Annotated in this window: 50 protein-coding genes, 1 tRNA gene and 2 pseudogenes (2 of these 53 cut by a window edge); 25 read left to right on the top strand and 28 right to left on the bottom strand. The window is 67.8% G+C overall.

Annotation, left to right across the window (positions count from 1 at the left end):
• Positions 1 to 503, bottom strand: partial view of a class I SAM-dependent methyltransferase gene (locus IU449_RS18425; RefSeq protein ID WP_195003363.1) — the 5' portion only. Its footprint begins 148 nt before the window's first position; only the first 503 of its 651 coding nucleotides appear in the window; its start codon is at positions 501 to 503; its stop codon lies beyond the left edge, outside the window.
• An 83-nt stretch (positions 504 to 586) separates the two neighbouring features.
• Positions 587 to 1693: a DUF4185 domain-containing protein gene (locus tag IU449_RS18420; RefSeq protein ID WP_195003362.1), complete on the bottom strand. Its 1107-nt coding sequence runs from the start codon at positions 1691 to 1693 to the stop codon at positions 587 to 589.
• Positions 1694 to 2019: 326 nt separating this feature from the next.
• Between IU449_RS18420 and IU449_RS18415 the strand changes: the two genes are divergently transcribed.
• Genes IU449_RS18415 through IU449_RS18405 form a run of 3 tightly spaced genes read left to right on the top strand, consistent with a single transcriptional unit; the run spans position 2020 to position 5008 of the window.
• Positions 2020 to 3549 carry a thiolase C-terminal domain-containing protein gene (locus IU449_RS18415; RefSeq protein WP_195003361.1) on the top strand — a complete coding sequence of 510 codons (1530 nt, stop codon included), beginning with the start codon at positions 2020 to 2022 and terminating at the stop codon, positions 3547 to 3549.
• Positions 3546 to 4310: a crotonase/enoyl-CoA hydratase family protein gene (locus tag IU449_RS18410; protein WP_195003360.1), complete on the top strand. Its 765-nt coding sequence runs from the start codon at positions 3546 to 3548 to the stop codon at positions 4308 to 4310. Before IU449_RS18415 ends, IU449_RS18410 begins: the two co-directional genes overlap by 4 nt.
• A gap of 20 nt (positions 4311 to 4330) precedes the next feature.
• A complete protein-coding gene (locus tag IU449_RS18405) occupies positions 4331 to 5008 on the top strand; it encodes a TetR/AcrR family transcriptional regulator (RefSeq protein ID WP_195003359.1) in 678 nt (225 codons plus the stop codon).
• A gap of 28 nt (positions 5009 to 5036) precedes the next feature.
• Here IU449_RS18405 and IU449_RS18400 read toward each other — a convergent pair whose 3' ends face one another.
• Both IU449_RS18400 and IU449_RS18395 read right to left on the bottom strand, forming a co-directional pair.
• Complete coding sequence (locus tag IU449_RS18400; protein WP_195003358.1) at positions 5037 to 5828, bottom strand: alpha/beta fold hydrolase; 792 nt, start codon at positions 5826 to 5828, stop codon at positions 5037 to 5039.
• Between the two features lie 53 nt (positions 5829 to 5881).
• Entirely contained in the window at positions 5882 to 6184 is a 303-nt protein-coding gene (locus tag IU449_RS18395; protein WP_195003357.1) for a DUF1905 domain-containing protein, read from the bottom strand.
• A 140-nt stretch (positions 6185 to 6324) separates the two neighbouring features.
• Here IU449_RS18395 and IU449_RS18390 point away from each other — a divergent pair, with 140 nt between their 5' ends.
• Both IU449_RS18390 and IU449_RS18385 read left to right on the top strand, forming a co-directional pair.
• On the top strand, positions 6325 to 6759 hold the full coding sequence (locus IU449_RS18390) for a helix-turn-helix domain-containing protein (RefSeq protein ID WP_195003356.1): 435 nt from the start codon (positions 6325 to 6327) through the stop codon (positions 6757 to 6759).
• Between the two features lie 18 nt (positions 6760 to 6777).
• On the top strand, positions 6778 to 7755 hold the full coding sequence (locus IU449_RS18385) for a GNAT family N-acetyltransferase (RefSeq protein ID WP_195003355.1): 978 nt from the start codon (positions 6778 to 6780) through the stop codon (positions 7753 to 7755).
• On the opposite strand, the gene IU449_RS18380 is transcribed toward IU449_RS18385, so the two are convergent.
• The 3 genes from IU449_RS18380 to IU449_RS18370 form a co-directional block, all read right to left on the bottom strand.
• Complete coding sequence (locus tag IU449_RS18380; RefSeq protein WP_195003354.1) at positions 7746 to 9221, bottom strand: phytoene desaturase family protein; 1476 nt, start codon at positions 9219 to 9221, stop codon at positions 7746 to 7748. The genes IU449_RS18385 and IU449_RS18380 overlap by 10 nt on opposite strands.
• Before the next feature lie 28 nt (positions 9222 to 9249).
• Positions 9250 to 11064: a DUF3556 domain-containing protein gene (locus IU449_RS18375; protein ID WP_195003353.1), complete on the bottom strand. Its 1815-nt coding sequence runs from the start codon at positions 11062 to 11064 to the stop codon at positions 9250 to 9252.
• A 126-nt stretch (positions 11065 to 11190) separates the two neighbouring features.
• Positions 11191 to 12693: a class I adenylate-forming enzyme family protein gene (locus tag IU449_RS18370; protein ID WP_195003352.1), complete on the bottom strand. Its 1503-nt coding sequence runs from the start codon at positions 12691 to 12693 to the stop codon at positions 11191 to 11193.
• Positions 12694 to 12862: 169 nt separating this feature from the next.
• Here IU449_RS18370 and IU449_RS18365 point away from each other — a divergent pair, with 169 nt between their 5' ends.
• Entirely contained in the window at positions 12863 to 14089 is a 1227-nt protein-coding gene (locus tag IU449_RS18365; RefSeq protein ID WP_195003351.1) for a PucR family transcriptional regulator, read from the top strand.
• 8 nt (positions 14090 to 14097) lie between these two features.
• Here IU449_RS18365 and IU449_RS18360 read toward each other — a convergent pair whose 3' ends face one another.
• On the bottom strand, positions 14098 to 15375 hold the full coding sequence (locus IU449_RS18360) for a vWA domain-containing protein (RefSeq protein WP_324188313.1): 1278 nt from the start codon (positions 15373 to 15375) through the stop codon (positions 14098 to 14100).
• A gap of 205 nt (positions 15376 to 15580) precedes the next feature.
• On the opposite strand from IU449_RS18360, the gene IU449_RS18355 reads away from it, so the two are divergent.
• On the top strand, positions 15581 to 16093 hold the full coding sequence (locus IU449_RS18355) for a hypothetical protein (protein ID WP_195003350.1): 513 nt from the start codon (positions 15581 to 15583) through the stop codon (positions 16091 to 16093).
• A 620-nt stretch (positions 16094 to 16713) separates the two neighbouring features.
• Here the strand turns inward: IU449_RS18355 and IU449_RS18350 are convergent.
• Positions 16714 to 17205 (bottom strand): SRPBCC family protein, encoded by a 492-nt coding sequence (locus tag IU449_RS18350; RefSeq protein WP_195003349.1) that lies wholly within the window; start codon positions 17203 to 17205, stop codon positions 16714 to 16716.
• Between the two features lie 164 nt (positions 17206 to 17369).
• On the opposite strand from IU449_RS18350, the gene IU449_RS18345 reads away from it, so the two are divergent.
• On the top strand, positions 17370 to 17720 hold the full coding sequence (locus IU449_RS18345) for a hypothetical protein (RefSeq protein ID WP_195003348.1): 351 nt from the start codon (positions 17370 to 17372) through the stop codon (positions 17718 to 17720).
• Positions 17721 to 17910: 190 nt separating this feature from the next.
• Here IU449_RS18345 and IU449_RS18340 read toward each other — a convergent pair whose 3' ends face one another.
• From IU449_RS18340 to IU449_RS18330, 3 genes are read right to left on the bottom strand one after another with little or no spacing between them, the layout of a single operon-like run.
• Positions 17911 to 18135 carry a hypothetical protein gene (locus IU449_RS18340; RefSeq protein ID WP_195003347.1) on the bottom strand — a complete coding sequence of 75 codons (225 nt, stop codon included), beginning with the start codon at positions 18133 to 18135 and terminating at the stop codon, positions 17911 to 17913.
• 22 nt (positions 18136 to 18157) lie between these two features.
• Complete coding sequence (locus IU449_RS18335) at positions 18158 to 18472, bottom strand: hypothetical protein (RefSeq protein WP_195003346.1); 315 nt, start codon at positions 18470 to 18472, stop codon at positions 18158 to 18160.
• 10 nt (positions 18473 to 18482) lie between these two features.
• On the bottom strand, positions 18483 to 18707 hold the full coding sequence (locus IU449_RS18330; protein WP_195003345.1) for a hypothetical protein: 225 nt from the start codon (positions 18705 to 18707) through the stop codon (positions 18483 to 18485).
• 673 nt (positions 18708 to 19380) lie between these two features.
• Here IU449_RS18330 and IU449_RS18325 point away from each other — a divergent pair.
• The gene (locus tag IU449_RS18325; protein WP_228805169.1) at positions 19381 to 20079 is read left to right on the top strand and encodes a helix-turn-helix domain-containing protein; all 699 of its coding nucleotides are present in this window, start codon (positions 19381 to 19383) and stop codon (positions 20077 to 20079) included.
• Between the two features lie 385 nt (positions 20080 to 20464).
• On the top strand, positions 20465 to 21586 hold the full coding sequence (locus IU449_RS18320; protein WP_228805166.1) for a transposase: 1122 nt from the start codon (positions 20465 to 20467) through the stop codon (positions 21584 to 21586).
• A 200-nt stretch (positions 21587 to 21786) separates the two neighbouring features.
• On the opposite strand, the gene IU449_RS18315 is transcribed toward IU449_RS18320, so the two are convergent.
• Complete coding sequence (locus tag IU449_RS18315; protein ID WP_195003342.1) at positions 21787 to 22095, bottom strand: putative quinol monooxygenase; 309 nt, start codon at positions 22093 to 22095, stop codon at positions 21787 to 21789.
• Positions 22096 to 22956: 861 nt separating this feature from the next.
• Here IU449_RS18315 and IU449_RS18310 point away from each other — a divergent pair.
• The 3 genes from IU449_RS18310 to IU449_RS18300 all read left to right on the top strand — a co-directional run bounded on the left by IU449_RS18310 (position 22957) and on the right by IU449_RS18300 (position 25798).
• Entirely contained in the window at positions 22957 to 23550 is a 594-nt protein-coding gene (locus IU449_RS18310; protein ID WP_228805164.1) for a DUF7691 family protein, read from the top strand.
• Between the two features lie 254 nt (positions 23551 to 23804).
• The gene (locus IU449_RS18305) at positions 23805 to 24293 is read left to right on the top strand and encodes a DUF6630 family protein (protein ID WP_195003340.1); all 489 of its coding nucleotides are present in this window, start codon (positions 23805 to 23807) and stop codon (positions 24291 to 24293) included.
• A gap of 509 nt (positions 24294 to 24802) precedes the next feature.
• Entirely contained in the window at positions 24803 to 25798 is a 996-nt protein-coding gene (locus IU449_RS18300; protein WP_228805162.1) for a tyrosine-type recombinase/integrase, read from the top strand.
• Positions 25799 to 25882: 84 nt separating this feature from the next.
• Here IU449_RS18300 and IU449_RS18295 read toward each other — a convergent pair.
• The 3 genes from IU449_RS18295 to IU449_RS18285 all read right to left on the bottom strand — a co-directional run bounded on the left by IU449_RS18295 (position 25883) and on the right by IU449_RS18285 (position 26722).
• Positions 25883 to 25953: transfer RNA gene (locus IU449_RS18295), tRNA-Gly, on the bottom strand.
• A gap of 117 nt (positions 25954 to 26070) precedes the next feature.
• Positions 26071 to 26241, bottom strand: coding sequence for a hypothetical protein (locus IU449_RS18290; protein WP_195003339.1), 171 nt, complete (start codon positions 26239 to 26241; stop codon positions 26071 to 26073).
• A 55-nt stretch (positions 26242 to 26296) separates the two neighbouring features.
• Positions 26297 to 26722 (bottom strand): YybH family protein, encoded by a 426-nt coding sequence (locus IU449_RS18285; RefSeq protein ID WP_195003338.1) that lies wholly within the window; start codon positions 26720 to 26722, stop codon positions 26297 to 26299.
• Positions 26723 to 26788: 66 nt separating this feature from the next.
• Here IU449_RS18285 and IU449_RS18280 point away from each other — a divergent pair, with 66 nt between their 5' ends.
• Positions 26789 to 27127, top strand: a complete 339-nt coding sequence (locus IU449_RS18280) for a helix-turn-helix domain-containing protein (protein ID WP_324188312.1) — start codon at positions 26789 to 26791, stop codon at positions 27125 to 27127.
• Between the two features lie 353 nt (positions 27128 to 27480).
• Here IU449_RS18280 and IU449_RS18275 read toward each other — a convergent pair.
• Together IU449_RS18275 and IU449_RS18270 are read right to left on the bottom strand one after the other, a co-directional pair.
• Positions 27481 to 27684, bottom strand: a pseudogene (locus IU449_RS18275) (IS3 family transposase); the annotation flags it as partial.
• A 66-nt stretch (positions 27685 to 27750) separates the two neighbouring features.
• Positions 27751 to 29007 carry a PucR family transcriptional regulator gene (locus tag IU449_RS18270; RefSeq protein ID WP_195003335.1) on the bottom strand — a complete coding sequence of 419 codons (1257 nt, stop codon included), beginning with the start codon at positions 29005 to 29007 and terminating at the stop codon, positions 27751 to 27753.
• Between the two features lie 550 nt (positions 29008 to 29557).
• Between IU449_RS18270 and IU449_RS18265 the strand changes: the two genes are divergently transcribed.
• Both IU449_RS18265 and IU449_RS18260 read left to right on the top strand, forming a co-directional pair.
• Complete coding sequence (locus IU449_RS18265; protein ID WP_324188311.1) at positions 29558 to 30442, top strand: esterase/lipase family protein; 885 nt, start codon at positions 29558 to 29560, stop codon at positions 30440 to 30442.
• Positions 30439 to 31758 carry a lipase family protein gene (locus IU449_RS18260; protein WP_324188310.1) on the top strand — a complete coding sequence of 440 codons (1320 nt, stop codon included), beginning with the start codon at positions 30439 to 30441 and terminating at the stop codon, positions 31756 to 31758. The genes IU449_RS18265 and IU449_RS18260 overlap by 4 nt, the downstream gene beginning before the upstream one ends.
• Here the strand turns inward: IU449_RS18260 and IU449_RS18255 are convergent.
• The gene (locus IU449_RS18255) at positions 31739 to 32542 is read right to left on the bottom strand and encodes a phosphatase PAP2 family protein (RefSeq protein ID WP_195003333.1); all 804 of its coding nucleotides are present in this window, start codon (positions 32540 to 32542) and stop codon (positions 31739 to 31741) included. The genes IU449_RS18260 and IU449_RS18255 overlap by 20 nt on opposite strands.
• A gap of 57 nt (positions 32543 to 32599) precedes the next feature.
• A complete protein-coding gene (locus tag IU449_RS18250) occupies positions 32600 to 33373 on the bottom strand; it encodes an SDR family NAD(P)-dependent oxidoreductase (RefSeq protein WP_195003332.1) in 774 nt (257 codons plus the stop codon).
• 121 nt (positions 33374 to 33494) lie between these two features.
• Here IU449_RS18250 and dcd point away from each other — a divergent pair, with 121 nt between their 5' ends.
• The 4 genes and pseudogenes from dcd to IU449_RS18230 all read left to right on the top strand — a co-directional run.
• Positions 33495 to 34097, top strand: coding sequence for a dCTP deaminase (gene dcd, locus IU449_RS18245; protein WP_195003331.1), 603 nt, complete (start codon positions 33495 to 33497; stop codon positions 34095 to 34097).
• Between the two features lie 723 nt (positions 34098 to 34820).
• Positions 34821 to 35837, top strand: coding sequence for an XRE family transcriptional regulator (locus IU449_RS18240; RefSeq protein ID WP_228805155.1), 1017 nt, complete (start codon positions 34821 to 34823; stop codon positions 35835 to 35837).
• Between the two features lie 51 nt (positions 35838 to 35888).
• Entirely contained in the window at positions 35889 to 37142 is a 1254-nt protein-coding gene (locus IU449_RS18235; protein WP_195003329.1) for a pyridoxal phosphate-dependent aminotransferase, read from the top strand.
• Between the two features lie 463 nt (positions 37143 to 37605).
• Positions 37606 to 38886, top strand: a pseudogene (locus IU449_RS18230) (YibE/F family protein); the annotation flags it as partial.
• Between the two features lie 933 nt (positions 38887 to 39819).
• Here IU449_RS18230 and IU449_RS18225 read toward each other — a convergent pair.
• Together IU449_RS18225 and IU449_RS18220 are read right to left on the bottom strand one after the other, a co-directional pair.
• Entirely contained in the window at positions 39820 to 41256 is a 1437-nt protein-coding gene (locus tag IU449_RS18225; RefSeq protein WP_228805153.1) for an Hsp70 family protein, read from the bottom strand.
• Positions 41257 to 41423: 167 nt separating this feature from the next.
• The gene (locus IU449_RS18220) at positions 41424 to 42746 is read right to left on the bottom strand and encodes a UDP-glucose dehydrogenase family protein (protein ID WP_195003328.1); all 1323 of its coding nucleotides are present in this window, start codon (positions 42744 to 42746) and stop codon (positions 41424 to 41426) included.
• Between the two features lie 142 nt (positions 42747 to 42888).
• On the opposite strand from IU449_RS18220, the gene IU449_RS18215 reads away from it, so the two are divergent.
• The 4 genes from IU449_RS18215 (at position 42889) to IU449_RS18200 (ending at position 46582) form a co-directional block, all read left to right on the top strand.
• A complete protein-coding gene (locus IU449_RS18215) occupies positions 42889 to 43461 on the top strand; it encodes a YdcF family protein (RefSeq protein ID WP_195003327.1) in 573 nt (190 codons plus the stop codon).
• Positions 43462 to 43577: 116 nt separating this feature from the next.
• On the top strand, positions 43578 to 44807 hold the full coding sequence (locus IU449_RS18210; RefSeq protein WP_195003326.1) for an acyl-CoA dehydrogenase family protein: 1230 nt from the start codon (positions 43578 to 43580) through the stop codon (positions 44805 to 44807).
• Positions 44807 to 45949, top strand: a complete 1143-nt coding sequence (locus IU449_RS18205) for an acyl-CoA dehydrogenase family protein (protein WP_195003325.1) — start codon at positions 44807 to 44809, stop codon at positions 45947 to 45949. Before IU449_RS18210 ends, IU449_RS18205 begins: the two co-directional genes overlap by 1 nt.
• A gap of 165 nt (positions 45950 to 46114) precedes the next feature.
• On the top strand, positions 46115 to 46582 hold the full coding sequence (locus tag IU449_RS18200) for a hypothetical protein (RefSeq protein WP_195003324.1): 468 nt from the start codon (positions 46115 to 46117) through the stop codon (positions 46580 to 46582).
• A 424-nt stretch (positions 46583 to 47006) separates the two neighbouring features.
• Here IU449_RS18200 and IU449_RS18195 read toward each other — a convergent pair whose 3' ends face one another.
• Together IU449_RS18195 and IU449_RS18190 are read right to left on the bottom strand one after the other, a co-directional pair.
• Complete coding sequence (locus IU449_RS18195) at positions 47007 to 47219, bottom strand: hypothetical protein (protein ID WP_195003323.1); 213 nt, start codon at positions 47217 to 47219, stop codon at positions 47007 to 47009.
• A 141-nt stretch (positions 47220 to 47360) separates the two neighbouring features.
• A complete protein-coding gene (locus IU449_RS18190; protein ID WP_195003322.1) occupies positions 47361 to 50654 on the bottom strand; it encodes a (Fe-S)-binding protein in 3294 nt (1097 codons plus the stop codon).
• A gap of 451 nt (positions 50655 to 51105) precedes the next feature.
• Here IU449_RS18190 and IU449_RS18185 point away from each other — a divergent pair, with 451 nt between their 5' ends.
• Positions 51106 to 51876 carry a hypothetical protein gene (locus tag IU449_RS18185; protein ID WP_228805151.1) on the top strand — a complete coding sequence of 257 codons (771 nt, stop codon included), beginning with the start codon at positions 51106 to 51108 and terminating at the stop codon, positions 51874 to 51876.
• Between the two features lie 99 nt (positions 51877 to 51975).
• Here the strand turns inward: IU449_RS18185 and IU449_RS18180 are convergent, their stop codons facing one another.
• From IU449_RS18180 to IU449_RS18165, 4 genes are all read right to left on the bottom strand, one after another.
• The gene (locus tag IU449_RS18180) at positions 51976 to 52857 is read right to left on the bottom strand and encodes an NRDE family protein (RefSeq protein ID WP_195003321.1); all 882 of its coding nucleotides are present in this window, start codon (positions 52855 to 52857) and stop codon (positions 51976 to 51978) included.
• Between the two features lie 151 nt (positions 52858 to 53008).
• Positions 53009 to 54337 carry a S1 family peptidase gene (locus tag IU449_RS18175; RefSeq protein ID WP_195003320.1) on the bottom strand — a complete coding sequence of 443 codons (1329 nt, stop codon included), beginning with the start codon at positions 54335 to 54337 and terminating at the stop codon, positions 53009 to 53011.
• An 89-nt stretch (positions 54338 to 54426) separates the two neighbouring features.
• Positions 54427 to 55800 carry a S1 family peptidase gene (locus IU449_RS18170; protein WP_195003319.1) on the bottom strand — a complete coding sequence of 458 codons (1374 nt, stop codon included), beginning with the start codon at positions 55798 to 55800 and terminating at the stop codon, positions 54427 to 54429.
• Between the two features lie 197 nt (positions 55801 to 55997).
• Positions 55998 to 57143, bottom strand: partial view of a hypothetical protein gene (locus tag IU449_RS18165; protein ID WP_195003318.1) — the 3' portion only. The gene runs 9 nt beyond the window's last position; the window shows 1146 of its 1155 coding nt (coding positions 10-1155); its start codon lies off the right edge, out of view; it ends in the stop codon at positions 55998 to 56000.

Below are 57143 nucleotides of genomic sequence, written 5' to 3'. Positions count from 1 at the left end.
GAGGGGTCCTGGGGCCCGCCGTGACCCTCCTCGATATTGGTGCGGTCGTGCCCGAGAACCAGCAAGGTGCCCTCGGGAGCCAGGCGGTTCGCGGCCGCGGCCAGCACCGCGCGGCGCTGGTCGGCGGGCAGGTGCAGGAAAACCATCAGCACCAGCTCGAACGGTCCCCGCACCCCGGCCGCGTCCAGATCGGTGACATCGCCGCATTGCCAGGTGATCCGGCTGCGCACCGACCGGGACAGCCGGGTCGCCACGGTCTTGCCCTTGTCCACGGCGACCTGGGAGAAGTCGATGGCGTGCACCTTCCACCCGTGGGTGGCCAGCCACAGCGCGTTGCGCCCCTCCCCGCAGGCCAGGTCGAGCACTCGCGGCAGGCCGCTCTCGTCCTGGGCGGCCGCGTGCCGCTGCAGGCTGTAGACGAACTCGACCACCGTGTTGTTGGGCGGCGCGCCCCAGACCAACTCGCTCTGCGCGTAGCGCTCGTCCCAGTCGGCGGCATCCATGTGCGCGAGTCTATTGACTCGCCGCGTGCGGCTCGACGTTCGCCGACGTATCGCAGCGGACGCTGCCGGAACTTCGGAACGGGCTAGAGCGTCGTGTGCATGAGGACCACGTTGTACTGGCTGTGCACCGTGGTGAGGAAGTACAGGTCCCGACCCGTCTGGTACGGGAAGATCGACGGCGCGTACGCGGTGGGCAGTTCGCGGGTGTCGATCAGAGTTTCCGGCGGGCTCCACGGGCCTTCCGGCGAGGAGGCGCGCCGCATGACGACCGAGTTGAACGGGTCGGTGGTCAGCGAGATGAACTGACCGAGATAGTCGTTGTACATGACCGACAATTCGCCGACGCCGTGCATGATCGGGGCAGCCGCGTTCACATCGTTCTTGCGCCAGCCGTTGCCGTCCCAGTACTCGTATTCGGCGAGATTCTCGATGTGCTGCTCGGGGACGCGCGCCACGAAGGCGGCGTTGTCGCGCCCGGCCGGGGTGCCGTACTCGTAGACGAAGCCGCCGCTCTTCACGAAAGCGTTCATCTGGAAATTGGCGTTGCCGCCTTCGTTGGGCCTGCGGGTGTGACCGAGGTCGGCCCAGGTCTCGCCGTTGTCGGCGGACGCGGCCAGGCCGGAGAAGCTGGTGGTCCACTCGCCGACGTTGTCCCAGCTCTTGACCGACATCATCGACAGGTACTGCACGCCGTTGACCGAGATACCCGCGGTGGGAATGCGGCTGATCTCCACGAACGGGATCTTCGGGCTGGGCACGAGGTCCCTGGCTTGGCCGAACACGTCGCGTACGACGCTGTCGAAGTAGATGCCCTGCGCGGGGTCCTTGGTGTGGCTGCGCACCAGGATGTTGGAGCGCCACGCCCAGGTGCTGCCGGCCAGCAGGTTGGGGAAACCGATGCCCGCGGTGTCGCCGAACGCGGTGAGCATCTCGCCGTGGCCGTTGTCCCACATGATGCCCAGGTCGGTGCCGAAGACGTTGTAATTCTGGGTGTTGTTGGGACTGGCCATGCCGGTCACCTGGAACACCGCCTTGGTGCGGCCGGGCAGGTTCGGCAGGCCGTTGGTGCCGTTGAGCACCGGAATCGGGTTGATCGCGTTCGGGTTTGCCATGGCGGGCGTGGTCGCCGTCAGAAGCAGGGCCGTAGTACCCGCCAAGGTGGACAGCAGGATGGAGGCGGTCTTCTTCAAGGTTGTGGGCCCTCCGGGTCGTGCCGGAATGGCGCACGACACTCAGCCCCCTCTCTGTGTCCCGAACCACATTCCGACTGGCTGGCAAATCGACGGAATAGTAGCAGCGAATTCCGCGAAATGGGGCACCTGCAATACTTTTTGGATAAATGCCAGGCTGGCGCCGGAATTCATCGGTTCGAACAGGCGTCGTTGGCGTTTCGAGGCCGGTCGGCATCCGGTCGGCAACAATCCCTCTTCCGCGATTGTGCGGTTCGCCTACCTCTGCTCTAATCGTGTTCGCGGTTACCGTCAACAGTGACGGTAACTAGGAAAGCGGAGGAAGCATGCTGCCAGCCGGAATGGACCCACGCACGCCCGTGCTCGTCGGCGTCGGTCAGTCGGTGCACCGTAGTGGTGAACCGGGGCTGCCCGGACCGGTCGAACTCGCCGCCGAAGCGCTGCGCCGCGCGGGTGCCGACAGCGGCACCGGGGACAAGCTGCTGCGCGCCGCGGACGCGGTCGCCGCGGTCGCCCCCGTCAGCAAGCCGTACAACGATCTCGGCGCCGCGGTCGCCACCGCGCTCGGCGCCTCGCCCAAACACACCGTGCAGTCCGCCCGCTTCGGCGGCGACGGCCCTCAGCGCCTGGTCAACTGGGCCGCGCAGGCCATCGCCGACGGTCGCGCCGAGGTCGTTCTCGTCACCGGCGCGGAGGCGGTCGCCTCGGGCAATGCCGCCAAGCGCGCGGGCCGCACGCCGGACTGGGCCGAGGAGGCCGCCGACGCCGCGCCGAACGAACTGCTCGGCTCCGACAAGGGCCCGAACTCCGATATGGAGACCGCCGCCGGGCTGTGGGGCCCGATCCACTTCTACGCGCTGATGGAGAACGCCCTGCGCGGTCGACTCGGCCTGAGCGAGGCCGAACACCTCCAGCGCATCGGCGGGCTGTGGTCGCGGTTCTCCGAGATCGCCGCCGCCAACCCCTACGCCTGGCAGCCGCAGGCCCACACGGTCGAGCAGATCATCACGGCCACCCGCGACAACCGCATGGTCACCAGCCCCTACCGCAAGCTGATGGTCGCCAATCTCTCCGTCGACCAGGGCGCGGGCCTGATCCTGTGCAGCGCCGCGGCCGCCGACGCCGCGGGCGTCCCGCGCGACAAGTGGGTCTTCCCGCACGGCGGCGCGACCGCCAACGAGGTCTGGTACGTCACCGAGCGCGCCGACATGGCGGCCTCACCCGCCATCGCCGCGGCGGGCCGGGAAGCGCTGGCGGGTGCGGGCGTCGGCATCGACGACGTCGCGCACATCGACCTGTACTCGTGCTTCCCGATCGCCGTCGAGGTGGGCGCGGAGGCCCTCGGCCTGCCGATCGACGACCCGAGCCGCCCGCTGTCGCTGACCGGCGGCCTGACCTTCGGCGGCGGCCCCGGCAACAACTACGGCACGCACGGCATCGCCGCCGTCGCCGAGAAGTTGCGCTCCGATCCGGGCTCCTACGGCCTGTCCACCTCGCTGGGCTGGTACATCACCAAGCACGGCGTCGGCGTGTACTCCACGCGCCCGCCCGCCCAGCTGTTCCGCGCCGTCGAGGTGCCCACCCCGGCCGCCACCCGCGCCACCGCCCCCGGCTACACCGGGCCCGCGCGGATCGAATCCTTCACCATCCCTTACAACAAGGGACACGGCCCCGATCCGGTCGACGAGCCGGACGCGGTCATCGTCAGCGCCCTGACCCCCGAGGGCGCCCGTACCCTGGTGCGCGTCGCCGATTCCGAAACCGTGGCGGCCTTCATCGAATCGGACCCGATCGGCGCCGCCGTCGATATCGCCGACGGCCGGATCACCCTGAACACCGAGAGGACTGCCGAATGAGCCAGAGCGTGCTGGTCGAATGTCGTGACGCGATCACCGTTCTCACCATCGACCGCCCCGAAGCCCGCAATGCCGTCGACCTGGCGACAGCGCAGGCGATCGAAGCCGCCGTCGACGCCTTCGAGGAGGACGCCGACGCGCGCGTACTGGTGCTGACCGGCGCGGGCAAGAGCTTCTGCGCGGGCATGGACCTGGTCGCCGCGTCCAAGGGCGAGATGCCGATGACGCAGAAGCGCGGCCCCCTGGGCATCACAGCCAAGCCGCCGGTCAAGCCCATGATCTCGGCCGTCGAGGGTTTCGCGCTGGCCGGTGGTTTCGAACTCGCGCTCGCCGGTGATCTCATCGTCGCCGCGAACGACGCGCAGTTCGGCATTCCCGAGGTCAAGCGCGGTCTGGTGGCCGCGGGCGGCGGCGTGCTGCGACTGACCCAGCGGCTGCCGCGCCCGATCGCCGCCGAACTGGCGCTGACGGGTGGCCGGATCTCCGCCGAGCGGCTGTACCAGCTCGGTTTGATCAACCGGGTCACCGAGCCCGGTGGCGCGCTGGACGTGGCACTGGAGCTGGCCGCCGAGATCGTCGCGGCCGCACCGCTGTCGGTCGCGGCGAGCAAGCGCATCATCGACGAGTCGCCGGACTGGACGCAGGCCGAGGGCTTCGCCAAGCAGGGCGAGATCGCGCTGCCCGCGCTGTTCTCCAAGGACGCCGCCGAGGGCGCGCTCGCGTTCGCCGAGAAGCGCGAGCCGAAGTGGCAGGGTCGCTGAGTGATCGGCACACTGATCCGATGACCGAACGCGTCCGGGAGACGCAGGCGCAGCGCCGCGCGCGCACTCGCACGCGGCTCCTTGACGCGGCCGTCGAGAGCCTGGTGGAGGTCGGCTACGCCGGCACCACCACTCTGGAGGTGCAGAACCGCGCGGGCGTGCCGCGCGGCACTCTGCAGCACTATTTCCCGACCAAGCCGGACCTGTTGGCCGGTGCGGTCGAGCATCTCGCTCAGCGTCGATTCGACCAACTGGCAACGGAATTCGCCGCCATTCCGCCCGGCGCCGACCGGCTGTCGGCGGCGGTCGAGCTGACCATGGACATGTTCTCCGGGCCGTCGTTCCTCGCGGCGCTGGAGATCTGGGTGGGCGCGCGCACCGATCCCGAACTGCGCGCGGCCTTCCTGCCCTACGAGCACCGGCTGCTGGAGCAGATGCACATCGCCGTGCGCGATCTGTTCCGCGCCGAATTCCCCGACGATCCCCGGGTTCCGACGATCACCGAGTTCACCATCGAGATCGTCACCGGACTGGCGATGCGGGCCTTGCTCACCGGTTACGCCGAGGCCAACCGCCTGTCGCGAGAGCGATGGGTGAACGCGGTGCGCGTGTTGCTCGGCGGGGCGCCCGCGAACACCTTGCTCAATTCGCGCCAGGTGGGTAAGTCCGACGCCCGATCGGTGGTCGTAGGCGATTGATGACCGACCGTGCGTCGGACTTACTCGGCTAGTCGGTCACCGCGTCGAACTGCTCGAGCAGGACCCGCACGCACGCCTCCGGATCGTCGTAGAACGGGGTGTGCCCGCTGCCGAACAGGGTGCGATGCCGTGCGGTCGGCAGTGCCAGCCGGGCGCGCTTGCTCTGCGTGGCGTAGGTGAGCAGGATGTCGCGATTGCCCCAGGCGACGGTGACCGGGATGTCGGCCAGCGCGCCGATGGCGTCGAACCGCACGTCGGCGAACGAGGCCAGCGCCTCCCGGAATCCCGGAGCTCCCGCGGCGCCCTGCGCGGTCTCCAGCGCGGTCTGCCCGTCGAGCGCCCACGGCCTGCCGAAGACCAGGTAGAGGAAGGCGGTGCGGCCCGCCGCGGTGTCGAGCAGGCGCGGGATCACCGGCCGCAGCACCGACATCAGCACCAGCGACTTGCCCAGCGTCTGCTGGCACCAGATCCGGCCGGGCGTGTCCCAGAAGCCGATCGGGGAGTAGGCCGTCACCGATCGGGCCAGGCCGCGCGCACCCAGTTGCAGCGTGATGTAGCCGCCCATGGAATTGCCCGCCAGATGCGGCTTGTCGATGCCCTCCTCGGCGAGGAAGCCCGCGAGCGCGTCGGTGAGGGTGGCGACCGTGGTGTGCGGCAGGGGAGCCGATCCGCCGAAGCCGGGCAGGTCGACCGCGATCACGTCGAACCGCTCGGCGAGCGCGGGAATGACCGGCTCCCAGACCTGCCAGCGGCTGCCGATGCCGTGGACCAGGACCAGAGGTTCCCCCGACCCGACGCGATGATGGTTCAACCTGGTCATGTCTGTCCCCGTACTCCGTTGTTGGCGCTGCGCCAAACGCTAGCAGCCCGAGGTCAGATCGCGATCTCGATCTCCACTTCCGTCCGCGAGCCGTCGACCAGCTGCTCGGCGACCCGCACCGCCTTCTTCACGGGCAGGATGTAGGTGCCGAGATGCTTGCTGGGGAACAGCGAGGTGGACCAGCGGGTGGCACCGATCCGCACCCGCACCTTCACCGCGCCGAACCCGGCGCTGCGGTGACCGTAGCGTTCCTCGATCTCGTCGGCCACCTCCTCCGGCACGCCGAGAAAGTGCCAGGACCCCTCCCCGTCGTGCTCCCACACCGACGCCGTGAACGAATAACGCGACTCAGCCACGCCGCGACACTAGCCGCCGGCGCCGACAACTCCGGACGGACAGGCTCCGCTTCTTTCGCGGGTATCGGCGCCGAATCGTTAGCCGCCCGCGATTGCGTCTATTGCGCTGGCTTCATATGTTGCATTCGGAGGTGGTTGCCATGTCCGCCCATGATCATCGGAGTGCAGCGGAACTGGGCCGAGCCAGGCAGGCGATCGAGGCGCTGCGAGGCATATCCCCGGATGCCGACGCTGTCGAGATCACCGTCGCCGGCACCGCTGAACCCGTCGACCTCCCTCGCGCGGCCCTGGAGCCGCTGCGCGAGATACTGGCGAACCTGGCCGCGGGCCGCGATGTCACAGTGGTCCCCGCGAATGCCGAACTCACCACTCAGAAGGCCGCGGAAATCCTCGGCGTCTCCCGTCTGCACCTCATCAGACTCCTGCACGAGGGACGTATCCGATACCGCTTGGTGGGCAGGCACCGCCGTGTTCTAGCCTCTTCTCTTCTCGAGTACCGGCGCGGTCAGCACGGAGATCGCGGGCAGGCGGACGAAGATTCCGCTGCACTGTCCGAAGGGATCTTCCTGTCCTGACGTGTCGCAGCTGCGTCGATGCCGATACTCGGCCGCATGTGCGGACACGGTGGCGATGGCCCGGTGGGCCGGCGGAGCTGCGACACGGAAACCGGTAGTGCCAGTGGCTCCGTCGCCGCGCTCGGGCGAGTCATCGGGCGGCTGCTGTTCGGCGGGAGCCAGCTTGCCTCGGCTGCAGCGGGATATCCTTCTTGGTTTCACCCGAAGCCCTCCTTGACAAGATGGCGGTGTGCACCCGAGGAGAAGGTCGTGAATCGCCGGACGAGTAACCCCCAGCGGTGCCACGACGCCGTAACTACTTTTGTCGCGACACATGTGGTGCGAGCGAACCGGTCGAGCAATGGCGCGCTGTCGAGCTGGTTCTACACCGGCGCGCCCAGCGAGGAACTGAACGGTGTTCTCCGGCTGGGCGGTGCGGCCCCGCACGAGATCGAACAGTTGCGAAAACTGTTCGACGGCGTGCCCGCATGCTGGCATTTCTGGCCGGACATCGATGCCCCGGAGATACCGGGTCTATTGCGTCGGCGGGGACTGGAGCTGTTCGAAACCGAGCCGCTGATGGTGCTCGCCGATGCGAACCAGGTCGCGTACCGGGAACTCGGACAACCAGAGCGAATCGAGTATGTGACCGGTGCGGCCGGCCTCACCGAGTGGGCGGGCCTCTGGTCGGGTGCCACCGATACCAACGGTCTTGTGACCGGCCTGCGCCAGGGCATGGACCGGGCATCCACCCGCTACCTGCTCTGGCGTGAACACGACGAGGTGCTCGGCTGTGCCGCGGTCGTCAGCAGTGGCGTCGGCGCGTCGCTCGAGCACATCGTGACCCGAGCCGATCATCGCGGACGGGGCATCGGGACCGCGCTGACGCGGCGCGCGCTGGCACTGGCGCTGGAAGCCGGTGCGCGGCGGGTCGTCCTCACTGCGTCCCCGGACGGCGAAGGGATCTATCGACGCCTCGGCTTCGTCACCGTCGGACATGTCGAGCGTTATGCGTGATCAGCATTCGAATCGGCCGGTATAGGCGGTGCGCCATGGACTCCCACTTCCTTCGGCCCCCACCTTCGCAGCGCTCGGTGCGCGGCGTTCACTCCGCACATGCCGTGCGCGCCGGGGCCGGGGGGTGTGGCGGCCGAGCAGAGGTAGTGCCCGGGCAGCCCGATGTCGTAGGGCTGCAGAGTCGTTCGCGGGCCGAACACGAGCTGGGGGATGTCTTTCGCGCCCGTCATGATGTTGCCGCCGACGTAGTTCGGGTTGTAGCGAGCGAATTCCGTGGTGCTGCGCACCGCGGTGCCGACGATCCGATCGCGGAAGCCGGGTGCGAAGCGCTCCATCTGGTCGATGATGGCCGCTGTCGCGTCGCCGGTGTAGCCGTGCGGGACGTGGGCGTAGGTCCACACCGGGTGGATATCGCCCGCCGAGCGCTGCGGATCGGCCAGATACTGCTGTCCGACCAGCACGAAGGGACGTTCGGGCATGCGCCCGCGATGGATGTCTCGTTCGGTCGCCGCGATCTCGGCGAACCCACCACCGAGGTGGACCGTGCCCGCCCGACGCGCGGCTTCTGCACTCCACGGCACGCCGCCCTCGACCGCGAAGTCGACCTTGAAGGCGCCCGGCCCGTAGCGGAATCTGTGATACGCCTTGTTGATTCGGGGCGAGAGCCGGTGGCCGAGGATGTCGGCGACCGCGGTCGGCGACACATCCCACATGGTCATATCCGCAGGGGGGAGGTCCGACACCGACCGGACGGGGACGCCGGTTTCGATCTTCCCGCCCAGGTCGCCGAGCGCGGCCGCCATCGCGTCGGCGATCCGCTGCGATCCGCCGCGGGCGACGGCCCAACCGTAGGTGTGGCCGGCGGTGAGGATGCCGAGCCCGATGCTCGCGCTGAGCGGCCGGTGCAGCGGGTGGAAGGCGTGCGCCGCCACGCCGCCGAACAATGCCTTGGCCTGCTCGGTCCGGAACACCCTGGCCAGCATCGTGGCCGGAGCCAGCGCGGGAAGGCCGAAGCGGGCCAACGCGATCGGGTGGCGAGGGATACGGAGCAGGGGGCGCATGATGTCGGCGCTCATCCGGTCGTAGTCGGCGGCTGTGCGTTCGAACAGCAGGCGCCAGGCGCGGGCGTCGCGGCCCAGGCCGGCCGCGGTCTCGCCGACGGAGCGGACCAGCACGCCCGCGCTGTGATCGTCGAGCGGGTGGGCGCAGTCGATGTCCGGCCAGGCCCAGGACAATCCGTAGCGCTCGAGGTCCAGGCCGCGCAGGAAGGGAGAACCCACCGCCATCGGGTGGATGGCCGAGCAATGATCGTGCAGCAGGCCCGGCACGATGGCCTCACTACTGCGCGTGCCGCCGCCGATCTCGTCGGCGCCCTCCAGCACGGTGACCTCCACCCCGGCCCGGGCCAGGACGACTGCCGCGGCCAAGCCGTTGGGACCGCTGCCGACCACGATGGCGGTGCTCATGGGTTCTCCCTTCCTGCGACGAGTGGTGTCAGCTGACGGTCTGCGGCGCCATCTCCGGAGCCGGAGCCGGAGCCGGTCCGCTGTAGTTCGGCGACCGCCAGGTCACCTGCAACGGGATGGGGCCGTCGGGCAGCCACGGCTGCGCGTCGACCGCGTCGCCGACCTGCCAGGTGCCGCGTTCCACCACGCCGAGCGCCGCGTCGATGACCTGGTAGCGCTGGATGCCCTCGTGGATGGCCTGCGATTCCACCCAGACGATGATCCACTCACCCGGCGCGAAGCCGACCCGCCGCTGTACCGCTTCGATCAGATCGATGTTGTGCAGATGGCCGTCACCGAAGTTGAAGCCGATGAGCGAGTTGCAGGCGAACTCCGCTTCCCGCACCGTCCAGCGGTCGATGTCGGGAATGTGGGTGTACAGCGCGGAGAACAGTCCGCGGCCCTGGCTGTGCATCGACCGCCACGCGATGGTCTGCTGCATCGTCAGCTCGGCCACCTCGCGCGGATAGCCCATGGCCAGCAGCTGATCGATCTGGTTCTGCGTCGGACGGTGCTCCAGAGTGTTCAGCTTCTCCTCGGCGCCGGGTGCGAAGGCCCACAGGGCCGAGGCCCAGTTGCCCGCGTACTGCCGCATGGACGGCAGGAACGACACCAGGTCGGGGCGCAGATTGCCGAGCACGGGGAAGAAGACCAGCGCGGCGGCGATCAGTGCGAGCAGCCACGGCGTCGAGAAGTCGGCCAGACCGTAGCCGTTCTCGTTCGGGAAGCCCAGGAACAGGAACACCGAGAGGTAGGCGAACAGCACGTTCCATTCCAGCGGCACCGCCAGCGGGAAGGTGGAGGTGATGAAGGCGTGGAAGATCACCATCATGATCACCCCGGCCACGCTCAGCGCGTGGTTGGTGGAGAACAGCAGCACCAGCGGGGTGATGATCTCGACGGTGGTGCCGCCGACGTGGGCCAGGAACGAGGCCGTCTTCGACGGGCGCAGGTCGCGCGGGACGTCGCGGTAGTTCAGCCGCTTGAGCCACTTGCCCGGCACGACCGGGCCGTTGGAGACCATCGGCGGGACCACATTGCTGAAGTGCTTGCCGAACTTGGACACGCCCGCGCCGATCCACACTACGCAGATGAGCAGCTTCGCGGCGATGATCATGTCCACGAACGGCAGCGTCGCGAAGAAGACGAGTGCGGGCAGGTACTGTTCGCCGCGCGCGGTGAGGAAAATCGTCTTGTCACGCAGGCCCAACAGCACGTAGAGCGCGATCGGCGCGATCAGCAAGGCCGGGTTCACCAGGCCGGAGGTGTTGTCCGGCAGCGCCTCCGACAGCGACGCGCTGCTCACGCCCGGCGCCACGATGGCCGCCACCAGCGTCGCCAGGAACGCCACGTACATCGCCACGTCGAACACGGTGCGGGTGTCACCTTTGGTGAACGGCATCCACCGCCACGGCCGCAGCCGGATCGTGCCCGGCCGGGCGAAGAACAGCACGCCGCCGGTCATCGGCTTGAACTTGCCCGCGAGCGGTCCCCACGAACCGGCTACGCCGAGTCCTTCCAGCAGCACCGTCCACAGCACCAGCTTCTGGTAGACCACCGGCTGGTTCCACCAGGCCGAGACGTCCCAGAACGGGCCGACCCCGGAGGTCCAGGTCGCCAGGGCGACGCCGGTGAGCACCGAGATCAGGGCGACCTTGAGCACGTAGATCAGCTGGATCATCCTGGCCGAGCCGAACCCGTAGTCCACCCAGTGCAACGCGAGTATCCGCATGCGCTCGGTGAGCGGTTTCTTCAGGAATTCCCCCGGATCGACGGGAGGAAGTTCTGCTGTTGTGAACCCCATTGTCCGGCCCTTTCTGTCGGATGAAATAGAGCTGTGGAACGAATTGCGCCGACGGGCGAATCGGGCGCAGCACTCACCTGCCCGAGAATTCGTTTCGGGTGGGATGCGGTCGGGTATCGCGGTTTTCTATGCTCCGGCGACGGCGATTGCCGTATCCGCCGTAGCGGCTGTGGAGTCTGCCGCGGCAGCGAGAACTCTCAGCTTCTTCTTGTCGATCTTGCCCACCGCGTTGCGCGGCAGGGCCTCGGTGATGTCGAGTGACACCGGCACCTTCGTGCGGGTCAGCGAAGCCCGGCAGTGCGCGAGGAGTTCTTCGGCGTCGACCGTCGCCTCGGGCATCGTCACCACATACGCCACCGGCACCTCGCCGAGCACCGGGTCGGGCGCGCCGACCACCGCGGACTCGAGCACCGCGGGATGGCTGTGCAGGACGTTCTCGATCTCCTTGGGGTAGATGTTCTCCCCGCCGCGGATGATCATGTCCTTGATCCGGTCGACCAGCACGAGGTAGCCGTCCTCGTCGAGGTAGCCGACGTCGCCGGTGTGCAGCCAGCCGTCGATGATCGTCTGCGCGGTGGCCTCGGGCCTGCCGAGGTAGCCGCGCATCACATTGGCGCCGCGGATCACCACCTCGCCGCGTTCACCGTCGGCCACCAGGCGGCCCTCGGGGTCCATGATCGCCACGGTCTGGCCGGGCAGCGCGACGCCGACCGTGCCCGGTTTGCGCGGTCCGGCGGGCGGGTTGAGCGTGGAGGCGCAGGTGCCCTCGGACAATCCGTAGCCCTCGACGATCGGGACGCCGAACCGGGATTCGAAGCGGCCGATCAGCTCGGCGGGCATCGGGGCGGCGCCGCAGACCACCCGCCGCAGCGAGGACATGTCGGGCACGGTGCTCGCCGGCTGGGCGACCAGCATGGCGTAGATCGAGGGCACCGCCGAGAAGTAGGTCGGCCGGACCCGTTCGACCACGTCGAAGAAGGCCGAGGCCGAGAACCGCCCGGCGATCGTGACGCGGCCGCCCGCCAGCAGCGGCGACAGGATGCTCACGACGATGCCGTTGACGTGGAACAGCGGCAGGATCAGCAGACTGTGGTCGGTGTCGTCCAGGCCGAACGCCTTCACCACCATGTCGCACATGGCCGCGACGTTGCCGTGCTCGAGCACCACGCCCTTCGGCTGCCCGGTGGTGCCGCTGGTGTAGATGATCAGCGCGGGCTCGTCCGACTCCGGCGTGACGGCCTCGTGCGCGCCCTCCTCGACGCCGGTGCCCGCCACCTCGGCCATGGCCAGCGTCCCTGGCTCCTCGCCGGTCACGGTGACCACCACCGAGGCAGCACTGTCGCGCACCTGGTAGCCGATCTCCTCGGCGGTGGAGTCCGGCCGCACCGGCGTGACCGCCGCGCCCAGCCGCCACGCGGCGAACATGATCACGGCGAATTCGAGACGATTCGGAAGAACCACCGCGACGACATCGCCCTGTCGAATCCCGTGGGCGTGAAGAATGGTCGCCGCCGCCCGCACCCGGCGGGCGAAGGATTGGTTGTCCAATTGTTCGCGATCGTCTGCGATGCACGCGCCGCTGGGATGCCACGTGGCGCGGAACTCCGGCAAACCGACAATATGTTGCACGATTCCCTCACCGGGTCGATGTGATGCGGATTACATCTCGAAGGTAAGCCTGACGGTGGGGCAGGGCTACGGGCCCGCGCCCCAGAGTCTTCGCCTGGCTTTGTGCCAGCAGCACAACAAGCCGGGGAAAGCGTCCGAACCACAGCAAACCCTCCGGTACGGTCCGGGCATGAGTACGGACGTCGACGAGGCCACCCGCGCGGTCGCCGCACGTCTCAGGGAGGATTTCGATCCGCTCCTCGACGAGATCACCACGATGTTCGTCGACCGGATCCCGGAGTTCCACCACGACGACGAAGTACGGCGGCTGATGATCGCCAGCACCGGGTCCAACCTCGCCGCCATCATCGACATGCTCGCCCTCAGCGCCTCCCGTGACGACATCACCGTGCCGCTGGCCGCCGCCGAATACGCCCGCCGCGTCGCCCAGCAGGGCATGGCGCCAGAAGCGTTGCTGCGCGCCTACCGGCTCGGCGAGCACTGGCTCACCCAGCGGATCATCGGCGAACTCCGCGCGTCCGAGCTGCCCGCCGACATCGCGCTGGAGACCGCGGGCCGCGGCGCGACGGTGGTCAACACCTACATCGACCGCGTCATCGAAGGCATCGTCGACATCTACGAAAGCGAGCGCAGGCGCTGGGACATGCGCTCGGACACCATGCGCGCCGCGCAGATTCGCGCGGTGCTCGACACCGAGAACCTGGACCTCGCCTCCGCCGAACACATGCTGGCCACCTCCCTGCGCGGCTGGCACCTGGCGGCCATCGTCTCGGTCCGCCAAGCCGCCGTCCCCGCGAGCGAGCTGCTGCGCGCGGGCGTCGCGATGCTCACCGCCGCCACCGGCAAAGAACCGCTCACCGCGCTGATCGACGAACAGAACTGCTGGGTGTGGATCTCCTCGGCGGGCAAACCCTCCCTCGACGTCCCACGGCTCGAACGAGACCTCGCCCGCCGCAAAGGCATTCACGTCGCGGTCGGCGACCTGGGTGCCGGCCTCGACGGCTTCCGCCAGACCTTCCGCGACGCCCAGCGCGCCCGCAACCTCGCCCTGCTCGCCGACACCGGCTCACCCCTGACCCTGCATGCGCGAGTGGCCTTGACCGGTCTGCTGATGGACCACCTGCCCGACACCCGCGCCTGGGTGCACCGTGTGCTCGGCGAACTCATGCGCGAGGACGAGACCACCGCCCGCCTGCGCGAAACCGTGCGCACCTACCTGGACTGTCGCGGCAGCCTCACCGACGCCGCTGCGCGCATGCACATCCACAAGAACACCGTGCATTACCGCATCCGTCGAGCGGAGGAAGTGCTCGGCCATCCGCTGACGGTGGACCGGCTCGATATCGAAGTCGCACTACGGGTTTCCGAGCAACTGGGTATGGCCCGCCCGAGCTGACCCCGCGCCTACCGCCGCAGCACGCCCGCTGCCCTGGCGGCCCGCAACCAGTCCGGGAACTCGCCGAGCAGCCGCCGATACAGGTCCTCGTCGGCGATCCGGTCGATGTCGTCGACGTCGAAGAACCCCGCGTTGTCGACCACCCGGCCGTCCATCGTGTCCAGTGCGCGCAGCAGGCCGTAGTTCGCCGCGCCCAGCCCGATGAACTGCCAGAAGATCGGCAGGCAGGAGGCTTCCCGCAGCAGAGCGGCGATCTTGCTCTTCTGGTTGAACCCGCCGTCGGTGAAGAACAGCACCAGGGTGGGATCGATCGTCGGATCGAGGGTGTCGATGATCTCTCGCATGATCGGGATCTCGTTGTTGACCCCGCCGATGCGGGCGTAATCGATCCCGCCGTGCCTGCCTGCCATGTGCAGGTAGGTGTCGCACCACTGCTCCGCGCCCTCGATCGTCACCGGCGGCAACGAGGCGAAATCCTTGGCGTAGAGATACGGTTCGAGCTTGCCGTCGTCGTCGAGCTGGATCGCCACCGGAACCATCCGTTGCACCACGCGATGGATCACCCCCATCCGGTACAGCGCCCCCATGCTGCCCGTCTTGTCGATGACCAGCACGATCCGTGCCCGTTCGTCCTGTGCGCCCTTGGTGGTGAGAACGTCGAGAACGGCCTCTTTCCGGAGATTCAGCTGCCGACGTTTCTCCAACGACAGCAGATTCTCGCCGGGGACGAAGCGGACCAGCGGCCGCGCCGCGGTAGGCAAGGGCGAGATCGTCGGCGGCTCGTCCACCACGATGCCGTGCGCGGTCACCAACTCGGCGAACCCACCCGCATAACCCTGGCCGATCGCGCGTACCTTCCACGTCCCGTCGCGCCGATACAACTCGAACGCGATCAGCACCGACTCCTCGGTGAGCTGCTCGACGCGGAAGTGGAACAACGGATTCCCGAACTTGTCCGCGACGATCGCGAGCGGTGCGGGCAGGTGCCGGAAGGTGGCGCTCTGGTCGTCCAGCGTGATCACGGCCCGGACTTCGGCGATCTCGGCCGGGATCGCGGAAGTCGAGATCGACAGCGAGGCGGCCGATCCCGCTGCTCCGGGAGTCAATCGCACACCGGGACCGGTGGGATTGTTGTAGAACACGAAGTCGTTGTCGGACCGAACTTTTCCGCTCGCCGTCACCAGCAGCGCCGACACGTCGACCGGCGCCGCCACCTGCACCGAGATCGTGATCTCGCTCGCGGGCAGGGCGCTGTTCTGGCCTTTCACCAAGCAGATCGCGGTCACTGGCCTTCTTTCTCGCCGCAGGGATTCGCGCGTCCGATCGTGCTGCTCAGCCTCTCTTTCGGCCCAGCGCCGACAGAGAGACCGGCATCATCCGTCGAGTATCACCGGGTCGCGGCATCGGCGCGTCGGTCGATCGCACGATTGCGCGAGGAGCGAGAAAGTGCCGGCAGGGCGTCAGCGAGATCGGACGCCGTATCTTCACATTGTGCACCAACCGGATCCTGCAACCGTCTATCCCGCATCCGTCCGATTGATCGCAGTGGTCGCCTCGACCCTGGGAATCCTTCTGCTGGTCTTCAGCGGACTGACGTTCTTTCTGGATGCCGACACCGCTCGCGTCATTCCGATAATCGAGCTGTTCTTCGGTATTTCTCTACTGAGCTACGGCCTGACTCACATACGAAATACCACACCCGAACTGATCATCGACCCTCTCGGGATACTGCTTCCAGGAATAGGAAGAATAGCCTGGCAGGAAATAGAATCGGTACAGATCGAAAAGGTGAGGGGGCAGAAGTGGATTCGTATCAACCTCGTCGATCTGCGCAGTGTGGGCGCGAGAGCCGGTGGCGTGTTTCGCGCCACCTCACTCCTGGCCACTGCGTTGGGAGTTGCGCCGCTCGCCATAACGGCGATCAAGGTTTTGCCGGATACCGTCGAAGATGTCGTGGCGGTGATGCAGAGCTATTGCCCAACGCTCCGGTGGTTGCGAATGTAGCGCTGCCCGCGGTAGAGCACGCCTTCGGCGAGACCGGAGTCGTCTCGGCATCGCATATTTGCGCCGCACCGCGCTGTCGACGGTGGCTTCTGCCGGCCACCGTCCACGGCGGGTGCAGGCAGACGGCATCAGCGCATATGCCAGGACAGAGCGCTGACATTTATGGTGGCGCCGATGACGGACCGGATCCGGTCGTGTCAGGTGCGGGCGCCTCTTTTGCGCGACAGCGCGAATGCGCATCTCCGCATTGCCTGCCCTTCCGGTTCTGTCGTTCGAACGATTACCTCGGCCTCGGGAGTTCCCCTCCTGGTATGCAGCGGACTCGACCCTGCTCAACCCGCACCGGGCAACTCGCCACCCCGACCAATTACCGCATCGACCTTCCTGGACACGGCATCAGCCGGGGTACGCCTGTCGATCGGCTACCGCGTCGCGGGCGGCACAGTACGTCCCTGGACCTACTGTGCCGCCCCGGCGCCGGTTGGGCTGGTGTGCGTAGCCCGGCATCCGCATCATCTCCGGGCGTCGAAGTGGAAGTCCTCGTCGGCGATCCGGTCGATGTGGTCACCTCGCATGATTGCGGGAGGTCGCGGAAAGTGCCCGCAGAGAGGTCAGCGGGATCACTCCGCGAATTGCGCGAGTACCGCCAAGTTGGCTGCCATACCGTCCCGCCAGACCGCCAGCCGGTGAGCGAGAATCCTGCCCTCTTTCTCCGGATGCTGGTCGATGAACGCCGAAAGCGGTGACCGCCCCGTACCGACCTTCGCCCACTGTCGAACGACAGCGCCGCCGTCACTCGCGGACTCGACCTCGAAGCCCCAGAAGGCGATCGGTGCCTCCGCCGGTCCCACCCGCCACACCCAGCGGCGACCCTCTTCGACCTCGATGATCTCCGGCTCGGTGTGCCACTCGCCCATCTGGTCGCTGGCGTTGTAGCCACGGAATCGGGCACCGACGGCGACCCCGGTCGCGCCGTCCAACCACTCCACCTTCTTCAACTCGCCATCGGCTCGCGTCGGCAACTCGATGTCGGTGACCAGCGCCCACGCGCGCTCGGGACTACAGGCCAGACGCTCGGTGACCTCGACGGTGGGGGTATCGCGCAGACGCATAAAAGGGTTCCTTCGGATCTCGGTCGGTGTTCGACGCGGTGCGACACCGATACCGGCATCTCCGCCATTCCAGTTTCCCTCGCGGACAGGAGAAGCGGAAGGCTGGGCCGCTGTCGCCGGCAACAGCGGCGATATCATCACCGCCTATCCCGGAGGAGGCTGCCGTGGCTGAGCCAACCACCACCGAACTCATCGAGTCGGTCGTCCAGGCCGGACGGGATTGGACGCTGGGGATAAGCCGGGCCGATAAAGGGCGCCTGAGAGTCGACTCACGTGGTGACCGCAGACTGGACAGCCCGATCGAGATTGTCTTCACCGCACCGGAACTCCATTCCTATTACCGCAGGATCGCCGAAGAAGCGGAACGCGGAGTGGCCCCGGAGCCACCGTGGGAGTGGTGGATGACACTGATGTCGACCCACTTGATGGAGGCCGTGCACGAAACGGACCGTCGTGCTGAGCCATGCGTCATCACGGTCACTTCAACCGGTTTCGCGGCCACTCCGGCGTCCTGACGCAGCTCAGCCCCGAAGTGGGGCTACGGCTCGCGGAGTTGCCGTGCGAGCTGGTCTGGGCCACGACCGGAGAAGACGAGGCGTGCCGGGCGACGTTCTCGTAGGTGTGGCCGACGTTGAATTCCTGGAAGAGAACGGGCGGCGGACGGTTGTCCGCCGCCCGCCGACAGATGTCTGATCAGGTAGCCGATCAGGTCCAGCCGCCCATCATCGAGGCGTTGTCGTCGTTGCGGAAATGGGTGATGCGCTTGCAGACCGCCGCGTCGGCGGTCTGGGTGTCGGCAGGCATGGGGGTGTGGTCGAGTTCGGGCCAGGCTTTCCGCATGGCCTCGTAGGTGCGCGCGATAACCGAAAGTGGCGCCGGCTGGATCGGGTACGGGTGGATGTCGGTGGTCTTCTCGCGTTTGGGCAGCATGGTGGCTTCTGCTCCTCGGGGTTCACCACAGTGGCTTGCGTCGCAGGGTGATGCGGCCGGATTCGCGCAGGGTCTGCGTCGCGGCGGTTTTCATTGCGCACAGCCAGGGTGGGCAGTCGATGTGGTCTTGCATCACTTGGTGTGCCTGGGTGATGGATAGGGGCTGGGCTGGTGTCGTGTGCACCCACGGAGGAATCGGCCGTGTGTCGGTGCAGGTGGGTGGGCGAGGCGTGCGCTCCATTGGCGGGGCCTCGATGTGGTCTGCTGGGGAGACGAGGCAGAACGCGAGTGCGGCGGCACCGGTCACCACCGTGAACACGACGATGATGTCCCACATACGAGCCTGCCTATGCCTGGTCGTTCTGCGGCGGTCCAGGGTCGGATTCGGTCGTGGGCTCCATGTCCGCGAGATACCGCACGGCCGTCGCCTTGCGCGGGCAGGCCGGTTCGCACCCCTCGTGGATGGTGATGATCCCGCGCGCCCACCGCTCGGTGATGCCGGGCACGGACCCGTTCTCGCAGCCCTCGTTGAGGGGTGGCTTCTTGCGTGGCCTCAACTCATGGACGCTCACCGGTGGCTCCTCGCCGTGCAGGCGAGCCCCGCGGCGGTGAGCACGCTTATCGCGGACGCTTTCGCGCCGCATCGGCTGCTTGGGCAGTCGGCGTGCTCGATGGTTATCGCTCTGGCGACTTCGAGGCTGTAGGGGCGGAACGGCGTGTGATGCGAAGTCCGGATTCGGGTCGGCGATGCGGTGATCGGGACACGATGTCGACGGGATCGGAAATCGATGAAGAACGGGACGAGGACGAGCAACGACGACAACGGCGCTACCGCCAGGACTATCCAGATATCGTTGAGATACATCTCGAATCCCCTCTGACGAGTGTGAATTGGATCAGCGCGACGAAGCAGCAGACGATCAGCCTGCGGACTGTGTTGTAGACAAAGCTGACTCCGAATCGAATCCCAGCGCTCGCACGCACATTGTTTGGTCGGCACCCACTGCCGGGGATGTAGCGAACGGCCGATGAGGTCGCGGGATCGCCAACCGCTCGGTCCCTCGAGAGCATCGACCCGACACTGGGGCCGTATCGAGCATCGCCCGAATGGCCATGACCGAACGACGACACAACTGGCGTCCAACACCACCTATTCGGGGCGACATTCCGGCGTCATTGGATTAGCGTTGCCCTATGGGGCCCACACCGAACACCGCACTCCGCGCAGCGCGGTCCGCACGCCGAATGAGCCAAGACGATCTGGCCAGAGCGCTACGCGAGGCCGGCTGCCTCAGCGCGACGAAGCGGCTCGTCCAGCGGTGGGAAGCGGGAACCACCCTCAACCCCAGGGCCTCGCATGTTCGCGCACTGGAGAAGGTGATGGGATTGCCGATCGAGACACTGGGATTCGGCGCGGTCGAGCCGGGCCGATCCTTGTCCCCCGACGACGAGAACGGTCACATGGTGGATTCCCCCATCGGCCGACTCGCACACGACTCGAAGCCGGTCAGGGACGGCGGGCCGAATCTCGGCATCTATTCCGGAATCTGGCTCTCGCGCTACGAGTACTACTCGAGCGGCCGAGACGCCACGTTCACCGCGGTCCACCACGTCGTCGTGCTCCAGCACGACGACGCGCTGACGGTGCGGAGCCTGCCGGGGTCGGCGGTGTCGAGCATGGCGATGGACCTCACCGTCGATGGCAACGTCGTGACGGGCACGTGGGCCGAGCACACAGCCCAGGGCGGCTACTACCGAGGCGCGAAGTATCACGGCGCGATCCAATTACTCGTGGACCTGACAGGTACCCGGATGGCGGGCAAGTGGATCGGATTCGGGAAATCGTTCGATATCAACTCCGGTCCGTGGGAACTCATCTTGCAGGACCGATCTACCGCCAAGGCCACGATCGAGGCGTACGACCGGCCGCCTGCGCTGTCCTGAAGTCGGTCGGCACGGATTACGTCGTGCCCAGCGCTGGGGCGAGGAAAGCCGATGACGGGAATCGAACCCGCGCTGTGTGCTCGGGGAATCTGGGGAAGGGCGCCGATTTACCCTCCAAGCTGCTGCCGTGATGGGTGTACCGATGGGTTCTCGGATTATTTCTACTGGATGCATTGCACACGGCGAAAAAGCTGGCGCCGGCACAGACGCGCTACCGGAATGTGGGCTAGTGCGCCGTCCTTCAGGGCGGTGGTGAAGGCCCACGCGGGAGGGCCGCCAAGGCCCGAGCGTGCCTTGCAGCTAAACGTGAATAATGCTGCTGAGCAACAGGATTAGACCGTTCAGATGGTAAGATCCGGGGGTGCAGCTTCGGTATAGTTACCGCTTGTACCCCACGCCCGGCCAGCAGGTCACGCTGGCTCGCGCGTTCGGTTGTGCGCGTGTGGTGTACAACGATGCGCTCGCCGCCCGGAGGGAAGCGTTCGGCAGGGGCGAGCGTCTCAGTGACACCGAACTGTCGAAGCGGTTGACCGCGGCGAAGGCCACCCCGGAACGGGCGTGGCTGGGTGAGGTGTCGTCGGTGGTGTTGCAACAGGCGTTGGCCGATCTGAACACCGCTTACCGCAACTTCTTCGCCTCGGTGACGGGGAAGCGCAGGGGCGCACGGGTCGGGTTGCCTCGGTTCCGGTCTCGCGGGGATGCGCGGCAGGCGATCCGGTTCACGAGGAATGCACGGTTCGCGGTCACCTCGGGCGGGAAGTTGCGGTTGCCGAAGATCGGCGAGGTGAAGGTCGCCTGGTCGCGGGACCTGCCGTCTTCTCCGTCGTCGGTGACGGTCATCAAGGATGCGTCGGGCAGGTATTTCGCGTCGTTCGTCGTGCAGGCCGACGCCCAGCCGTTGCCCGAGCTGGATACCGAGGTGGGTATCGACCTGGGGTTGACGACGTTCGCGGTCATGTCGAATGGGAAGACGATCGACTCCCCGAAGTTTCTGCGGCAGGCCGAACGCCGTTTGCGCAAGGCGCAGCAGGTGTTGTCACGTAAGGAGAAGGGGTCGAAGAACCGGGCCAAGGCTCGGGTGAAGGTAGCGAAAGCGCACGCCAAGGTGGCGGATACGCGGCGGGACTGGGCGCACAAGAACACGACATGGATCATTCGCGAGAACCAAGCGGTGTTCGTCGAGGACTTGTGCGTGAAAGGTCTCGCCCGAACGCGGTTGGCGAAATCGGTACACGATGCGGGGTGGTCGATGTTCACGACCATGCTCGAGGAGAAGGCTGCCCGGTATGGGAGGGTCTTCGGGAAGGTGGACCGTTGGTTGCCCTCGACCCGCATGTGCTCGCACTGCGGGGTGATCGGGGACAAGAAGCCGCTGCACGTCCGGGAATGGACATGTGTGTGCGGCGTGACCCACGACCGGGACGTGAACGCGGCAATCAATATTCTCGCGGCCGGACGGGCCGAGAGTCGAAACGCCTGCGGAGGGACCGTAAGTCCTGCCGCTTAGCGGAAGGCAAGTCCCTGTGAAACAGGAACCCACCGGAGCGGCACATCGTCCGCAGGAGGAATCTCGGTCCCTTCAGGGCCGGGAGGACGTCAAAACGCGATGGTGCCGAGACGGTCCGCGCTTTGGCCCGTGCAGATACGCGCAGGGCGGAAGCACTGCACGATTTCGCGGTGTGGTGCGGCATCACCGACCGAGCATGATCAGCTCGGCAGGCCCTTCGCTACCGCCGGGGTGAGGAACTCGACCCGGAAGTCTCGAACATAGGTGCTGCGCTGGTCGAGGAATTGCCTGGTGTGCGGCTGTCGCTCGTGTTCCTCGAACGCTTCACGGTCGCGGTATACCTCGTAGAAGACTCGCGCCAGGGGCGCGTCCTGAACCACGTGGGTTGCGTAGACAAGTGTTCCCGGTTCACGTTCGGCGATTGCTGCGTTCGTCTCCGCGACCAACCCGTCGAAGGCTTGCGCTGCGGCATCGTCCTTCAGTTCAAATCTCACCACGAGTGCGAACATTGAGTCAGTTTGGCATATAGGTTGCGATGCCCTCTACCATCCGGGGTCCGCGATCTGGAGTTAGCCTTGCGATGGTATTTCGAACTGGTCGAGGCCGCTCGGAACCAGTGGCGAGCGGTCGACGCACCGCACCCGGTCGCTCTCATGCGCGCTGGAGCCTGCATTAAGTATGTCACACGATCATTCGAGTGTGAGGCACCGTCGATAGGTTGGAATGCGCCACTGACCTGCGCGAATGTGCACGGTTGGGTTGATCGGACCCGATGTTCGGTCTGGTCGGCGAGGGCGGTCGAATGGCCGATTTCGCCGATGGTGGCCGCTGTAACACTTTTGGTAACACCCTCGCCCGTGGCGGCGGTTCGGGGGTGGATCAAAAGGTGGATTGATCAGGGCGTTTTAGGTGGAGCCGATGACGGGAATCGAACCCGCGCTGTCTGCTTGGGAATCTGAAGAAGGGGGATGGTTCACCTTCCGAGCGGCGGCGATGCCTGCAGCAACGAGTGCTCAGATTGGCCCTTGTTGACCGGCTTGTGTGGCACGTGTGTGGCACGCCGGTCCTCGGGCTGGCTCTGAGATCAGACCGCTTCATTACGAGTCGAGTCCCTGACGTTCCGGCTGACGTCGGGGCTGTCCGCGCTCCTCCGTGAGGTGCTGAAACGCCTCCGTATGCGTTTCGTCGTGTCTGGGGTCGTTCGGGTGAGATGTGACAACGTGGTGACAACCCTGGCCCTGCTCGGTGGTGGGATGCGCCAATCGGCGACTGGCCGCGTCTGCATCGTGTACGCGACGGCGCACAGGGCTCGGCAGGCACCCGGGAACGATTCGAAGGGGTGTCGGCGCTGTACCCTACGATCTGCGGCCATGGGTAGATTTGTGACCGCCTACTTGGTCAAGCTCGATGAGGTGCACGACGCTGTGGGATCTGGTGATGAGGGACTGCGGCGGACAGTCGCAGTGCACTGTGCCGACGAAATCGCAGGAGATCGAGTCTATTTCGAGTCGTATCCGAAGTCGGTATTGAGCATCGACGATGCGTTGCGAGCGTTGGTCGCTGGCGGCCCCTACAATCCCGATTTCAGCTACCGGTACAACTACGCATTCCGGCTTTTTTGCAAGACGCTCTCAATACGGGACTACGGCAATGGGCCTTACCGCGGCAACTGGCTCTCAGAGGTTGACGGCGGTCTCACATCCATCGGCATCGAGGCGATCAGTTTCACCAGGTTTGAAGGATTGAGGCTGCCCTCCAACCAACCACATCTGGAGGAGGGCGGATACGGCGAGTGGGATCACCACGATTGCATTGCTGCCCTAGATCAGCTGGCGGCCACGGGCTCGGATCGGTTGCAGGAATTGGACTCCGATACCCGCGGGTGGGTCGAGTTCGGGTTGGACGTTGCCGCCAAGGCTGCTTCCCGGCCAGATTTCGGCGTCGCAGGCTTCTTCAACACCTGACCGACCAGAGCGGCCCGCTTTGGGAGCGGAGGGTCGCAGGTTCAAATCCTGTCACCCCGACAGTTGGGCCGAAGGTTCCGCCCTGGTGAGGGGCCGTGCGACAGTCTTCGGCACGTCGGGGCGGTCACCGCTCGATACCGGGATTGACCGGTTTTCGCCGACCGCTATCGCACGTAGATCGCACGCGGATGACTTCTCGGCCTGAGCCCGACTTCGACTGCTGGACGTCGGTGGAATCCGATACATTCCCCGCTATGCCTGTCGGGGAAGAACAACGAGCGGCGCTGTTCGCCATCATCGATCTTTGGGCCGTGTACCGCGATAGGTCACATGAGAGCATGACCTACTCACTTGAGCAGCCCGACCCGAGAGGGTTTTGCCCGGACAGCGCGCTCGTCGATGCACTTCGTGAAGATGGACTCACCTACTGCGAATGTCGGATAAGGCCGCCGCAGATCCGCATGTACCTTGAGAGCCTCCCTGCGGCACCACCTGCACTGAACTGGGAGTGGTTCACATGGACCAAAGATGACGACTGGGACTACGACGACATTCAGGAATTCGTGGGCCCACTGGCGGAAGAATGCCTCGCGCTGGATACCGCGGTCGTAGGCGTCGACGTGGATGGGGATGGGTTCACCCTGGGTTTCATCGAGGCGGATAGGGTTGATGCACTGCTCAGCCTGGCTGCGACGGCCGGGGCGAAGATCGTAGTTCATCATGCGAGTCCGCCGACCGCGTGACTTGGCGCCGTTGGCGACTTCCCTTCCCCTGCTTTCTCGTCCTGGCCATCGCTGAGCTGAGGGAGGTCGTGTCAAGGGCGTTCTTTCCCTTGACACGACCGAGTGAGGTCAGACAATCGGGCCATGAGGAGGCAGGGTTTCGCAACCACACGATGCCCCGGCGACAGGATGCCGAGTACGGCTGTCTCTCGTCGGATTTTGTTCAGCAATTCATCCGCACAGCTCAGCCAGGTTTCGAACTTCCCACGACTGGACCACAGTCGGCCCCACGAGTGAGTGCCGGCGGATTCGCCGGGCAGCTGCGGGAGAGCAAGTCGGGGACGGCCGACGAAGCGCCCAGCACTACTCGGTGAACGAAAGAGCGGCCAGCTTCGAGGAGTCCGCGTGCTGCCCCGTCGCCGAAGCGGATGCCAGAACACGCGATCAGGACCAAATGCGCACCGGCGGCGGCGCGCAGCGCCGCCGGTGCGCCTTGAACTTTCGCGACCAGGAAATCGGCAGAGCAGTGGTTGTCGACCACGGAAGTGCAGATCTTGCAGGGGGATTGGATCGATCCCGAGCGCAGCAAGGTTCGGGTCGCGGCATACATGGAACGGTGGATTGATCAGCGGCCGGGTCTTCGTCCGAAGACGGTGCAGCTCTATCGCTGGTTGCTGCGTGCGCACGTCGAAGGAACTGCGCTCGGTGGTGTGGAGGTCGGCAAGTTGACGACTCCGATGGTCCGGCAGTGGCGGGCGGATCGGCTGGCTTCGGGCGCATCCGAGATCGCGACTGCCAAGGCGTATCGGCTGATTCGGGCGGCGATGAACATGGCGGTGGATGAGGACAAGCTCATTCCGCGTAACCCTTGCCGTGTGCGTGGTGCGGACAAGGAGAGCAGTCCTGAGCGGCCTGTGTTGACCATCGCCCAGGTGTTCGGGCTGGCGGCTGCGATGCCGGAGCGGTATCGGGTGCTGATTCTGCTGACTGCCTTTTGTTCGCTTCGTTGGGGCGAGGTGACGGCGCTGACCCGGGCGGACTTCGGTACCGGCGCCGCCTCGGTGCGGATCGCGAAGGCGCTGGTGGAGTTGCCCGGTAAGGGGCTCGTTGTGGCGGCTCCGAAGTCGCGGGCGGGTGTTCGGACTCTGACGGTTCCCGAGGCCATCCGCTCCGACGTTCTCGCGCACCTGGACGAGTTCGTTCGCGCCGACCCGGACTCGTACGTGTTCACCGGTCTGCGTGGGAACCCGCTGCGGCGCTCGAACTTCACTCAGATCGTGAAGTGGTCGAAGGTGACCGCGGCGGCGGGAGTGGCCGGCACTCACTTCCACGATCTGCGCCATGCGGGGAACCTGTGGGCGTCGAAGTCGGGGATGTCGACCAAGGACCTGATGGCACGTATGGGGCACGACGACATGCGGGCGGCGCTGATCTACCAGCGGGCCACTGACGACGCGGAACGGCGGATCGCTGACGATTTGTCGCGGATGGCGACGGCGTATCGGGAAGGTCGTTCCGGCGAGTAAGTGGCACGTGTGTGGCACGCGGGGGTTTCCGACCGTGCCGGAGAAGAACAATGACCAGGACAAAAGTCCTGGTCATTGCCTTTGAGCCGATGACGGGAATCGAACCCGCGCTGTCTGCTTGGGAAGCAGAAGTTCTACCATTGAACTACATCGGCGTGCACATGAGCGCAACCGATAGCCTAGCAGAACAGGTGCTATGCAGGTCAATCCTGCTGGTCCGAGGTCAGACCTGGATCGTTACGGCCCAGGTTGCGATTCACTCCAGGAGTTCATCAGACCTCGGCGCGGTTCTCCAGGGGGTTCACGAGGGGCAGGGGTCTCAACGCGGGTTCGGTGTAGTGCCGTCGGGTGGTGGCGCTGCTGGCGTGGCCCATCTGCGAGCGGCACTCGATGTCCTTGCCGCTGATCTTGGTGCCTGCGGTCTTGCAGGAGGTGTGGGGCATGGGCAGCTCGCTCGGTCGCACCTGGCCCGGTCTGGGCGTTGCCGAGGGGTCGGACTCATTCCTCTGGCTGGGCCATCACGCCGAACGGGTTGTCGATGATGTAGCGCCACAGGCCATCGGTGCCTCGCCGCGCGACGTCGGTGGCGGTGCCTTCGATATGGACGCGTTCGCTGTCGGGGCCGATGCCGTCGATGACCCAGTCGACGATCAGCAGCGCGATGTCGTCGACGACGTAGGTATGGCGAGGTCGGACGGTGATCGGCAGGCCCAATGCCAGAAATTGCGCTGTCGCCGATGCCAGAGCGGCTCCGGTCAACGGCGTACCGGGTTGCGGTACGAATACGGCCCGCTGTTCATAGACCTCGGCGACCGCGGTCGGTGACCCGGAGTTGAAGGCTGCCGCGAAAACCGCTGGGTGTTGCCGGGGATCATCGCTGAGAGCGACAGTGGACGCATGGACAGTGTCGGTTTCGGAACTCATGCCACCAGCCAAGCGCGCGCGAACGCAGCTCACCAAACAGAAACCCACAGCTGGGACACCGAATTGGTGCCGACCGAATCCGGCCGGACACAGCGACCCGACACCGCATGCCCGGTCGAGGTGGCGTTGTCGGCCGTCTCCGGCCGCTGGACAACCTTGGTACTGCGAGAACTCCTGAACGGCCCGAGCTCGTTCAGCGAGCTCGCCGAGCGGCTGCCGGAGATCAGCCCGAAGGTGCTCACCGAGCGCCTACACAACCTGCGCGAGGGCGGGCTGGTCTCGCGGCAACGGTTGGCCGGATTCCCGACACGCACCCGCTACGTGATGACGCCTGTTGGGGAAGCGGTGCGGCCCTTGCTGATTGAACTGTATCGAACCGGTGAACGACTACAGCATCTGCGATAAACACCAACCCAGGACACCGAACTCCACATGCTGCCTGGCGTTGGGAATTGCTCGGCTAGGTGTCGCCCCCCAGCCGGTGCAGCACGTCGAGGACCTGGTCCCCGGTCCGCGCGGGCCCGTGCTTGGGCTTCGGCGGTGGACGGGCGTGGCTCGGGCGGGATCGGCGCGGCCGGGCTGTCGGAGAACAGCGACGCGACGACGCGGATGAGTTCCTTGGTGAGGTCGATGTGGCGCAACATCAGAAGCGTGGGCAGGTCGTAGTACAGGGGCGAGATCGGCCCAGGTGGCGCGTTCTCGTCGATCTCCTCGCGGGCTGATGTTCCCCCGGTTTCGTAGAGTCGAGATGCTGGACTTCAGGCCACGGGTTGGACGGACGGTTGCATCAGTTCGTACTCGATCGGGGTTCGCATGCCGAGGGCTGAGTGGCGGCGGCGCCGGTTGTGGAAGATCTCGAGGTACTCGAAGATCGCGTTCGCCAGCTCGATCCGGGTCTTCCAGCATTGCCGGTTGAGCAGGCCGGTTTGCATTCTGCCCCGAAATGATTCGATGACGGCGTTGATGCTCCTATAGCTGTCAAGCGGTTGACTCCTGGTCCGCACCGCGCGAGTCCTCGGCGAAGTCCTTCACGGTCGAGAATCGTCGCTCACCCCATCCTGCGCGCCGGCTGGTGGGTAGAGCCGGTGGATCGTGACGGCGGCTGCCAGGAGGCGGGAGTTGTTCGGCTCGTTCGGGTCGATGCCGGTGAGGTCACCGACACGACGCAGGCGGTAGCTGAGGGTGTTGGGATGCACGTGGAGGTGGGCCGCGGCGGCCTTGCGGTCGCCGAGGCGTAGGTGGGCTTCCAGTGCCTCGAGCAGGTGGGGAGCGCGTAGCAGCGGGACGATGCGTGCTGCCAGGCGGTCGCGTGCGGCGCCGGGGCGGGTGAGCTGGTATTCCAGGAGGAGGTCGTCGAGTCGGTAGAGGCCGGGGGGATGCCCCAGGAGCCGTGCGAGGGTGGCCAGTTCCGCGGCCTCGGACGCGGCGCGTGGCAGATCCGCGCGTGCCACGGTCTCGCGCTCCGCGAGATAGGTTGCGCCGCTCAACTTGTCGGCGAGATCGGCGGCCAAGCCCGCACCGCGTAGGTCGGGGCCGGATTCGGAATATATCGGTATGAGCGCGATTCCGGACGTCCCGTCGAAGGAGACCAGCGCCGTGCCGTTGGTGAACGTGTCGAGGGCGCGGTGCAGGACCCGAATTCGCCTGCGCGCCATGAGATCGGCTGCGGCGGTGGATGGTCCTTCGGGAGCTGTCTGGATCGCGACCACGGTGTAGTGGTCGGTCAACGGCATGTCGGCCCGCGCGGAGAGGTCATCGGCGGGTTGGCCGAGCAGCAGTGCCGAGCACAGTTCGCGGCGGGCCTCACGTTCGGCGTGGTGGATGGACTGGTTGACCTCGATGTAGGTCTCCATCACGGTGATGTTGATGTTCATCAGCAGATCGAGCAGGCCCGCGCCGACCACCACCAGCTGGTCGGTTTCGTCGGGCCTGGCGATGGCGGCTGCCTCGGCCAGTACCGACTGGGCCGAGGCGTGGATGGCCTCGATGAGGATGGCCAAGGGGAAGCGGTCTTCGGCGTGGCGTTCGGCGACCGGCGCGACGAACGTGATGACTTCGTCCCGGGTGAGCTTGCGGTTCTCGCCGAGGGCATGCAGCACTGCCCGCCCGCAGGCGTAGATGGCGGGCAGTACCTCCGGTCGGAAGTGGCCTTCGGGTAGGTCGGCGGCGGGTGTCGTCGCTCCGAGTCCATCAGCAAGCAGTCGTTCGGCTATCTGTGGCCATCGGGTGAGCATGCGGGCGAGTAGCGGAGGATCGGCGGTGGACGACGGCGGGGCGGCTGGCATAGCGCGATTGTTGCCGAGAACGCCGACGCGGAACAGCGCTCAGGCCACCGTCGCCGATACTTTGTCACTCCGACAACTCGAGGGTGCCGAACTTCGTTCGCCAGTGCAGTGACGCCGGCTGTCGGCCGGGACAGACTTCGGATACCGCAGCGGCGCAGCGGTGGCCATCACGTTCTCTCTGCAATGTGCTCTGGGGCATACCGATTCGGTAGTGCTGTGCCGACCGAACGGATGGGAAGTACGGGAAATGTTCGCAATGAGGCAACAGATGGGCCGGATCGTCGCGTGTGCGACCCTGGTCGCCGGCATAGGTCTCGCACAGGGAGTGGGACTCGGGGGCGCCGCGAGCGCATCGCCCTCACCTGAGGCCGAGCTGGCGGCTTTCGCCGACACCGTGTCCGCCGGACTCGCACCGGCACCGGACGGAAGGCAGCCGAAAGCCGTGGTCGATACCGGCGGCGATGTCGGAAGTGGATCGGGGAGCGGGTCGGGTAGTGGTTCCGCGTGGGGGCGAAGCAGCGCGGCGGCGGCAGTCGGCGAAGGTCCCGAGATGACGGCGCCGCTGGCGGCGTTCGCCTACGGGCTGACGAATCCGAATTCGGCGCCGGCCGGAGCCAATCGGTGGGACTGTGAGCCGAGTGACCGGCATCCGCGTCCGGTGGTGCTGTTGCACGGCACGTGGCTCAACGCCTACGACACCTTCTCCTACCTCTCGCCGCGGCTGGCCCGCGCGGGGTATTGCGTGTTCGCGCTCAACTTCGGCCGGTCCGGACTCGCGGAGGGCGGCGGTCTCGGCGCGGTGCTGCCTGGACGCTACGGGGTCGGTCCCATGGAGGAATCCGCACTCCAGGTCGCGCAATTCGTCGACCGGGTACGTGCGGCCACCGGGGCGGACAAGGTCGACATCGTGGGTCACTCGCAGGGCGGCACGGTCGCCAACCGGTATCTGAAGTTCGACGGCGGCGCGGACAAGGTCGGCAGGCTGGTGACCTTCGGGGCCACCCACCACGGCACCTCGCTGATGGGGATCGCCTCGTTGGGGCGGGCTGTCAACAATCTCGGTGTGAACATCCTGGGGTTCGTGGAACCGATCGTCGGGATGTCCAATATCCAGCAGGCGGTCGGTTCCCCGTTCTACGCCGCACTCAACGCCGACGGCGATACCGTGCCCGGCGTGGAGTACACCTCGGTGGCCTCGCGCTACGACGAGGTCACCAATCCCTACGACTGGGCATTCCTGCGGGCGGGTGCGGGGGCGACGGTCCACAACATCACCTTGCAGGACGGCTGCGATCAGGACCTGTCCGATCACCTCACCCTCATGTACTCCCCGCGCGCGGCGAGTATCACGCTGAACGCGCTCGATCCGGCGACCGCGACGACGCCGGTCTGCGCGTTCAACCCGTGGCTGATCGGTGGAGGCGGTGGTCTGTGAGCCTGCACCTGGAATCGGAGCCCGCCGAGCCGGTCCCGGTCCCCGACCTCGACGCCGACGGCACGCTGCGACCGGAGGACGATGAATTCTGCCGCCCGCCCCAGGGATTCGAGCAGCGTGCGCCCGGCGCTGTCCTGCGGGCCCGCGGCATCAGGGTCGCGCTGTTCGGCGTGATCCCGCAACGGCTCTCGGCATGGCAACTGCTCTATCGCACCAGCGATCTGAACGGGGTCCCGGATGTCGCGGTGACGACGGTACTGCTGCCCGCGGGGGCCGATCCCACGGTGCGGCGGCCCTTGCTGTCGTTCCAGTGCGCGATCGACGGCGTCAGTTCGAACTGTTTCCCCTCCTATGCGCTGCGGCACGGCGCGCGCGCACTCGGGGCCATTCCGCAGTTGGAACTGCCGGTCATCGCCGAGGCACTGGCTCGGGGGTGGGCGGTCACGGTTCCGGACCACGGTGGCATGGGCGGTCACTTCGGAGTCGCGCGTGAACCCGGATATCGGGCACTCGACGCCATCCGCGCGGCGCTCGGATTCGGGCCCTTGGGGCTGGATGCCGCCACCGATATCGGACTGTGGGGCTATTCCGGTGGAGGATTGGCCACGGCCTGGGCTGCGGAAATGGCAGCGGGTTACGCACCGGAACTCAATATCGTCGGTGCGGTGGCCGGTTCACCCGTCGGCGACCCCGGAGCCGCGTTCCTGCGACTCAACGGATCGCTGCTCTCCGGGTTCTCCACTGTCTGTGTGGCCGCGCTGCGGCGGGCATACCCGGAGTTGGACAGCGTCCTTCGTGCCCACGCCAGACCCGCATTCCACACCTTGCTGGCGGACGCGGCGTCTCGCACCACGTTGGCCCTGCTACCCCGGTTCGCGGGGAAGAACCTCGACGAGTACAGCGAATCCAGCTTCGCCGACCTGCTGAACGGCGCGCAGATGCGGCGTGTTCTGGACGACATCCGTCCGGGTGGACAGGCCCCGTCCATGCCGGTTCTGATCATCCAGGGTGTCAACGACGAACTCATCGCAGTAGACGACGTGGACCAACATGTGGACAGGTACCGACGCGCCGGCGCGCACATCCACTATGTGCGCGACCGGCTCAGCTTCCACCTCGCGCTGCTCTACCTCGGCACTCCGGCCACCATGAACTGGATGGCCGACCGATTCGACCGGAAGGATCTACCACCGGGCACGACCCGGACCGTGTGGTCGATCGCCTGGACCAGGCGAGAAGCGCGGGGTCACCTTCGGGGTATGGCTCTGCTCGTCCGCATGTTCTGCGGCAGGCCGGTCACGGCACGTCACGATTGACGGGAGGAGTGCGATCGGCGCGCACTCGCGTGCTCAGCAGACCGGCCGCGGTGGGTCGATTCGTGGCGGAGAGCGCGGCATCGAGGTGGTCGGGGCCCGGTACGCGCTGCCGATAGTGGAATACCGCGAGGCAGAACGAGACCCAGGCGATGCTCGCGCACCACGCGCCCAGCACGTCGGTCGGCCAGTGCACCCCCAGATACACCCGTGACCATCCGACCGCCAGCACGAAGGCCGCCGCGAGCAGCCCGGCGACGACCCGGACAGCGAGACGGGTGATGCGCGGGAGGAAGATCGCCGCGCAGATCGCGATGACGACGCAGCTGGCGACGGCGTGGCCGGAGGGGTAGGCGAGGCTGGGTTCGTAGGCGAGGCGGTCGGCGGCCGGTGGGCGTTCGCGGCCGATGAGGCGTTTACCGCCGAAGACGATGACGGCGGCGCCGAAGCCGGCGGCGGCGACGAGGGCGGCTCGGGCGCGGTCGCCGGAGCGCAGCAGGAGGGCACAGACGATGGTGCCGAGGATGGTCATGGACAGGGTGTCGCCCACGGTGCTGACGACGCGCGCCAGCGTGGTGAGAACGGTGGTGCGCTGCTCGATCGCCCAGCCGGAGATCTGTGGGTCGGCGGCGAGGATGCCGCTGTGGTCGTCGGCGCCGTGGGCGCGGACGTCGTGGACCACGACATTGACGGTGAGCACGCCGAAGCAGGCCGCGAGCAGGGCGGCGGTGAGGGCGAGCGCGCGGACGACCGAGGAGGGCTTCGCGGAGGGCGACGGAGGGCTCACCTCTCCACGATGACATCCCCGCGCCGGTAACCGGTGCGGGGATGGGGCTCGGCGGGGTCAGAACTTGCTGTAGCCGCCGTCGATGAGCAGGGAGTCGCCGGTGTGGAAGGCGCTGGCGGGGCTCGCCAGGTAGACGGCCACCGATTCGAAGTCCTCGGCGCGGCCCCAGCGGCCGACGGGCATGCGGGGCAGGACGCGGTCGCGGAAGCGGTCCCAGTGGAAGATGCCCTCGGTCATGGGGGTCTCCACCCAGCCGGGGAGCACGGAGTTGGCGCGGATGCGGTGCTTGGCCAGCTCGACGGCGATGGAGTTCATCACGGCGATGATGCCCGCCTTGCTGGCGGCATAGGACTGGCCGCGGGGGACGCCCTGCTGGGAGGCGAGGCTGGCGGTGGCGACCAGGCTGCCGCCGTCGCCCTGGGCGACCATCACCTTGGCCGCTTCACGCAGGGTGACGAAGGCGGCGTCGAGGTTGACCGAGGTGACGCGGCGGAACTCGGCGAGATCGGTCTCCAGGAACGGGACGGTGCCCTGGGGGACGCCCGCGTTGACGAAGCAGGAGTCGATGCGGCCCAGCTCGGCGGCGGCCTGCCCGATGGTGTCGGCGACCTGCTGTTCGTCGGCGACGTCGCAGGTCAGGGTCAGCACGCGGTGGCCGAATGCGCTCAGCTCCTTCGCCGCGGCCTCGTTGCGTTCGACATTGCGGCCGACGATGCACACGTCCGCGCCGGCGCGGGCCAGCCCGCGGGCGAAGCCGAGGCCGATGCCGGAATTGCCGCCGGTGATGACGGAGACGTGACCGGTGAGGTCGAACGGGGAGGCGTCGGTCATGGTGTGAGGTCCTTCCGTGGTGAGTCAACGAGAGGTTATCCGTCGCGGCCTGTCACTGTGCGGGCGATCACCGAAAGAGAGCGGACGCCGAGCGCATGGGCGCGACCGCTAGGCTCATGCCGTGCTGCTTTCCGATCGTGACATCCGTGCGGAGATCGCCGCTGGGCGTCTCGGGGTCGAGCCGCTCCTGGACAACCTGATCCAGCCGTCCAGCATCGATGTGCGCCTGGACCGCATGTTCCGGGTGTTCGACAACTCCCGCTACACCCACATCGACCCGGCTCAACGCCAGGACGAGCTGACCAGCCTGGTCGAACCGCGCGAGGGCGAGCCGTTCGTGCTGCATCCCGGCGAGTTCGTGCTCGGGTCCACGCTGGAGATCTGCACCCTGCCCGACGACCTGGCAGGTCGGTTGGAGGGCAAGTCGAGCCTGGGTCGCCTCGGGCTGCTCACGCACTCGACCGCCGGGTTCATCGATCCCGGGTTCAGCGGTCACATCACGCTGGAACTCTCGAACGTGGCGAACCTGCCGATCACCCTGTGGCCGGGGATGAAGATCGGCCAGCTGTGCCTGTTCCGGCTGAGCAGTCCCGCCGAGAATCCTTACGGCAGTGCCGCCGCGGGCTCGAAGTATCAGGGTCAGCGCGGGCCGACGCCTTCGCGGTCCTATCTCAACTTCCCGCTGCCGACCGAAGCGATCGACGCCGTCGAAGCCGAGCTGTAATTCGTTCGAGCCGAAGGGTTTCGGTCGGCGGGGACCGGCGACGCATTTCCGGTCCCCGCCGCCGAACTCCCGCCGCTTCCCCGGGATCGGCGGGAGCTCGCCGCGCCGACGCGCGGATCACCTTCCGGGAGTGCTCATTCCGGCGGCTCGCGCGCTCGGGCAGCTACATCGCTGCACCTTTCGAGGGTGCCCCGACACGCCGCGTGAGGGGGAGTTCGCCACGCGCGCCTTCTGCTGCCCCTCCACTGCCCTCCGCGCTTCTGCCGAATTGACTGTGGCCGGGGACACATCCGGATACGTACTCTGAGAAGGGAGTTCGGTCGGGGAAGGGATGTCATCGTGGTCCGGCAGTGGTCAGGGAGAGAGACCCGGGCCCTTCGCGATGCCAAGCGGATGAGCATTCGGGAGTTCGCCGCACACCTCGGTGTGCACGAAAGGCTCGTATCCAAATGGGAGGCGGGGGGTAGCCGGGTGCATCCGCGTCCGGTGAACCAAGCCGCCCTGGATACTTCCCTGGCCAGGTCCGACGAGGTTGTGCGGGCCCGGTTCGCGGCACTTGTCGATCAGCCGTTGCTGGATCGCGGGCCGACGGCCGAGACGGGGACGTCACCGGCGCGGCCGGGGCCGTCCAGCAGTGCGAGTGACGCGGATCTCCTGGCCCTCATCGGCTCCGGTGCGATCAGAGGTGATGCGTTGGCGTCGATTTCGGAGAGGGATCTGATCATGGCGGCTGCCCACGAGGCCAGCGATCACGTCGGCCGGGCCGAGAGCACCAATGTCGGTGCGACCACGTTGGAGCAGCTCGACGCGGATGTCGTGCGGATCGCCAACGACTACGTGCACATACCGCCGGTGCCGATGACCGTCGAGATGCTGCGCGTGCGCCGCCGCGTCTACCGGTTGCTGGAGGGCCATCAGCGCCCCGCCGACACCAGACACCTTTATCTGCTGGCGGGCACGCTGACCGGTCTGCTCGCCAATGCCAGCACCGACCTCGGCTATCTCGACGCGGCCGCCGAGCAGGTCAGGGCGGCCTGGGCCTACGCCGAGCTGTGCGATCACAACGGGTTGCGGGCCTGGACGCGCGGCATGCACGCGCTGATCGAATGCCGTTCGCAGCGGCCGCGCCGGGCGGTGCTGCTGGCCCAGAGCGGGCAGGAGTACGCCGAGTCGGCGACCGCGCGGGTGCGGCTGTTCAATATCGAGGCCAGGATGTGGGCGACGCTGGGCAATGCCGCCGACACCGACCGCTGCGTGCGAGCCGCCGACGAGGCGAGCACCCACGGCGCCGCCGATGACCTGCACGACGAGATCGGCGGGGTGTTCGGCTTCCCGGACGCCAAGGCCCAGTACTACGCGGGCGCCACGTACATCCACCTGGGACAGGCCGAGCAGGCGCTGGCCGCGACCAGCCGGGCTATCGAGCTGTATGCCTGCGGTCCGCTGGAGAAGCGGTCCTACGGCGCGGAGGCGCTCACCCGGGTGGACAGCGCCGCCGCGCATCTGATGAACGGCAGCCTCGACGGCGCGGCGGAGGTGCTCGCCCCGGTACTGGCGCTGGACGAGGATCGGCGGATCGCCCAGCTGTCCGAGCGGCTGTCCGGTGTGCGGCGCAGAATCGCTACGCCGCGCTTCCGCGACTCCGTTCGAGCCCGTGAGCTGGATGAACGCATCGAGGAGTTCTGTGAGGGGCCTTCGGCCAAGGGCATGTCGGCCGGTGGGCACTCGATCGGCGCCTGATGCGTAGTGGCGGCAGATGCGCCAGATAATCGGTTTGCTGGGGGTGGCACCATGGGAGAGGTGAGTCCTCATCTACCGCATCATCCGCCGCGTGTGCTCGAGCAGTCCACCAAGCTGCAGAACGTCGTCTACGAAATCCGTGGACCGGTACACGCACACGCGGCACGGCTGGAGGCGGAGGGGCATCGCATCCTCAAGCTCAACATCGGCAATCCCGCGCCGTTCGGGTTCGACGCCCCCGATGTGATCATGCGCGACATCATCGCCGCGCTGCCGCACGCGCAGGGCTACTCCGAGTCCAAGGGCATACTGTCCGCGCGCCGGGCGATCGTCACCCGCTACGAGCTGGTACCCGGCTTCCCTCAGGTCGACGTCGACGACGTCTACCTGGGCAACGGGGTCTCGGAGCTGATCACCCTGACCATGCAGGCGCTGCTGGACAACGGCGACGAGGTGCTGATCCCGGCCCCGGATTACCCGCTGTGGACGGCGATGACCAGCCTGGCCGGCGGTACGCCTGTGCACTACCTGTGCGACGAGTCCAACGGCTGGCAGCCCGACATCGCCGACATCGAAGCCAAGATCACCGACAAGACCAAGGCGCTGCTGGTCATCAACCCGAACAACCCGACGGGCGCGGTGTACTCGGCGGAGGTTCTGCAGCAGATCGTCGACCTGGCGCGCAAGTACCGGCTGCTGCTGCTGGCCGACGAGATCTACGACAAGATCCTCTACGACGACGCCAAGCACACCTCCCTGGCGACCCTCGCGCCGGATCTGCTGTGCCTGACCTACAACGGTCTGTCGAAGGCTTATCGGGTGGCGGGCTACCGTTCGGGCTGGATGGTCATCACCGGTCCCAAAGATCACGCGCGTGGGTTCCTGGAGGGCATCGATCTGCTGGCGTCGTCCCGGTTGTGCCCGAATGTGCCCGCGCAGCACGCGATCCAGGTCGCGCTCGGCGGATACCAGAGCATCGAGGATCTGATCCTGCCGGGCGGGCGGCTGCTGGAACAGCGTGATGTCGCCTGGGAGCGGTTGAACATGATCCCCGGAGTGTCGTGCGTGAAGCCGAAGGGCGCGCTGTACGCGTTCCCGCGGCTGGATCCGAACGTCTACGAGATCCAGGACGACTCGAAGCTGATCCTGGATCTGCTTCTCCAGGAGAAGATCCTGATGGTCCAGGGCACCGGCTTCAACTGGCCCGACCACGATCATCTGCGCATCGTGACTCTGCCGTGGGCGCGCGACCTCGCGGTGGCGATCGAGCGGTTCGGCAACTTCTTGGCGAGTTACCGGCAATAACCGGCATATTCGGCGAGCAGGGGCGATCGACGCAAAATCGCCCCGCTTCCGGCCTCAAAACATACCCAATGTTCGGATATCGGCGAGTTTTGAAGATCGGCTAGCGCAAAACGATGGGTTTTGTGTACAGTAGCTCTCGGCACTTCAAGTGCCCGGTCGGGTTGCCTACCCCCCCTGGGCAACCTGTACCTCGGGTTCCGGCCGCCTACCCCCCTGGGCCGCCGACCCTGCGGGCGGCGGAGACATCCCCCTGCTCTCCGCCGCCCCCTTCCCGAACCCCTCCCCTCGGCCGCTCGACTCGGCGGCAACAACCTCGGCGCGTGCCGTTTCGCCACATCAGCGCAACTCCGGCAGCCGAGCGGGGAGAGCTCATCCTTTAAGCTCGGCACCGCGTAGCTTCCCGGTCGCCGCCGTTTCCGTGTCCGGTCACGGCGCCCGGGACACGACGACAGGCAGGAGCCCGGTGAGCGACCACCACCATCACCACCACGACCATTCCGGACCCATCGCGATCGGCGCGACCGCGGCCCGGGTCGTGATCGGTCTGCTCACCGTGATCGGCGCGATCACTCTGCTGGCCACCGTCATGTTGTGGCCCGACCGCCAGAACATCGAGATCCCGCTGCCCATGCAGACCGCGGGCGGTGGGGCGGTGGAGACCGAGGCGGGCACGGTGGTGGCCGCCGATGTCGGCGCGTGCGGCAGTCCCTCCATCGGCAAGGTGTTCGCCGACAAGCCCGAGGCGCCGCGCAACGCCAACTACGAGTGCGAACGGGTGCTCATCGACATCGAATCCGGGCCGCACGCGGGCAACCGGACGTTGCTCGAGCTCTCACCCGGCCCCGGCCAGCCCTCGCTGGTGGCCGGCGACGAGATCCGTATCGTGCGCCAGACCGATCCCTACGGCACGCCGATGTACTCCTTCGACGACTACTCGCGCGGGTTCCCCCTGGCGTTGATCGCACTGGTCTTCGTCGTCGTGGTCATCGTGGTGGCCCGCTGGCGAGGTCTGCGGGCATTGCTCGGCCTCGGGTTCGCGTTCGCGGTGGTGGTGATGTTCCTGCTGCCCGCGCTGCTCGACGGCAAGCCGGCCATTCCGGTCGCCCTGGTGTCGGGTTCGCTGATCCTCTACGCGGTGCTGTACCTCGCGCACGGGGTGAACCTGCGCACTTCCTCGGCGCTGCTGGGCACGCTCACCTCCATGGTGCTCGCGGCGGTGCTGTCCTGGGTGGCGATCGAGATGACGCGGCTGACCGGGTTGTCGGAGGAACAGAACACCAACGTCGCCACCTACATCCAGCACGTCTCCATCACCGGACTGCTGTTGGCGGGGTTCATCATCGGCTCGCTCGGCGTGCTCAACGACGTCACCATCACCCAGGCCTCGGCCGCCTTCGAGCTCGCCGAGCTGGACAAAGAGGCTTCCCGCCGCGAGATTTTCGCCGCCGCCATGCGCGTGGGCCGCGACCACATCGCCAGCACGGTCTACACCCTTGTGCTCGCCTATGCCGGTGGCGCGCTGCCGTTGCTGTTGCTGTTCAGCGTGGCGGGGCGCTCGATCCGCGACGTGCTCGTGGGCGATGCGGTGGCGATCGAGATCGCGCGCTCCTCGGTCGGCGGTATCGCGCTCGCGCTGTCGGTGCCGTTGACCACCGGTATCGCGGTGCTGCTGGCGCGTCCGTTCGGCGGGTCGGGGGTCGTGACCGAGGCGGCGGTCGCGGCGTCGGGTCCACGGCACGGACGGGCTGCGGACGGGCGACCGGCGCGGCGGCGACCTGCCGAGCGGGCGGAGGTCGGGGTCCGACCGCGAAGGACCGGAGCGCCACGACGCAGGTTGCCGGGCAGCGAGACAGGTGAGCGGCAGGCAGTCGGTGCGACGGGTGATCGCGGATCGGCTCACGACGTCGCCGGCGGGTCGGCCACGACCGGCCCCGACACCGGTGGTTGGCCGATCGCGGGCGCGGGCACGCCCGGCGGCCGATCAGCGGAGAACAGAACCGTCGGCGGCCACCCGGCCGGGGCCGGGGCGACCGGCGGGTGGCCCGCTCAGAGTGGTCCGGCGGACCAGTGGTTCGCGGCGCGTCGGCCACACGAGAGCGCGACGGCTGCGAGGTGGCCGACGGACGGAGGGCCGGTGCAAGCGCCGTCCGGGAACACCACGGCCGCGGATGGTCGGCGGGCGGACCAGCGGTCGGCGGATGCCTGGCAGGAAGACAGCCGGTCGGCGGATGCTTGGCAGCAGGACAGCCGGTCGGCGGATGCTTGGCAGCAGGACAGCCGGTCGGCGGATGCTTGGCAGCAGGACAGCCGGTCGGCGGGTGGTCGGCAGGCGGACAGCGCATCGCCCGACGCGTGGCAGGCCGGCGACAACGCGGCCGAGGGGTGGCCGGGCGAGCGTGGTTCGCACGAGCAGGGGCGGTACCCGCGGGGCGCATACGACCAGCGCTGGGATGCCGACGATGTCCGCGGCCGGGATGCGGGCGAGGAGTACCCGCGGCGCTGAGGGCTCCCGCGGCCTGCGCAGGGCCGCGCCACGCCGGTGCGGCTCGTTCGGAGCGTGCGGTCGGACATCGGACACCGTGCTGCCGCCGACCGCGGTCGACCGAAGATCACCCCGGGGTGATGTGTGACGGTCCCCCGAGGAAAGAACCGGTAGGCGGATCCGGAAGTCCAGGACTCAGCGCGGCGGTGGCGCGGGGAAGGGGAAGGCCTCGGGCGGGATCGTCGGAATCACGATCGGGGGGAGACCGGGCACGACGAAGGTGTTGGGTCCGGGCGTCGTCGGTGGCACGGTGGTGGTAGCGCGCGGCGGGCCCACCACGACGGACTCCTCGACCTCGGTGGTCTCGGGGGCGACCGCGATCTGGGGTTCCAGGGTGGTCGTGCGCGGTGGGGTGGTGGTCGGGACCGAGGTGAGATCGTCGTCGCTGCGGTCGCGTTCGAGCACCTGCGGACCGTAGCCGAGGCCGAGGCCGATGGCCGCGACCACGACCAGTGCGCTCACCGTGAGCACCGCGCCGTTCACCTCGGGCCTGCGGTCGTTGCGCGTCGCGGCGGCCAGCCAGTCGGGCATGCTCGCGTCGAGCTTGTCGCGCTTGGAGGCTCGTTTCCTGGGCGCGGACGACAACCACGCGGGAGACATCTCGTCGTCGAAACCGCCGACCCGCCCGTTCTGCTGATGCGCGTTGGCGTCGGCGGGCACCGACACCGGCCGGGCGGGCGTGGGCGCCGGCCGGGCGGCGGCGGGACGGCTCTGCACCGGGCGCGCCAACAGTGCCGCGCCGCGCGCGATCACGGTCTCCGGGTTCTCCGGCACGATCACCTGCACGCCCATCCAGCGTTCGAGCACCTTGCCCAGCAGCGGGATCCGCGCGCTGCCGCCGATGGCGAGCACGCCGTGCGCCGGGCGGTCCGAGCGCACGATCACATCGCGGGCCATGCGCGCCGAGGATTCGATCGCCAGCATGATCAGCGATTCGAGGTTCTCCTGTGTGAGCAGCACCAGCCCCTGCCTGCTGGGCAGGGCGACCGCGGTGTTGGACGACAGCTGTTCCTTGGCCTCCCGGCACAGCACGTCGAGCGCGGCCAAGCCGGCCTCGTCCTGCGGGTGCGCGATCCGGCCGGAGGCGATCTGCTGTTCGCGGATCAGCGAATCCAGGTAGTCGCCGCTGATGTCGCTGGTGCGCTCGGTGTGGCGCACCTCCCTGGTCTGCGCGTCGACGACGCTGACCGTGAGCCCGGAACTGCCCAGGTCGTAGACCACCAGCGAGGAGATGCCGCGGATGTCCCCGGTGGCGTGCGCGTACTCCATCGCGGCGACGGTCTCGGGGATCAGTTCGTAGTCGGTCAGCTGCTGCCGGGCCATCGCGGCGCGCAGCGCGTGCGCCTGCTGCTCGTTGCGGTAGGCGATGGCGGTCGCGCCGATGTCCGGCGTGGTGGCCAGTGCGACGCCCACCGCTTCGGCGGCCAGCTCTTCGGCGCGCTGCGGGGGCGGTACCGGTATAGATTGAACGTCGAAGGCGTCCGGATCGAGGTTCGTGGCGGAGTTTCCGGCGTGTGGGCGCACCAGACGGACGGTGCTCGCCCCCACCGACACTCCCAGTACCGAACTCATCTGCTGCCTATCTCGTCCCGCGTGCGCTCGCCTTCGAACGCGCGCCTCTGCGCATGATCGACACGATCAGTGCGACCCGCTTCCGGCGACCCTACCGGCGGCGCTCGCTCGCACCGGAGGCTGTGCCAGCGCTCTCAGAGCGCCCGGCGAGGCCTCGCCAGGCCACTCTACGGGGTGCCGAGTCCGGCGTACACCCATCCCGCGGCTCGCCAGGACGCCCGATCCAGGCAATTGCGGCCGTCGATGATCGAGCGGGTGCGCACCACATCGTCCAGATCCACCGGCCGCAACGCGGTGAACTCGCTCCATTCGGTGAGCACGAGCACCACGTCGGCGCGGTCGCAGGCCTCGGCGATCGAGGTGGCGTAGTTCAGCGTGGGGAAGACCCGCCGTGAGTTCTCCAGCGCCTTCGGGTCGTACACGGTGACCACCGCGCCGTGCAGTTGGATCATGCCCGCGACGTTCAGCGCCGGGGAGTCGCGCACGTCGTCGGACTCGGGCTTGAAGGCCGCGCCGAGCACCGCGACGTTCGCGCCGAGCAGCGAACCGCCCACGGCCGTGGTCGCCATGTCCACGACCTTGGTCCGGCGCCGCATGTTGATGTTGTCCACCTCGCGCAGGAAGGCCACCGCGTGCCCGGCGCCGAGTTCCCCGGCGCGCGCCATGAACGCGCGGATGTCCTTGGGCAGGCACCCGCCGCCGAAACCCAGTCCGGCGTTGAGGAAGCGGCGCCCGATGCGGGCGTCGTAGCCGAGCGCGTCGGCCAGCACGGTCACATCCGCGCCGGTCGCGTCACACACTTCGGAGACGGCGTTGATGAACGAGATCTTGGTGGCGAGAAAGGCGTTCGCCGAGGCTTTCACCAGTTCGGCGGTCGCGAGATCCGTGCTGAGGAAAGGGACGTCGTTGTCGAGCAGATCGGCGTAGACCTCGCGCACCACGTCTTCGACCCAGGCCGAGGCGGGGCGGTCGCGATCGACGCCGAGCACCAGACGGTCCGGGCGCAGGGTGTCCTGCACGGCGTAGCCCTCGCGTAGGAATTCCGGGTTCCAGGCCACCTCGACATCGAGGTCGGTCAGTGCCCTGGCGCGGCGCCCGAGCGCGGCGGCCGTACCCACCGGGACGGTCGATTTGCCGATGATCACCGACGGCTCGAGCAGGCGGGGGACCAGCGCGTCGACCACCGAGTGCACGTGGGTGAGGTCGGCGGCGTACTCGCCCTTCTTCTGCGGGGTGCCCACGCCGAGGAAGTGCACGCGGGCGTGCGCGGCGGCCTCGTCGTAGGAGGTGGTGAAACGCAGCCTGCCCGCGTCGAGATTGCGTCGCAACACCGCCTCGAGCCCGGGTTCGTAGAAGGGGACCACCCCGTCGGAGAGCTTGGCCACCTTGCCGGGATCGATGTCCACCCCGACCACGTCGTGTCCCAGTTCGGCCATGCACGCCGCGTGGGTCGCCCCGAGATACCCGGTTCCGAAGACTGTGCATCGCATGATCGATTGGTATGCCGCCACGATGTCCACGCCGCGTCAGTGAGGCAAGGGTCACGGCAACAGCGGATGTACAGGCGGAAACACGCTGGTCGGGCCGTTGCGCGTGCCAGGAGGGTGGACACGCGGCCTAGCATCGTCGGGGATGAGTGGTGTTCGGCCGGCCGGTGCCCGGCACCCGCGACGACCGTCTCGGCCCCTGCTCTGCGCTCTCGCCGCGCTTGTCGTGCTCGGCCTGACGGTGGCGGCGCTGTGGCCGGTCTATGTGCGCCCGCGTACCGATCCACCCGCCCCGGCGGACGCGATCCTGGTGCTCGGCGGCGCTCACGACGGCCGTGAGCAACTCGCCCTTCGGCTGGCCCGTGCAGGCTACGCGCCGCGCGTGCTGTTCTCCGATCCCTATGAGTACAGCGCCCGCATGAACCGGATCTGTCACGGCGGCTACAGCTTCGAGGTCGTCTGCTTCGATCCCGACCCGCGCACCACGCGCGGCGAGGGCCGCGCGCTGGCCGCCCGCGCCCGTGCCGAGGGGCGGACCCGCGTCATCGTCGTCACCTTCACCCCGCACATCTCCCGCGCCCGCTACGTCATCGGCAAATGCTGGGACGGCGAACTGCTCTTCGCCGACCCGCGCCCGGAGTTGTCGGTCATGCGTTGGGCCTACGACTACCTCTACCAATCCGCCGCCTATATCGAGGCATTCTTCGAGGACTGCTGACGGCGGCAAGGGGTCTAACTGCGGGCATGTGGCATCAGTTTGATTTCCGCTGGCACCGGCCTTAGATTGAGGGTCGTGTTGGCCTGTGGCCAACAGCCTGTGAGCCGGGAGGACAGATGGATTTCAACTGGTCAGAGGCCGACCTGGCCTTTCGGGACGAGGTGCGAGCCTTTCTCGACGAGAAACTAACGCCCGAGATCCGCCGGGCCGGACGCCTCATGACGAGCGTCTACCCCGACCACGAGGCCAGCATGGCCTGGCAGGCGATCCTGCACGAGCGCGGTTGGGCCGCGCCGCACTGGCCGGTGGAGCACGGCGGCTGCAAGTGGAGCCTGACCCAGCACTACATCTTCAGCCGGGAATGCACGCTGGCGGGCGCGCCGGTGCTCTCGCCGATGGGCATCAGGATGGTCGCCCCGGCGATCGTCGCCTACGGCACCCCGGAGCAGAAGGACTACTTCCTGCCGCGAATCCTGACCGGCGAGGTGTTCTTCTGCCAGGGCTACTCCGAGCCCGAGGCCGGTTCCGACCTGGCGTCGCTGTCGATGGCGGCTGTCGAGGACGGTGAAGACCTCATCTGCACCGGTTCCAAGATCTGGACCACCCACGCCACCGAGGCGAACTGGATCTTCTGTCTGGTCCGGACCTCCCGCACCGGTAAGAAGCAGGAGGGCATCACCTTCCTGCTCATCGACATGACCACCCCGGGCATCGAGATCCGCCCGCTGGTGATGTCCTCCGGCGAGGAGGTGCAGAACCAGGTCTTCTTCGACAATGTGCGCGTACCCAAGGCGAATGTGCTCGGCACGATCGACGAGGGCTGGACGGTCGCGAAGTACCTGCTCGTGCACGAGCGTGGCGGTGCGATGTCCCCGATGCTGCAGGTCATGGCGCAGGAACTCACCGAGGCCGCGGCCGCGGTGACCGCTTCCGACGGCGGCAGGCTCATCGACTACCCGGCCTTCGCCGCGCGCCTGGCCGACGCCCGCATCCGCACCGAGGTGCTGGAGGTGCTCGAGCACCGGACGCTGTCGCTGATGGCGCAGGGCAAGAACCCCGGCCCGTCGTCGTCGATGCTGAAGATCCTGTCCACCGAACTGAGCCAGCAGCTCACCGAACTCGCGCTGGAGGCGGCGGGTCCGCAGGGCTGGGCCTACCAGCCGCACGCCACCGCGCCGGGCGGCCCGATCGCCAACTACACCCCGCCCGCCGACGGCTATCACAGCGGCGCGCCGTGGCAGGCCGTCGCGCCGCTGCGCTACTTCAACGACCGTGCGGGCTCGATCTACGCGGGCAGCAACGAAATTCAGCGAAACATTCTCGCCAAGGCAGCATTGGGGCTCTGATGGACTTCACACTCACCGAGGAGCAGCAGCTCCTGCGCGACACCGTCGCCGGTTACCTCGCCGCCCGTTACGACCTCGAGAAGAGCCGCGCCGCGATCAAGACCGGCGAGGGCTGGCAGCCCGCCATCTGGCGCGGATTCGCCGAAGAGCTCGGCATTCTCGGCGCGACCCTGCCCGAGGAGGTGGACGGCATGGGCGGCGGCGCCGCCGAATTGCTGGTCATCGCCGAGGAATTGGGTCGCGCGCTGGTCGCCGAACCGTTCATCGACACCGTGGTGGTCGGCGGTGGCCTGCTGGGACGCTCCGGCGGCCGGGAGGATGTGCTGCGCGGCATCGTCGCCGGTTCGGTGCGCACCGCGTTCGCGGCACTGGAGCCGACCTCCGGCAACGTCCTGCACGCCGTGCGGACCACCGCTCGCCGCGACGGCGACGAATGGGTGCTCGACGGCGCGAAGATCCTGGTCACCAGCGCCCCGCTGGCCACCCACCTGATCGTCTCCGCCCGCACCTCCGGCGAAGAGCGCGACACCGACGGCCTCTCGCTGTTCGTCCTGCCCTTCGACCCGCAGAACCTGCCCGCCGGAGTCGAGTACCACGGCTACCGCACGATCGACGACCGTCAGGCCGCCGACTTCGTGTTCACCGGCGTGCGCCTGCCCGCCGATGCCCTGCTCGGCGCCGAAGGCCGGGCCTGGGCGGCCGTCGAGCCCACCGCCGCGGACGCGATCGCCGCGATCAGCGCCGAGGCCGTCGGCCTGCTGCGCAAGGTGTTCACCGACACCGTCGAATACACCAAGCAGCGCCAGCAGTTCGGCGTTCCGATCTCGAGCTTCCAGGCCCTGCAGCACCGCATGGTCGACATGTACATGGAACTCGAACAGGCCGCCGCCGCTTCGCAACTCGCCGGCGCCGCGCTGTCGGCCGAACCCGCCGAGCGGGCCCGCGCCCTGTCCGCGGCCAAGGTCACCGTCGGCCGCGCCGCCCGCTTCATCGGCCAGAACGCCGTCCAGTTGCACGGCGCGATGGGCATGACCGAAGAGCTGGCCATCGGCCACTACTTCAAGCGGCTCACGGTGCTCGAGCGCGAGTTCGGCAGCACGGATTACCACCGCACCCGGTACGCGGAACTCACGCGGCCGTAAGGATTGAGGGAGGAGCCCGGAAACAGCTGTTTCCGGGCTCTTCGCGCATTTCAGACCTTGTGGGGCTCAGATATCGGTCGAGGCAGGAGCTGTTGCACGTCGGCCGTCGATGTGACACGCCCGGTCACAGGTGAACTTCTGAACTAGTTCAGATACCCTGGATGTATGGGTTCGACAGCAACATGGTCCGAGTTCCTACGAGACCCGAACCGGGTGATCGAGTCGATGGAAGCGCACGGTGACGTCACCCTTGTTCGCCGTTCTGCGACGCCGGTGCGTCTGTCCGATGCGGCGGAGGCGGACGCCACCCAGCAGACACTCGGTGCGCTCACACAGCTGCTCGCCCTCGCCATGGACGACGATGTGCTCGAGCGTGTAGTGGGTCGGCTGACGATCATTTTCCCGTGGATGGAACTGTTGCCGGAACCGGAGCGTGCCGAGTTCGTCGCCGATTTCCTGGCCCAGGCGCGGGGCGGTCTTTCGATAGGGCGGCTGAGTGGCCTCACCGAGACACTCGAGGCGTGGCGCGACACTGCCGCCGCGTATGCCGATCCCCGTATTCGCGTCGACGGGTCCGATCTCGACTACCTCGACGAGGCGGTTCCGGTGTCGGATCCGAGGGGGCGCGAGTGAGCAAACGTGGGGGAGTGCCGCGTCCACTGAAGCGGGCGGAATTCGAGCTTGTCTTCATCACGAGCGAGGCACAGAAGGGCTGGACGGATTGTCTCGCTGCGGCGCGTAATGCGATGGTCGAGGCATGGGAGCATCTCACCCGCACGCCCGAGATGCGATCTGCGCGACTGTATCCCTTGAAGGGGGACCTCAGGTACGGAAGCTACCGAGGACAGACCTACGAGCGATTCCAATACAAGTTCTCCGATGCTGGTCGGCTCTGGTACTTCGTTGAGCACGCGCCGAAAGGCAGCAGGACAGCCGGACGAGTTCTGCTCGAACGCTGTATGCCGGGGCACCCCAAGGAGACCGAATAGCCCGGGCGGTAATGCAGTGCGGCCCCCGATAGGTGGGGACCGATCCGGGGCGGGAATTCGGTGCCCTATCACATCAGACTCAGGCCCGACGAGAGACCGGGCAGGACCCATTGCGGGAACTCGGCGAAAGACACGCAATTGGCGGTGCTGCCGGTGCTGGGCCAGCAGTCACCTGCGACCACCGCGCCGCTCGGGAGCGGCTGGGCCTGGGCCGCGGCACTGAGTGGCGATCCGAGGACGAGTGCGGCGAAGACGAGGACAGTACTCGCGAGTCGCTTCATGCTGTGGACGCCGGCCATGGGCTACGCGGATCGGCAGACCGCATTCTCCGGGGCAACCGTGGCTGTAGGGGCGGGACTCCCTACGAATCGGCCCCGGATCGGTGGTGACCGATCCGGGGCCGAGTTCTGTTGTCTACCGCGTCAGTTGCGGCGGCCCGGTGCCTTCGCGCCGGACTTGAAGCCGAGGCCGCCGGGCTTGGCGGTCGGCGGGGCCGGACGGTCCGCGTCGTCGCTCGCGGCGGGCTTCGCCGAACCGTTCGTTTCCGTTTCGGCCGGAGCCTGAGCGGATTCCGCGGGAGCCGACTTCTCCAGGGTCGGAGCGTCGGCGGACTCGGCCGGGGCGGCCGCAGCCGGTTCAGCCGGAGCCTCGGTGGCAGCCGGAGCTGCGGCCTTCGCGCCGGGCGCCTTCGCGGCGGGACGCTTGAAGCCGGACTTCATGGCCAGTCCCTTGGCGGGCTTCGTCGGCATGGTCTCGGTGGGAGCCGAAGCCGTTTCGGCAGCGGGGGTTTCCGTCGCGGTGACAGTCTCCGCGGCCGGAGCCGTTTCGGCAGGGGCCGATTCCGCGGCCGGTGCCTTCGCACCCGGTGCCTTCGCGGCAGGGCGCTTGAAGCCGGACTTCATGGCCAGGCCCTTGGCGGGCTTGGTCGGCATGGTTTCGGCGGCAGCCGAAGCCGTCTCCGCAGCGGGGGCTTCCGTCGCGGGAGCGGTCTCGGCCGGAGCCGATTCCGCGGCCGGAGCGGCGGCTTTCGCGCCGGGCGCCTTGGCGGCGCCCTTCATGCCGAGTCCCTTGCCGGGTGCCTTCGCCGGGCCCTTCATGGCCAGGCCCTTGACGGGTGCGGCTTCGGTCGCGGTCGAGGCTTCCGCGGGCGACTCGGCGGGCTCGTCGGAGGACGTGGCGCCGGGCGCCTTCGCGCCGCCCTTCATGCCCAGTCCGCCGCCGGGTGCCTTAGCGGCGCCCTTCATACCGAGACCGCCGCCCGGCGCCTTGGCCGGGCCCTTCATGGCCAGGCCGCCACCGCCGCCACCAGGAGCCTTCGCGGGGCCCTTCATGGCGAGTCCGCCGCCGCCGGGCGCCTTGCCGCCGCCCTTCATGGCCAGGCCGCCACCGGCGGGCGCGGCCTTCTCCGCGGCGGGAGCCTCGGGCTCGGACACGGCCACTGTGGCCGCGACGGGCTCCGGCTCGGGCTCGGCCTCCACCTTCGGCTCCTGGACGACGACCAGGTTCTCGCTGAGCTTCGCCGACTCGACGCGCTCGATGGAGTCGAGCATCAGCTGGGCCACGTCGACGACCTCGACGCCTTCGCCTTCACCCTTCTCCTGACGGGCGGTGACGCCGTCGGTGAGCATGACACGGCAGAACGGGCAGCCGGTCGCGATCTTGGTCGGGTTGGTGGACAGCGCCTCGTCCACGCGGTCGATGTTGACCCGCTTGCCGAGCTGCTCTTCCATCCACATGCGCGCGCCACCGGCGCCACAGCACATCGAGCGCTCGCCGTGGCGGGGCATCTCCACCAGCTTCGAGCCCGAGGCGGCCATCAGCTCACGGGGAGCGTTGTAGATCTTGTTGTGCCGACCCAGGTAGCAGGGGTCGTGGTAGGTGATGTTCTGCGACACCGAGGCCACCGGCACCAGCTTCTTCTGCCGCACCAGGCGGTTGAGCAGCTGGGTGTGGTGGACGACCTCGTAGGTTCCGCCGACCTGCGGGTACTCGTTGTTGAGGGCGTTGAAGCAGTGCGCACAGGTGACGACGATCTTCTTCTTGCGATCCTCGACGCCCTCGAACACCGAGTTCAGCAGCTCGATGTTCTGCATGGCCAACTGCTGGAACAGGAACTCGTTGCCCGCGCGGCGCGCCGAGTCACCGGTGCAGGTCTCCTCCTGGCCGAGCACCATGAACTTCACGCCCGCGGTGGCCAGCAGCTCGGCCACGGCCTTGGTGGTCTTCTTGGCGCGGTCCTCGTAGGCGCCCGCGCAGCCGACCCAGAACAGGTACTCGTAGCCGTCGAAGCTGTCGGCGTCCTGGCCGAAGACCGGGATCTGGAAGTCGAGCTCGTTGATCCAGTTCAGGCGGTCCTTGGCGTTCTGGCCCCAGGGGTTGCCCTTGTTCTCCAGGTTCTTGAACAGGCCGGCCAGCTCGGAGGGGAACTCCGATTCGATGAGCACCTGGTAGCGGCGCATGTCGATGATGTGGTCGACGTGCTCGATGTCCACCGGGCACTGCTCGACGCAGGCGCCACAGGTGGTGCAGCTCCACAGCACCTCGGGGTCGATGACGCCGTTGACGTCCTCGCCGCCGATCAGCGGGCGCTCGGCCTCGGCGCGCGCGGCCTCGGGGATCTTGGCCAGCGCGGCCTCGTTCGCCTTGCCCTCGGCGTCGACCAGGCCGATCTCGTCGCCGCCCATGTCCTTGCGGCCGCCGGCCAGCAGGTAAGGGGCCTTGGCGTAGCCGTGGTCGCGCAGCGACATGATCAGCAGCTTGGGCGAGAGCGGCTTACCGGTGTTCCACGCGGGGCACTGCGACTGGCAGCGACCGCACTCGGTGCAGGTGGTGAAGTCGAGGATGCCCTTCCAGGTGAAGTCCTCGAACTTGCCCGCGCCCAGGGTGTCGTTGTCGGGGTCGACGTTCTCCATGTCGAGTGCCTTGCCGTTCGACATCATCGGCCGCGCCGCGCCGAGGGCGACGCCGCCGTCCTCGTCGCGCTTGAAGTAGATGTTCGGGAACGCCGCGAACCGGTGCCAGGCCACGCCCCAGGTGAGATTCCGGCCGACCAGGAACAGGAACAGGCTGCCCGACATCAGCTTGAAGAAGGCGAAGATCGAGATCATCGTCGGGCTCGCGGGCAGCAGCTCGGCGACGCGCATTGTGAAGAAGTCGGTGGCCGGGTTCGCGTGACCGTAGGTCGCGATCTTGCCCGCCTTGACGAAGATCATGCCGAGGCCCTCGACGAGGACGATGGACTCGATCACGTAGGCCGGTCCGAACTTGGAGCCGCTGAAGCGGGAAAGCCGTTCGGGATCGCGCGGGTGGTTCAGCTGGCGGATGACGATCAGCGTCACGATGCCGACCACGGTGCCGATGCCGAGGATCTCGTCCAGCAGGTGGTAGAACGCCAGGTCGCCGATGATCGGCCAGTGGAACTCGGGATTGATCGTCTGGCCGTAGGCCTCGAAGAAGAGGATCATGCCGGCGAGGAAGCCGATCATCACCAGCCAGTGCGCCCAGCCCACCGTCCGGAACTTGTTCATCCGGGTGTGTGCGAGGAACTCGATGATCATCTGCTTGAACCGCGGGAAGAACGGCCGCCACCGGTCGGGCGCGGACTGCCCGATCATGATGGTGCGCGCGATCTTCCCGACGCCGCCGAAGAACGACACCCAACACAAGAGGCTGAGCGCCGCCCCAATCGTGCCCAGCGTCACTGTCAGGGCATTCATGTCGCGACCTTTCTTTCGAGGCAACACGAGCGTGTGGCCGACGTGCGCCGACCGGTCGGCTCGTATCGTAACCGCCGGTAAGTTACCCGTCGGTAACTTACCGCCTCCATCGTACGGGGCTGTGGCGACCCGCAACCCCGCGTGCAGGGCGTCTGCTCGGCTCGGGCTGGTGATCGATCTCACACAATTCTGTTCCGGCTGCGTGTTCCGGGCCTTGTCCACCGTAAAGGTGCCTGTTCATGCCACTAGAGGTAAGGGCAGGCTCAGTCGGGTGATCTCGTGTCTTATATCGCATTTCGGTGTCCGGTCGGTTACGCTACCGACGACTTGTTCGCAATGGTCACATCCACGCTGCTCGGGGAGAATCCGAAGTGATAGACCACATTTCGGATCGAGTGAGTTCTCGCGCGTGCTGATGACCGTCGTGACCCCCGATGGATAGGACACAGAATTGAATTTCCGGAACAGCGCTGCTGCGGCCGCCCTGGTCATCGGCGCTATGACGGTGGGCTCCGGAGTGACGCACGCCGAGCCGGCACCGGAGGCTCCCGAGATCGACTACTCGGTGAAGCTGGTCGACCAGACGATCGTGACGAAGCTGCGCGGGGGAACCTTCTCGCTGGTCGATCTGGAGCAGGACAAGGCTCTCGAGCCGGGCGCGGCCGAGGGTGACGAGGTCACCGGCGCCGAGCCCGTGAGCCCGGTCCCCGCCACCCAGATCGCCGAGATCAAGGACGACGCGGGCAACGTCGTGCTCCAGCTCCCGCTGGTGTTCGACGTGCTCGGCACGCCGATCCCGGTGAAGTCCGAGATCGGCGAGGACGGCACCGTCCTCGAGATCACCCCGGAGAAGCCGGCGGGCCTGAACTTCGGCAACCAGCCGCTGGCCGTGAAGCCGGTCGCCTCCCCGGTAGAGAACCAGCGCGCGCAGAACGACTTCTCCAGCAAGTTCGGCATCGGCACCGCGATCGGCGGCTTCGTCGGCACCGCCGTGGGTGCGGCCATCGGCTGCATCGCCACCATCGCGGCCGGTTGCCTCCCCGGTCTGGTCACCGGCGCGGGCGTCGGTGGCATCCTGGGCACCATCGCCGTCGGCGGCCCGACCCTGGTCGCCGCGGGCGTCCAGCTGATCGAGACCTTCAACGCCCCGGAGGGCACCAGCATGTGGGCCGACAAGCCCGCCGAGCCCGCTCCGCCGGCGGAGGGCGAACAGCCGAAGTAATCAGGCTGAACCGAACCGGTCGAAGGCCCGCTCCGCATCGTCGGAGCGGGCCTTTCGCGTTTCGGAAGTCTCGGGCAACGCGCCGATCGGCGGCGGGGACTACTCCGGCAGTATCAGCTCTCCGGTGTGGGAGACCGAGCCCAGCGGACTGCCGTAGGTCGCGAAGGAGCGCTCGGCGAACTCGAATCCACCGTCCTCGCGGACCAGCAGCACCGTACTCGCCCTGGTGCCGTGATGGTCGTTGGCGATGAAACGAGCCGAAAGGGCCTTCTCCATCCGGTATCCGACCCCGGTGTCGGGCAGCAGGTCGTCCGGCGCCTCGGTGCGGTCGGCGAGCACGTCGAAATAGCGCTCGATCGCGGCGGGATCGGATTCGATCACCTTGCGCAGCTCGGCCAGCCCGTCGCCGACCTTCGGCCAGATGGGTTCCGGGGCAGCGGCGGCCGCGCCCGGCTCCGGTGCGGCCGAGGTGACGAAGCTGCCGTTGGAGAGTCCGTGATAGCCGGGCGCCAGCGCCCGGGGGCGCCGGGTGCTGCGGTTGCTGTGCCACCACAACTCGGCCAGATCCGACACCAGGACGTTGTAGCCGTTGTAGTCGTCGGGCGCGCCCGCGACCTCGGTCAGGTAGCGGCCGGGGCCGGGAAAGTTCGGGGCCGGATTGCGATCCTGCGCTCCGCGCAGGAAATCCATCAGCAGCGCGCCACGCGAGCGCGCGCCGGTGCGTTCGTTGTTCGGATTGCGCACATTTGTCACCGCGGCGAAGCGGCTGCGCGGGCCGAGACCGGACAGCCCGAGCCAGGTGCCGGGAGGATCGCCGGGTCTGCGGTCGAGCGCGCCCACGTCCCTGCCCGCGAGCAGGCCGGGAATCTCCGGCCACCACCGGGCGGACTCGGCCGGTCGGGTGTAGAACTCGTCGCGATTCGCCGCGACGACCAACCGGTATTCGGGATGGACTCGCCAGCCGATCAGCACCAAACACATGCGAACCAGAATGCCGGACCGGAACGCAGGCCGACATCGGGTTCCCTGTCGAGGGTCCCGAGAAGGGCGGCATCCATGCCTGCCTGAGACAGCGAAAAGGCCGCCTGCGTGGAGCGGGCGGCCTTTTCGCGATGCTGTGGCGTGGAGAGCGTCACTCGGTGCGGATGCGCAGCCCCGGGTTGTCGGAGAGCACCACCGAGATCGGCTGTGCGAACAGTTGGGGCGCGTTGCCGGTGAGCGCGCCGATCAGGTCCGGGATCGCGCAGATCGGGTAGTCGGCCACCGACGAGGCGCTGGAGATGCCCAGCGCGAGGCGGCCGGTGACGATCGGGCCGCCGCTGTCACCGGGCAGCGCGCAGATGTTGGCCGAGAAACTCTGGGTGAGCAACCGGTCGCCGACCTGCACGGACTGGTCGACAGCGTTGACGATGCCGCAGCTGAAACCGGTGCGCGAACCGGCCTTGCAGACCGGGGCGCCGACGACCGGGACCGCCACGCCTTCGATACGGACCGGAGCGGCGCCCGGCACCCGGATCCCGTTGTTGGCGAAGCGGCCCGCGACCGCGTCGTCGATCCGGATGATCGAGTAGTCCTGCGAGCCGAGCACGGACTTCTGGAACGAGCCCAGGCGCGCGCCGAGTCGTTCGTTCGGCAGCAGTTCGTGCACCACGGCGGCGTTCGCGGTGCCGTACTCCGGGTCGCAGTGCCCGGCCGAGATGTTGACCGTGGCGCCCGAGGCGTCGGTGGCGTTGAAGCCGAACGAGCAGCGCAGGGAGGACTGGCTGCCCGCGGAGGTGAAGCCGTCGCCGCCGGTCACCGAGCCGCGGTTGAGTTCGCTCGCTATCGGGGTGGCCTCGGGCAGCGGCTCGGCGGCCACCGGCGGAGCCATCACGATGACCCGGGACGGGTCGACGAAGCTGGGCATCGGCACGCCGGCCTGGTCCACCCGGACCGCGATGCTGTTGTTCACGGTGTCGATGACCACGCCGCGGATCAGTGCGGACACTGCCTCGGGCTGGGTCTCCAGCCACCGCTCGAACGCCGACTTCTCGCCGCGCAGCGTGGCCTCGCTCTTGGCCACATTGCGCACCTCGAAGCCCGCGGACTCGGCGGCCGCGCGGGCCTCCTCGGCTCCGGGGCCCTGGGCGAGGGCGACGACGGCCTTGCCCGCGTTGTCGAGCCAGGAACCGGCGAACACCTGCGGGTACTGACGTTGCGCGGAGACGGCGAACGCGGCGACCTGCTGGGCGAGGTCGGCCCGGCGCAGGTAGTCCTCGGGCGAGATCTTCAGATCGCGGCTGAGCGCTTCCACCAGCTGGGCGGGCAGATCGACGCTCGTCTCGGCGGAGTCGGAGGGTTCGGCGTTCGCCACGGCGGCTGTGGGGCCGAACAGCAGCATCGCCGCCGAGGCGGCGATCACCGACTTCCGCAGTGCAGTATGTCGTGCCGACCTGAATCGGCCCATCCGTGGCAGAAGCATGAAGCGACTATATGAGGTTCCGTCGGCTATTCCCACTCGAACTTGCTCCCCACTCGAACTTGCTTCGGCCCCGAACGCGCGGCCTGATGTCAGCCGGCCTGCCCGCCCGCGCGGACCTGGATGCCGCTGCCGAGGCCACCACCGGAGGTGGCGTCGATATCGGCGAGGATCGAGCGGATCGGAATGCCCAGCGTGGCGGTGCCGCCGTAGGGCGCGAGCGCGATGTTGGCCTCGTTGCAGTCCGGGGCGTCGGCGGCGTTGGAGCCGCTGGTGATGCCCAGCGCCAGGGTGCCGGTCACGATCGCGCCGCCGCTGTCGCCGCCCAGCGTGCACGCCGAGCTGGCGAAGCCGCGGATGGTGCGGCTGTCGCCGTCGGCGGTGTAGAGCTGTGTCTCCACCCGGTCGGCGACCACGAAACCGCAGGTGAAGGTGGAGGTCTGGCCGGACTTGCAGACCGGGGCGCCGATGATCGGATCGGCGGTGCCGGTGATGGTCAGCGTGGTGCCGTTGGCGCCGCGCACCACCGGACGGTCCATGCCGCCGCCGACGGCGGTGCTGTTGAGCTGGATGACCGAGTAGTCCAGCGCGGCGGACCCGCCGAGCTGGGCGCGCGCGAAGGAGCCCAGTTCGGGGCTGTTGGTGATGTCCTTGACGTTCGGCAGGTACACCGGAGCGCCCTGGTCGGCCTCGTCGATGTTCGGATCGCAGTGTCCGGCGCTGATGTTGAGCGCGTTGCCCGCCGCGTCGACGCTGTTGAAGCCGAACGAGCACACGTCGACGCCGAGCAGGGTGTCGTCCTGCAAACCGTCGGGCGCCGTGATGTAGGTGTCGCCGCCCATCGGCCGCCGCTCGACCGGGCCGCCGCTCTCGGGGGTGAGGACGACCTTGATGTTGGCGATCAGCGTCGGCAGATTGAGCATGTGCCCGGTCGGGGTGTTGGCGATGCTGACCACCAACTGGCTGTTGAGGACGTCGATGGCCACCGAGTTGATCACCGAGGACAGTTCGCGCGGCAGCCCGCTCATCCACTGCGCCAGCTGGGTCAGCGAATTCTCCAGGCTTTCGGCGGAGACCGGCGCGAGGTGGGCCGAGTAGCCGTCGGCGGTGGCGATGCGCGCGGCGTCGGCGGAGGTCACCGCGACCACCGGCTTGCCGTCCGCGGCGATCCACGCGCCCGCGAAGTCGTCCGGGCGTTCGGAGCGGAAGTCGCTGGCGTAGGTGCGCAACTGCTGGGCTCGGGCCGCGCGGTCGAGGTACTCGGTGGGCGTCATCTTCAGATCGCGCGAAATCGCTTCCACCAGTTCGGCGGGCAGCGCGTCCGCGCTGAGCTGTCCCGGCGCGGGCGGCTGTCCCGGTGCGGGGTTCGCGCTCGCGGTGCCGGACAAGGGGGCCAGGAGAACGGTCGCGGCGACTCCGAGGGAAGCTGCCCTGACCGCGGCGCGACGCGCCACCAACTTGCGCATGAAGTCCCTTCGTCGGCACGCGGGGCGTGCCAGGTGAATCCGTGGCCAGCGGCGGCGAATCCGTTGGCGCACAGAGATGGTCCAGCTCGACCGTGCGCCGGCCTGACAGCCGCGACTACGGTCAGCGACACACTCTAAGGCACAAACCGGTTCTGTGGTCGGTGACTGTTCTCGTCACCGACCACACGCTGCGGTCCTCAGCGGTCCTGACGCCAGTACGGGGTGCGCCAGCCGTCGGGGTCGTAGGGAACGAACGGGTTGCGCCGGGTGGTCGTCGTCGGTCCGGTGGGTTCCGGGGTGGTGGTCGGCGTCGTGGTCGGTTCCGGGGTGGTCGTGGGCGTCTCGGTGGTGGTCGGGGCTTCGCTCGTCGTCGGCACGGGCTGCTGAGCGGGCGCGAGGGAGGTCAGCGCCCCCGTCGTCGGCGCGACGGGCGCGGTCGGCGAGGCAGGCGGGGCGAAGGTGCTCGAGGCGCCGGACTTGGCATCGGGGAAATTCGGCGGCGCGGGGGACTGCTCGCCTTGGAACAGCACCGCGACGCCGATGCCGCCGAGTACCAGCCCGGCCAGCGCGGCCACTCCGACCAGCATCGGCATCCGGTTGGCGGGCTTGCCCCCCGCGGGTGTGGGCGCGGAGGGGGCGATCATGGTCTGCGGTTCGGCGGTGGTCTCCACGGGGCTTACCGTGGTCGGCTGCGCGGTGGCGGGGGCGAGCGCGGGAACCGCGGAATCGGCGGCGGGCATCGCGGCCGAATACGCCTGCTGCGGCTCGGGGGCGGGCACCGTGGGAATGATGTCGGTGACCACGGTGGAGTTCTCGGCCGTAGTCGGGTCCGGCGGGGTCAGGCCCGCGGGGGTGGCGAGCACGGCCGTCAGCGCCGCGCGCGCGGCGTCGTAGGCGAAGGCCTTGCCCGGTGCCGCGGTGTCGGCCGAGGGCAGGTCGGCCTCACTGGCCAGCACCACCGACTTGAGCCCGAGGTAGTCAAGCGCCTCGCGCAGCGCCTGCACGTATTCGGCGGGCCAATCGCCCGGGTGGGTGGCGAAGAACTCCGCGGCCCCGGACAGATGCTCGGTGGTGAGATCGATCAGGCAGAACAGCGCCGTGGCAACCAGGTCCTCGGCACGGTATGCCTCGCCGTCGTCGACGGGGATGCCCGCCGGGTCGCCCAGCTTGGCCACGAAGCCGGAGATGGTGTGCGCCGGACCGTCGGGTGCGGGCCCGCCGAGCGCGGTGTCGCCGTCGTCGGACATGTGCAGCACGCAGTCGCGCTCGATGTAGTGCAGTTCACCGACGTCGGTGAGGACGGCCGCCGCGCAGCCGTCATCAGCGATCCGCAGGCCCACCCC

It is taken from the genome of Nocardia higoensis (assembly GCF_015477835.1).
GTDB classification, from domain to species: domain Bacteria; phylum Actinomycetota; class Actinomycetes; order Mycobacteriales; family Mycobacteriaceae; genus Nocardia; species Nocardia higoensis_A.
The sequence above is the reverse complement of the archived record's forward strand: the minus strand, read 5'-3'. Positions and strand labels throughout refer to the sequence as shown.

What these genes read in the sequence shown, in the direction of transcription:
- IU449_RS18180 (WP_195003321.1), bottom strand. Translation starts at nt 52,857, where the DNA reads ATGTGTTTGGTGCTGATCGGCTGGCGAGTCCATCCCGAATACCGGTTG.
- IU449_RS18190 (WP_195003322.1), bottom strand. Translation starts at nt 50,654, where the DNA reads ATGAATGCCCTGACAGTGACGCTGGGCACGATTGGGGCGGCGCTCAGC.
- IU449_RS18290 (WP_195003339.1), bottom strand. Translation starts at nt 26,241, where the DNA reads ATGCCCCACACCTCCTGCAAGACCGCAGGCACCAAGATCAGCGGCAAG.
- IU449_RS18205 (WP_195003325.1), top strand. Translation starts at nt 44,807, where the DNA reads ATGGACTTCACACTCACCGAGGAGCAGCAGCTCCTGCGCGACACCGTC.
- IU449_RS18405 (WP_195003359.1), top strand. Translation starts at nt 4,331, where the DNA reads ATGACCGAACGCGTCCGGGAGACGCAGGCGCAGCGCCGCGCGCGCACT.
- IU449_RS18175 (WP_195003320.1), bottom strand. Translation starts at nt 54,337, where the DNA reads ATGCTTCTGCCACGGATGGGCCGATTCAGGTCGGCACGACATACTGCA.
- IU449_RS18250 (WP_195003332.1), bottom strand. Translation starts at nt 33,373, where the DNA reads ATGACCGACGCCTCCCCGTTCGACCTCACCGGTCACGTCTCCGTCATC.
- IU449_RS18285 (WP_195003338.1), bottom strand. Translation starts at nt 26,722, where the DNA reads ATGAGTTCCGAAACCGACACTGTCCATGCGTCCACTGTCGCTCTCAGC.
- IU449_RS18415 (WP_195003361.1), top strand. Translation starts at nt 2,020, where the DNA reads ATGCTGCCAGCCGGAATGGACCCACGCACGCCCGTGCTCGTCGGCGTC.
- IU449_RS18265 (WP_324188311.1), top strand. Translation starts at nt 29,558, where the DNA reads ATGACGGCGCCGCTGGCGGCGTTCGCCTACGGGCTGACGAATCCGAAT.
- IU449_RS18400 (WP_195003358.1), bottom strand. Translation starts at nt 5,828, where the DNA reads ATGACCAGGTTGAACCATCATCGCGTCGGGTCGGGGGAACCTCTGGTC.
- IU449_RS18335 (WP_195003346.1), bottom strand. Translation starts at nt 18,472, where the DNA reads ATGTGGGACATCATCGTCGTGTTCACGGTGGTGACCGGTGCCGCCGCA.
- IU449_RS18215 (WP_195003327.1), top strand. Translation starts at nt 42,889, where the DNA reads ATGAGTGGTGTTCGGCCGGCCGGTGCCCGGCACCCGCGACGACCGTCT.
- IU449_RS18365 (WP_195003351.1), top strand. Translation starts at nt 12,863, where the DNA reads ATGAGTACGGACGTCGACGAGGCCACCCGCGCGGTCGCCGCACGTCTC.
- IU449_RS18390 (WP_195003356.1), top strand. Translation starts at nt 6,325, where the DNA reads ATGTCCGCCCATGATCATCGGAGTGCAGCGGAACTGGGCCGAGCCAGG.
- IU449_RS18375 (WP_195003353.1), bottom strand. Translation starts at nt 11,064, where the DNA reads ATGGGGTTCACAACAGCAGAACTTCCTCCCGTCGATCCGGGGGAATTC.
- IU449_RS18305 (WP_195003340.1), top strand. Translation starts at nt 23,805, where the DNA reads ATGCCTGTCGGGGAAGAACAACGAGCGGCGCTGTTCGCCATCATCGAT.
- IU449_RS18225 (WP_228805153.1), bottom strand. Translation starts at nt 41,256, where the DNA reads ATGAGTTCGGTACTGGGAGTGTCGGTGGGGGCGAGCACCGTCCGTCTG.
- IU449_RS18410 (WP_195003360.1), top strand. Translation starts at nt 3,546, where the DNA reads ATGAGCCAGAGCGTGCTGGTCGAATGTCGTGACGCGATCACCGTTCTC.
- IU449_RS18170 (WP_195003319.1), bottom strand. Translation starts at nt 55,800, where the DNA reads ATGCGCAAGTTGGTGGCGCGTCGCGCCGCGGTCAGGGCAGCTTCCCTC.
- IU449_RS18380 (WP_195003354.1), bottom strand. Translation starts at nt 9,221, where the DNA reads ATGAGCACCGCCATCGTGGTCGGCAGCGGTCCCAACGGCTTGGCCGCG.
- IU449_RS18220 (WP_195003328.1), bottom strand. Translation starts at nt 42,746, where the DNA reads ATGCGATGCACAGTCTTCGGAACCGGGTATCTCGGGGCGACCCACGCG.
- IU449_RS18310 (WP_228805164.1), top strand. Translation starts at nt 22,957, where the DNA reads ATGGGTAGATTTGTGACCGCCTACTTGGTCAAGCTCGATGAGGTGCAC.
- IU449_RS18385 (WP_195003355.1), top strand. Translation starts at nt 6,778, where the DNA reads ATGCCGATACTCGGCCGCATGTGCGGACACGGTGGCGATGGCCCGGTG.
- IU449_RS18325 (WP_228805169.1), top strand. Translation starts at nt 19,381, where the DNA reads ATGAGCCAAGACGATCTGGCCAGAGCGCTACGCGAGGCCGGCTGCCTC.
- IU449_RS18315 (WP_195003342.1), bottom strand. Translation starts at nt 22,095, where the DNA reads ATGTTCGCACTCGTGGTGAGATTTGAACTGAAGGACGATGCCGCAGCG.
- IU449_RS18340 (WP_195003347.1), bottom strand. Translation starts at nt 18,135, where the DNA reads ATGCTGCCCAAACGCGAGAAGACCACCGACATCCACCCGTACCCGATC.
- IU449_RS18270 (WP_195003335.1), bottom strand. Translation starts at nt 29,007, where the DNA reads ATGCCAGCCGCCCCGCCGTCGTCCACCGCCGATCCTCCGCTACTCGCC.
- IU449_RS18235 (WP_195003329.1), top strand. Translation starts at nt 35,889, where the DNA reads ATGGGAGAGGTGAGTCCTCATCTACCGCATCATCCGCCGCGTGTGCTC.
- IU449_RS18195 (WP_195003323.1), bottom strand. Translation starts at nt 47,219, where the DNA reads ATGAAGCGACTCGCGAGTACTGTCCTCGTCTTCGCCGCACTCGTCCTC.
- IU449_RS18210 (WP_195003326.1), top strand. Translation starts at nt 43,578, where the DNA reads ATGGATTTCAACTGGTCAGAGGCCGACCTGGCCTTTCGGGACGAGGTG.
- IU449_RS18200 (WP_195003324.1), top strand. Translation starts at nt 46,115, where the DNA reads ATGGGTTCGACAGCAACATGGTCCGAGTTCCTACGAGACCCGAACCGG.
- IU449_RS18350 (WP_195003349.1), bottom strand. Translation starts at nt 17,205, where the DNA reads ATGCGTCTGCGCGATACCCCCACCGTCGAGGTCACCGAGCGTCTGGCC.
- IU449_RS18240 (WP_228805155.1), top strand. Translation starts at nt 34,821, where the DNA reads ATGGCGGCTGCCCACGAGGCCAGCGATCACGTCGGCCGGGCCGAGAGC.